55 protein-coding genes, 1 tRNA gene and 1 pseudogene (1 of these 57 running past the window's edge) are annotated in these 57671 nt (G+C 52.3%); 41 read left to right on the top strand and 16 right to left on the bottom strand.

The window, feature by feature from the left end; all coding sequences use genetic code 11:
- From TH30_RS19660 to TH30_RS19595, 13 genes are all read left to right on the top strand, one after another.
- Nucleotides 1-827 carry the 3' portion of a carbohydrate ABC transporter permease gene (locus tag TH30_RS19660; protein WP_114099783.1) on the top strand. It extends 22 nt beyond the left edge of the window, so the window shows 827 of its 849 coding nt (coding positions 23-849); its start codon lies off the left edge, out of view; its stop codon occupies nucleotides 825-827.
- Between the two features lie 27 nt (nucleotides 828-854).
- A complete protein-coding gene (locus TH30_RS19655; RefSeq protein WP_114099782.1) occupies nucleotides 855-1973 on the top strand; it encodes an ABC transporter ATP-binding protein in 1119 nt (372 codons plus the stop codon).
- A 302-nt stretch (nucleotides 1974-2275) separates the two neighbouring features.
- Nucleotides 2276-3367 carry an extracellular solute-binding protein gene (locus TH30_RS19645; RefSeq protein ID WP_114099780.1) on the top strand — a complete coding sequence of 364 codons (1092 nt, stop codon included), beginning with the start codon at nucleotides 2276-2278 and terminating at the stop codon, nucleotides 3365-3367.
- 124 nt (nucleotides 3368-3491) lie between these two features.
- Nucleotides 3492-4601, top strand: coding sequence for an ABC transporter ATP-binding protein (locus TH30_RS19640; protein ID WP_114099779.1), 1110 nt, complete (start codon nucleotides 3492-3494; stop codon nucleotides 4599-4601).
- Nucleotides 4598-5479 carry an ABC transporter permease gene (locus TH30_RS19635; RefSeq protein ID WP_114099778.1) on the top strand — a complete coding sequence of 294 codons (882 nt, stop codon included), beginning with the start codon at nucleotides 4598-4600 and terminating at the stop codon, nucleotides 5477-5479. The genes TH30_RS19640 and TH30_RS19635 overlap by 4 nt, the downstream gene beginning before the upstream one ends.
- 10 nt (nucleotides 5480-5489) lie before the next feature.
- Nucleotides 5490-6347: an ABC transporter permease gene (locus TH30_RS19630; RefSeq protein WP_114099777.1), complete on the top strand. Its 858-nt coding sequence runs from the start codon at nucleotides 5490-5492 to the stop codon at nucleotides 6345-6347.
- Between the two features lie 431 nt (nucleotides 6348-6778).
- Nucleotides 6779-8077 carry an extracellular solute-binding protein gene (locus TH30_RS19625; protein WP_114099776.1) on the top strand — a complete coding sequence of 433 codons (1299 nt, stop codon included), beginning with the start codon at nucleotides 6779-6781 and terminating at the stop codon, nucleotides 8075-8077.
- Nucleotides 8078-8159: 82 nt separating this feature from the next.
- Nucleotides 8160-9038 carry an ABC transporter permease subunit gene (locus TH30_RS19620; protein ID WP_114099775.1) on the top strand — a complete coding sequence of 293 codons (879 nt, stop codon included), beginning with the start codon at nucleotides 8160-8162 and terminating at the stop codon, nucleotides 9036-9038.
- A gap of 9 nt (nucleotides 9039-9047) precedes the next feature.
- Complete coding sequence (ugpE, locus tag TH30_RS19615; protein WP_114099774.1) at nucleotides 9048-9902, top strand: sn-glycerol-3-phosphate ABC transporter permease UgpE; 855 nt, start codon at nucleotides 9048-9050, stop codon at nucleotides 9900-9902.
- 59 nt (nucleotides 9903-9961) lie between these two features.
- Nucleotides 9962-11032: a sn-glycerol-3-phosphate import ATP-binding protein UgpC gene (locus TH30_RS19610; RefSeq protein WP_114099773.1), complete on the top strand. Its 1071-nt coding sequence runs from the start codon at nucleotides 9962-9964 to the stop codon at nucleotides 11030-11032.
- Nucleotides 11033-11175: 143 nt separating this feature from the next.
- The gene (locus TH30_RS19605; RefSeq protein WP_114099829.1) at nucleotides 11176-11646 is read left to right on the top strand and encodes a GAF domain-containing protein; all 471 of its coding nucleotides are present in this window, start codon (nucleotides 11176-11178) and stop codon (nucleotides 11644-11646) included.
- A 61-nt stretch (nucleotides 11647-11707) separates the two neighbouring features.
- The gene (gene ssb, locus TH30_RS19600) at nucleotides 11708-12226 is read left to right on the top strand and encodes a single-stranded DNA-binding protein (RefSeq protein WP_114099772.1); all 519 of its coding nucleotides are present in this window, start codon (nucleotides 11708-11710) and stop codon (nucleotides 12224-12226) included.
- Between the two features lie 337 nt (nucleotides 12227-12563).
- Nucleotides 12564-12962: an NUDIX domain-containing protein gene (locus TH30_RS19595; protein ID WP_258548801.1), complete on the top strand. Its 399-nt coding sequence runs from the start codon at nucleotides 12564-12566 to the stop codon at nucleotides 12960-12962.
- Here TH30_RS19595 and TH30_RS19590 read toward each other — a convergent pair whose 3' ends face one another.
- A complete protein-coding gene (locus tag TH30_RS19590) occupies nucleotides 12963-13490 on the bottom strand; it encodes a YchJ family protein (RefSeq protein ID WP_114099770.1) in 528 nt (175 codons plus the stop codon).
- A 625-nt stretch (nucleotides 13491-14115) separates the two neighbouring features.
- Between TH30_RS19590 and rpoH the strand changes: the two genes are divergently transcribed.
- The gene (gene rpoH, locus TH30_RS19585) at nucleotides 14116-14985 is read left to right on the top strand and encodes an RNA polymerase sigma factor RpoH (RefSeq protein ID WP_114099769.1); all 870 of its coding nucleotides are present in this window, start codon (nucleotides 14116-14118) and stop codon (nucleotides 14983-14985) included.
- Between the two features lie 99 nt (nucleotides 14986-15084).
- Here the strand turns inward: rpoH and TH30_RS19580 are convergent, their stop codons facing one another.
- Together TH30_RS19580 and TH30_RS19575 are read right to left on the bottom strand one after the other, a co-directional pair.
- Nucleotides 15085-15537: an NUDIX hydrolase gene (locus TH30_RS19580; RefSeq protein WP_114099827.1), complete on the bottom strand. Its 453-nt coding sequence runs from the start codon at nucleotides 15535-15537 to the stop codon at nucleotides 15085-15087.
- Nucleotides 15518-15823, bottom strand: a complete 306-nt coding sequence (locus TH30_RS19575; RefSeq protein WP_258548800.1) for a hypothetical protein — start codon at nucleotides 15821-15823, stop codon at nucleotides 15518-15520. The genes TH30_RS19580 and TH30_RS19575 overlap by 20 nt, the downstream gene beginning before the upstream one ends.
- A gap of 169 nt (nucleotides 15824-15992) precedes the next feature.
- Between TH30_RS19575 and TH30_RS19570 the strand changes: the two genes are divergently transcribed.
- Nucleotides 15993-16859, top strand: coding sequence for a DUF502 domain-containing protein (locus TH30_RS19570; RefSeq protein WP_114099768.1), 867 nt, complete (start codon nucleotides 15993-15995; stop codon nucleotides 16857-16859).
- A gap of 78 nt (nucleotides 16860-16937) precedes the next feature.
- Here the strand turns inward: TH30_RS19570 and recG are convergent, their stop codons facing one another.
- Nucleotides 16938-19025: an ATP-dependent DNA helicase RecG gene (gene recG / locus TH30_RS19565; RefSeq protein WP_114099767.1), complete on the bottom strand. Its 2088-nt coding sequence runs from the start codon at nucleotides 19023-19025 to the stop codon at nucleotides 16938-16940.
- Between the two features lie 229 nt (nucleotides 19026-19254).
- Here recG and TH30_RS19555 point away from each other — a divergent pair, with 229 nt between their 5' ends.
- Together TH30_RS19555 and mfd are read left to right on the top strand one after the other, a co-directional pair.
- Entirely contained in the window at nucleotides 19255-19527 is a 273-nt protein-coding gene (locus TH30_RS19555) for an FAD assembly factor SdhE (protein ID WP_114099765.1), read from the top strand.
- A gap of 7 nt (nucleotides 19528-19534) precedes the next feature.
- The gene (gene mfd / locus TH30_RS19550) at nucleotides 19535-23032 is read left to right on the top strand and encodes a transcription-repair coupling factor (RefSeq protein WP_114099764.1); all 3498 of its coding nucleotides are present in this window, start codon (nucleotides 19535-19537) and stop codon (nucleotides 23030-23032) included.
- 58 nt (nucleotides 23033-23090) lie between these two features.
- Here mfd and TH30_RS19545 read toward each other — a convergent pair whose 3' ends face one another.
- From TH30_RS19545 to TH30_RS19505, 9 genes are all read right to left on the bottom strand, one after another.
- The gene (locus tag TH30_RS19545; RefSeq protein ID WP_258548799.1) at nucleotides 23091-23789 is read right to left on the bottom strand and encodes a DsbA family oxidoreductase; all 699 of its coding nucleotides are present in this window, start codon (nucleotides 23787-23789) and stop codon (nucleotides 23091-23093) included.
- Nucleotides 23782-25005: a phosphopentomutase gene (locus TH30_RS19540; protein ID WP_114099763.1), complete on the bottom strand. Its 1224-nt coding sequence runs from the start codon at nucleotides 25003-25005 to the stop codon at nucleotides 23782-23784. The genes TH30_RS19545 and TH30_RS19540 overlap by 8 nt, the downstream gene beginning before the upstream one ends.
- A gap of 76 nt (nucleotides 25006-25081) precedes the next feature.
- On the bottom strand, nucleotides 25082-25915 hold the full coding sequence (gene deoC, locus TH30_RS19535) for a deoxyribose-phosphate aldolase (protein WP_114099762.1): 834 nt from the start codon (nucleotides 25913-25915) through the stop codon (nucleotides 25082-25084).
- 235 nt (nucleotides 25916-26150) lie between these two features.
- Nucleotides 26151-27290 (bottom strand): succinylglutamate desuccinylase/aspartoacylase family protein, encoded by a 1140-nt coding sequence (locus TH30_RS19530; protein WP_114099761.1) that lies wholly within the window; start codon nucleotides 27288-27290, stop codon nucleotides 26151-26153.
- A 116-nt stretch (nucleotides 27291-27406) separates the two neighbouring features.
- Nucleotides 27407-28150, bottom strand: a complete 744-nt coding sequence (locus TH30_RS19525; protein ID WP_114099760.1) for an ABC transporter permease — start codon at nucleotides 28148-28150, stop codon at nucleotides 27407-27409.
- Between the two features lie 3 nt (nucleotides 28151-28153).
- Complete coding sequence (locus tag TH30_RS19520; RefSeq protein WP_114099759.1) at nucleotides 28154-28846, bottom strand: ABC transporter permease; 693 nt, start codon at nucleotides 28844-28846, stop codon at nucleotides 28154-28156.
- A 112-nt stretch (nucleotides 28847-28958) separates the two neighbouring features.
- Complete coding sequence (locus tag TH30_RS19515) at nucleotides 28959-29756, bottom strand: transporter substrate-binding domain-containing protein (protein WP_114099758.1); 798 nt, start codon at nucleotides 29754-29756, stop codon at nucleotides 28959-28961.
- An 89-nt stretch (nucleotides 29757-29845) separates the two neighbouring features.
- Nucleotides 29846-30619, bottom strand: a complete 774-nt coding sequence (locus tag TH30_RS19510; RefSeq protein WP_114099757.1) for an ABC transporter ATP-binding protein — start codon at nucleotides 30617-30619, stop codon at nucleotides 29846-29848.
- A gap of 395 nt (nucleotides 30620-31014) precedes the next feature.
- Nucleotides 31015-32961: a methyl-accepting chemotaxis protein gene (locus tag TH30_RS19505; protein ID WP_114099825.1), complete on the bottom strand. Its 1947-nt coding sequence runs from the start codon at nucleotides 32959-32961 to the stop codon at nucleotides 31015-31017.
- Nucleotides 32962-33259: 298 nt separating this feature from the next.
- Here TH30_RS19505 and TH30_RS19500 point away from each other — a divergent pair, with 298 nt between their 5' ends.
- Both TH30_RS19500 and TH30_RS19495 read left to right on the top strand, forming a co-directional pair.
- Nucleotides 33260-34234 (top strand): TAXI family TRAP transporter solute-binding subunit, encoded by a 975-nt coding sequence (locus TH30_RS19500; protein ID WP_114099756.1) that lies wholly within the window; start codon nucleotides 33260-33262, stop codon nucleotides 34232-34234.
- A gap of 113 nt (nucleotides 34235-34347) precedes the next feature.
- On the top strand, nucleotides 34348-36588 hold the full coding sequence (locus tag TH30_RS19495; RefSeq protein ID WP_114099755.1) for a TRAP transporter permease: 2241 nt from the start codon (nucleotides 34348-34350) through the stop codon (nucleotides 36586-36588).
- 83 nt (nucleotides 36589-36671) lie between these two features.
- On the opposite strand, the gene TH30_RS19490 is transcribed toward TH30_RS19495, so the two are convergent.
- Nucleotides 36672-37010 carry a zinc ribbon domain-containing protein YjdM gene (locus tag TH30_RS19490; protein ID WP_114099754.1) on the bottom strand — a complete coding sequence of 113 codons (339 nt, stop codon included), beginning with the start codon at nucleotides 37008-37010 and terminating at the stop codon, nucleotides 36672-36674.
- 117 nt (nucleotides 37011-37127) lie between these two features.
- Nucleotides 37128-37217 (bottom strand) — tRNA-Ser (locus TH30_RS19485).
- 230 nt (nucleotides 37218-37447) lie between these two features.
- Between TH30_RS19485 and TH30_RS22185 the strand changes: the two genes are divergently transcribed.
- The 10 genes from TH30_RS22185 to TH30_RS19440 all read left to right on the top strand — a co-directional run bounded on the left by TH30_RS22185 (nucleotide 37448) and on the right by TH30_RS19440 (nucleotide 46700).
- On the top strand, nucleotides 37448-37786 hold the full coding sequence (locus TH30_RS22185) for a hypothetical protein (RefSeq protein WP_181850411.1): 339 nt from the start codon (nucleotides 37448-37450) through the stop codon (nucleotides 37784-37786).
- Entirely contained in the window at nucleotides 37776-38204 is a 429-nt protein-coding gene (locus TH30_RS19480; protein WP_258548798.1) for a YdcF family protein, read from the top strand. Before TH30_RS22185 ends, TH30_RS19480 begins: the two co-directional genes overlap by 11 nt.
- A 21-nt stretch (nucleotides 38205-38225) precedes the next feature.
- Entirely contained in the window at nucleotides 38226-39230 is a 1005-nt protein-coding gene (locus tag TH30_RS19475; RefSeq protein WP_114099752.1) for a lytic murein transglycosylase, read from the top strand.
- Between the two features lie 136 nt (nucleotides 39231-39366).
- Nucleotides 39367-40350: a septal ring lytic transglycosylase RlpA family protein gene (locus TH30_RS19470; RefSeq protein ID WP_258548797.1), complete on the top strand. Its 984-nt coding sequence runs from the start codon at nucleotides 39367-39369 to the stop codon at nucleotides 40348-40350.
- Nucleotides 40351-40614: 264 nt separating this feature from the next.
- Nucleotides 40615-41697 (top strand): D-alanyl-D-alanine carboxypeptidase family protein, encoded by a 1083-nt coding sequence (locus tag TH30_RS19465; RefSeq protein WP_258548796.1) that lies wholly within the window; start codon nucleotides 40615-40617, stop codon nucleotides 41695-41697.
- A complete protein-coding gene (gene tmk, locus TH30_RS19460; RefSeq protein ID WP_114099824.1) occupies nucleotides 41694-42350 on the top strand; it encodes a dTMP kinase in 657 nt (218 codons plus the stop codon). The genes TH30_RS19465 and tmk overlap by 4 nt, the downstream gene beginning before the upstream one ends.
- 6 nt (nucleotides 42351-42356) lie before the next feature.
- Entirely contained in the window at nucleotides 42357-43466 is a 1110-nt protein-coding gene (locus tag TH30_RS19455) for a DNA polymerase III subunit delta' (RefSeq protein WP_114099749.1), read from the top strand.
- Between the two features lie 86 nt (nucleotides 43467-43552).
- Complete coding sequence (metG, locus tag TH30_RS19450) at nucleotides 43553-45115, top strand: methionine--tRNA ligase (RefSeq protein WP_114099823.1); 1563 nt, start codon at nucleotides 43553-43555, stop codon at nucleotides 45113-45115.
- Complete coding sequence (locus TH30_RS19445; RefSeq protein ID WP_114099748.1) at nucleotides 45112-45930, top strand: TatD family hydrolase; 819 nt, start codon at nucleotides 45112-45114, stop codon at nucleotides 45928-45930. Before metG ends, TH30_RS19445 begins: the two co-directional genes overlap by 4 nt.
- Nucleotides 45927-46700 carry an MBL fold metallo-hydrolase gene (locus tag TH30_RS19440; RefSeq protein WP_114099747.1) on the top strand — a complete coding sequence of 258 codons (774 nt, stop codon included), beginning with the start codon at nucleotides 45927-45929 and terminating at the stop codon, nucleotides 46698-46700. Before TH30_RS19445 ends, TH30_RS19440 begins: the two co-directional genes overlap by 4 nt.
- 88 nt (nucleotides 46701-46788) lie before the next feature.
- On the opposite strand, the gene TH30_RS19435 is transcribed toward TH30_RS19440, so the two are convergent.
- Nucleotides 46789-47619, bottom strand: coding sequence for an amidohydrolase family protein (locus tag TH30_RS19435; RefSeq protein WP_114099746.1), 831 nt, complete (start codon nucleotides 47617-47619; stop codon nucleotides 46789-46791).
- Nucleotides 47620-47845: 226 nt separating this feature from the next.
- Between TH30_RS19435 and TH30_RS19430 the strand changes: the two genes are divergently transcribed.
- The 12 genes and pseudogenes from TH30_RS19430 to TH30_RS19375 form a co-directional block, all read left to right on the top strand.
- Nucleotides 47846-49171 carry an ABC transporter substrate-binding protein gene (locus tag TH30_RS19430; RefSeq protein WP_114099745.1) on the top strand — a complete coding sequence of 442 codons (1326 nt, stop codon included), beginning with the start codon at nucleotides 47846-47848 and terminating at the stop codon, nucleotides 49169-49171.
- 105 nt (nucleotides 49172-49276) lie between these two features.
- A complete protein-coding gene (locus tag TH30_RS19425) occupies nucleotides 49277-50173 on the top strand; it encodes a carbohydrate ABC transporter permease (protein ID WP_114099744.1) in 897 nt (298 codons plus the stop codon).
- Between the two features lie 3 nt (nucleotides 50174-50176).
- Entirely contained in the window at nucleotides 50177-51043 is an 867-nt protein-coding gene (locus TH30_RS19420) for a carbohydrate ABC transporter permease (RefSeq protein ID WP_114099743.1), read from the top strand.
- A gap of 4 nt (nucleotides 51044-51047) precedes the next feature.
- Nucleotides 51048-52133: an ABC transporter ATP-binding protein gene (locus tag TH30_RS19415; RefSeq protein ID WP_114099742.1), complete on the top strand. Its 1086-nt coding sequence runs from the start codon at nucleotides 51048-51050 to the stop codon at nucleotides 52131-52133.
- 8 nt (nucleotides 52134-52141) lie between these two features.
- Complete coding sequence (locus tag TH30_RS19410; protein ID WP_114099741.1) at nucleotides 52142-53260, top strand: mandelate racemase/muconate lactonizing enzyme family protein; 1119 nt, start codon at nucleotides 52142-52144, stop codon at nucleotides 53258-53260.
- Entirely contained in the window at nucleotides 53257-53586 is a 330-nt protein-coding gene (locus TH30_RS19405; RefSeq protein WP_114099740.1) for an L-rhamnose mutarotase, read from the top strand. Before TH30_RS19410 ends, TH30_RS19405 begins: the two co-directional genes overlap by 4 nt.
- The gene (locus TH30_RS19400) at nucleotides 53579-54634 is read left to right on the top strand and encodes a Gfo/Idh/MocA family protein (RefSeq protein WP_114099739.1); all 1056 of its coding nucleotides are present in this window, start codon (nucleotides 53579-53581) and stop codon (nucleotides 54632-54634) included. The genes TH30_RS19405 and TH30_RS19400 overlap by 8 nt, the downstream gene beginning before the upstream one ends.
- The gene (locus TH30_RS19395) at nucleotides 54627-55073 is read left to right on the top strand and encodes a MaoC family dehydratase (protein WP_068519445.1); all 447 of its coding nucleotides are present in this window, start codon (nucleotides 54627-54629) and stop codon (nucleotides 55071-55073) included. Before TH30_RS19400 ends, TH30_RS19395 begins: the two co-directional genes overlap by 8 nt.
- Nucleotides 55070-55384, top strand: a complete 315-nt coding sequence (locus tag TH30_RS19390; protein WP_114099738.1) for a UxaA family hydrolase — start codon at nucleotides 55070-55072, stop codon at nucleotides 55382-55384. The genes TH30_RS19395 and TH30_RS19390 overlap by 4 nt, the downstream gene beginning before the upstream one ends.
- Entirely contained in the window at nucleotides 55381-56583 is a 1203-nt protein-coding gene (locus TH30_RS19385; protein WP_114099737.1) for a UxaA family hydrolase, read from the top strand. Before TH30_RS19390 ends, TH30_RS19385 begins: the two co-directional genes overlap by 4 nt.
- 9 nt (nucleotides 56584-56592) lie before the next feature.
- Nucleotides 56593-57330: an SDR family oxidoreductase gene (locus TH30_RS19380; protein ID WP_114099736.1), complete on the top strand. Its 738-nt coding sequence runs from the start codon at nucleotides 56593-56595 to the stop codon at nucleotides 57328-57330.
- A gap of 30 nt (nucleotides 57331-57360) precedes the next feature.
- Nucleotides 57361-57671, top strand: a pseudogene (locus TH30_RS19375) (hypothetical protein); the annotation flags it as partial.

Genomic DNA, 57671 nt, shown 5'->3' with positions numbered 1-57671 from the left:
GGGAAGACGCCAGTCGCGCTGTGATCGTTCATGCGATCCTTCTGACCTACACGCTGGTGGCGCTGTATCCGATTTTCCTTGTGGTGATTAACGCCTTCAAGACCCGTAAGGGAATCTTCAAGGATCCGATGGGGCTGCCAAATGCCGATACCTTCAGTCTGGAAGGGTTCACCAAGGTTCTGGCCAAGTCGAATTTTGAGCTGTTTTTCTATAACAGTTTTACAGTGACCATCGTGACCATCGTGATTGTTCTGTTACTGGCGGCGATGGCTGCATGGGCATTGTCGGAATACAAATTCCCGGGCAATACGGTGCTCGCCCTGTATCTTGCCATCGGTATCATGGTGCCGATCCGGCTTGGTTCTGTGTCGATCCTGAATCTTGTGGTCGATATGGGGCTGGTGAACACGTTGACTGCGCTGGTTCTGGTTTATGTGGCGCAGGGATTGCCACTGGCAATCTTTATCCTGACGGAATTCATGCATCAAATTCCCAAGGATTTAAAAGAAGCCGCACGGTGTGACGGGGTCGGGGAGTTCAAAATCTTCTTTGCGATCATTCTTCCGCTAATCCGCCCGGCCGTGGCAACTGTCGCAGTTTTTACGATGATCCCGATCTGGAATGATCTTTGGTTCCCGCTGATTCTTGCGCCGGGCGATGGCAAGCAGACCATTACCCTGGGTGTACAGCAATTCATTGGCCAGTATGTGACTGACTGGAACGCGGTTCTGGCATCACTGAGCCTTGCGATTATCCCGATCCTGATCCTTTACCTGATTTTCTCCCGACAACTCATTCGCGGCCTGACATCCGGCGCGGTGAAGTAATTGTTGGCTGATAGGAGCTTTGAATAAATGGCTGACTTGAAACTTGACCAGATCCGTAAAAGCTATGGCGCGGTTGATGTCCTGCATGGCATTGATCTGGATGTAAAAGACGGTGAATTCGTGGTGTTTGTCGGGCCGTCAGGTTGCGGAAAATCCACCTTGTTGCGCATCATTGCCGGTCTGGAAGACATCACTGGTGGCGATCTGATGATTGATGGTGAACTGGTGAATACCAAAAGTCCGCGTGATCGCGGAATTGCCATGGTTTTCCAGTCCTATGCGCTTTATCCGCATATGACAGTCTACAAGAACATGGCGTTCGGGCTTAAGCTCGATAAACAGGACAAGGCTGCAATTGACGCTCGTGTGCGTGAAGCCGCGCGCATCCTGCAGCTTGATCAACTCCTTGATCGCAGACCGTCGGAGCTTTCAGGCGGTCAGCGCCAACGTGTTGCCATTGGTCGTGCGATCGTGCGCCAGCCAAAGGTGTTCCTGTTTGATGAACCGCTTTCAAACCTTGATGCCGCGTTGCGCGTTCAAACCCGCATCGAAATTGCAAAACTGCATCAGGATCTGAAATCGACGATCATTTATGTTACCCACGATCAGGTTGAAGCCATGACGTTGGCAGACAAGATCGTGGTGATGAATGGTGGCAATGTCGAACAGGTCGGATCACCGATGCAGCTTTACCATCATCCGGAAACCCGTTTTGTTGCGGGCTTTATCGGATCACCAGCCATGAATTTCACCAGCGTCACGATCGACGGGGTTGAGCAGGGCAAAGTGACTGTATCGGTTCCAGGCGGTGTCAAATCGGTTCTGCCATTTGACGTTCCGGCTTCCGAAATCGGATCGCAGGTCGAACTGGGAATTCGCCCGGAACATCTGTCCCTTGGCGATCAGGGCGAATTGACGGTCAATGGTGAGGTCGATGTCGTCGAGAAGCTTGGCGATTCTACCTATTTGTATCTGAAACTTGCCAATGGTGATCGCGTCACGGTTCGCGCCCCCGGACATAGCCGGGTAAAAATCGGTGAAACCGTTACGGCATCTGCGCCCGCCGGAGCCGCGCATCTGTTTAACGGGCAAGGCAAAGCCTTTACGAAAGTAGATTGCCCGGCCGAGTTCAGTGCAGAAGACTGACCATATCCGTCGCACTGAAAACGGAACATCTTGAGAAAAGGCGCCGTTCATGGCGCCTTTTTGCTTTTCAGTCAGCCGGTCCGCTTCACAGCTGAAAAACTGTTGCAGAACTTTAACTTGCCCTTGCTCTGGACAGGCGCAAAAATGAACCCTGCGTGTTCAAAAGAAAGAAAAAGTTTCGTTTTTTCTTTCGTATCAACACGAATGTTTGCGATATTGCTCCGTGCCGGAGCGAGATAACCAAATTCTATGAACGATCCGGCCACAGGGAAATGCCATCACGTTTATAACGAGGGTTCAAAATGTCTAAAAAACACGGCGCATTGCGCGGTTCTTTGCTTGGCCTCACAGCGATTGCTGGAATGGTTGCCTTCACTTCAGCGGCTCAGTCTGAAGAGCTTCGTCTGCTGACCTGGGGTGGCTATGCCCCGGACGAAGTTGTCGAGCTGTTCGAAAAAGAAACCGGCATCGATGTCGAAGTGACGTTGTCCAACAACGAAGACATGATTTCAAAACTGCGTGCGACGGGCGGCGGTGGTTTTGACCTTGCCCAGCCGTCCCAGGACCGCATCGCCGGTGCTCAGCTTGAATACGGTATCTATAAACCGATCGACCTTTCGAAAGTCGACGCGGCCAAATTCATTCCGTCGATGCTTGATGCGACCAAAACCAACACCACCGTTGAAGGCGACGTTTACGGCGTGCCGCATGTCTGGGGCACCAGCGGCCTGATCGTTGACAAATCCAAAGCCGCAAACGTCGCAGACTATACCGACCTTTGTGCACCGGAAGTTGCAGGCAAGGTTTCCTATCGCCTGAAGCGTCCGACCCTGATCGGTTTCGCCTACGCGATGGGACTTGATCCGTTTGCGGCATATGGTGATGAAGCCAAGTATCAGGAAATCCTTGATGCGGTCGAAGCCAAGCTGATTGACTGTAAATCCAACGTTAAAACCTACTGGGAAGGTGGCGATGCGCTGCTGAACCTCGTACGTTCGGGTGAAGTCGTTGCAGCAATGGCTTGGGATACTGGCGGCTGGAAGCTCAATAACGACAATGCCGACATCACCTTTGTCGCACCGAAATCCGGCGCACTTGGCTGGATTGATACCTTTGCACTGCCGCGCAAGACAAAGAACGAAGATGCTGCCTATAAGTGGATCAACTTTGTCATGCAGCCGGAAATCGCTGCTAAAATCACTGCAAGTGCAGGCAACTTTACCGCCTCCAAGGGTGCGGATGAGTTTGCAGATGCAAAACTCAAGGCTCAGTTCCAGGGCAGTTTCCCGCCGGCTGACCTCGACAACATCAAATGGTATCCGACCGTTCCGGCCGGTCTTGAAGTGCTTGAGGGTAAAACCCTTGATCGCGTGAAGGCTGCTCAGTCGAACTAAGGAAACTTCTTTCCTGAGAACTTTCGTCCCCGGCATATTTTTGTGCCGGGGATATCGTGCTTTCTGGAATGGCAATCACCATTCGATTGGCTCCACCAACAAAAATAACGTGAACAGGGCTCCTATGGCTGACCAATTTGACCTTGAATGCCGCAATGTGGTCAAAACTTTTGACGACTTTACCGCCGTCAATGACATCTCACTGGCAATCCCCAAAGGGTCGTTTTTCTCCATCCTTGGTCCAAGTGGATGCGGCAAGACGACGCTGCTTCGGATGCTGGCCGGGTTTCAGGCCCCCACATCGGGCGATATCCTGATCAAGGGCGCATCGGTGCTGGGTGTTCCACCCAACCGTCGGCCGGTCAATATGGTATTTCAGCATCTTGCCTTGTTCCCGATGATGAATGTTGCCGAAAACGTTGCCTACGGTCTTAAACGCCGTGGTGTTGACAAGGCAACGATCACGCAAAAGGTCAATGAAACCCTTGCACGGGTCGGGCTTCCAGATGCTGGACCCAAACAGATTAGTCAGCTCTCAGGTGGCCAGAAGCAGCGCATCGCGATTGCGCGTTGTCTTGTTCTTGACCCCGCTGTTCTGCTTTTGGACGAACCCTTAGGGGCGCTAGACCTTAAATTGCGCGAACATATGAAGGTTGAACTCAAACAACTGCAACATGAGATCGGCACCACGTTTGTTTACATCACCCATGACCAGTCCGAGGCACTTGTGATGTCCGATCAGGTTGCGGTAATGAATGCCGGACGATTTGAGCAGGTCGGTGCGCCACAGGACCTCTATTACAATCCCAAAACGGCCTTTGTTGCGGGCTTTGTCGGTGAGAGCAATCGCTGGCACGGCACTGTTGAAGGTGGCGATGATCACAAGATCGAAATCAATCTTGCCAGCGGCGGCAAAGTCATCGCTAAACGCGACGGCCAGACCAATCTGGTCACCGGTCAGGGTGTCGACGTTTTTGTCCGTCCCGAAGCCATCGCTATTGATGGCACGGAAGGTGCCGACAACAGTCTTTCCGCCAAGGTTGATAATGTCCTGTTTAATGGTGCCGCAAGCAGTCTTCAGGTGCGTGAACTTGTGACCGGTCATGAAATGACCGTTGCCTTGCCCCAGACCGGAGCATTTGCCTCCGTCAAGGCAGGGGACGAAATCAGGCTTTCATGGAGCGTCGAGCAAACCCGTTGCTTCGCATCGACCGAAGGCGGAGCAGGAGCATGAGCAAGACAGCTTCCATAACCGGAGGCAGTGCATTTCGCTTTGGCTTGCTGTTGCTGGCAATGCCGTTGCTATTGTGGCTGTTTCTGTTGGTTATTTTGCCGCACATGGACCTTTTCCTGGTCTCGATGCGCGAACGCATCTCATATGGAAAATATGAATTCAGCCTGATCAACTATATCGAATTTTTTGCAGAACCCCTTTACTGGAACACCTATGTCCGGACGGCGGTGATGTCGATCTTTGCCACGATCCTGACGCTCGTAATCGGCTTTCCGGTGTCGTACTACATCGCCAAGGTGATGCGCGGAAAGGGCAAGAATGCGCTGTTTCTGATGTGCCTGATCCCGTTCTGGGTTTCGGAACTGGTTCGGACCTTTGGCTGGATGATCCTGCTGCGCGAAAGTGGCGTTATAAGCAATTTCTTGCAATGGGCCGGGATCGCGGATGGTCCTGTGGAAATGCTTTATAACGACGCGGCCATCATGGTCGGTCTGGTTTACACATCGATGTTGTTCATGGTTGTGCCTCTGGTTTCGGTTCTCGACAGCCTTGATGACAGTCTGATCGAGGCGGGATATGACCTTGGTGGCAACGCATTCACCGTAACACGTGACATCGTTATTCCCCATGCTATGCCCGGTATTGCCTCAGGATGCATCGTTGTCTTCATGCTGACACTTGGCAATTACCTGACACCCAATCTGTTGGGGGGTAAGGACAGCCTCTGGTTTACCGAACAGATTTACACCCAGTTCATTACCAGATTTAACTGGGAGTCAGGGTCTGCGTTTGGCTTCCTGCTGCTGATTTTGTCATCTGCGATTGTCTGGATCGGGTTGAAACTCAGCAAACAGACGCTTTCAGAAACCGTGGGCTAGGGGAAAGAACATGATTCCAAGTATTCCGCAGCCCAAATTCTACAAGGGCCTCTATTCAAGCTATATCGCGCTGTTCTTTGTCTATCTGAGCGCGCCGCTGATTGTCGTGGGTGTCTTTGCCTTCAACGACAGCCTGTTTCCGTCCATGCCCTGGGAGGGAGGGACTCTTGCCTGGTTCTTTGGAAATGAAGATCCCTATGTCGGGATATTCAATGACACCAAGCTTCTTGAAAGTGTCGGCGTTTCGGCATTTGTGGCGTTTTGGGTCACCATCCTGTCAGTGACGGTCGGAACCTGTAATGCATTTCTGTTTGAACGCAGCAAGTTTCCCGGCAAGAACCTGCTTTATATTATCTCGCTTTCGCCACTGGTTATTCCAGGTGTGATCCTTGGTATTTCCATTCTTGTCTTCTCGAATGCCATTGCAAACGGTATCGAAGATAGTATTGGCTGGGATCTTGAGTTCCTGCGACCGGGCCTGTTTCTTGTGATCATTGGCCAGTTCGCCTTTATCACGACGATCACGACACTGGTGATCTCGGCTCGTTTGCGTAAATTTGATGTCAGTCTTGAAGAAGCTGCGCTTAATCTTGGCGCGACACGGCGTGCAGCACTCTGGACCATAACGATCCCGTTCCTCAAACCGGCATTGATCGGGGCAGGGATTGTGGCATTCCTGATGTCATTTGAGAACTTCAATACGACATTGATGCTGGTCGGGTCTGATGCGCCGCTGACCATTGCGATGTTTGATCGCCTCAAGCAGGGATCAACACCAGTTCTCAATGCGTTGTCGTTGCTGTTGATGGTGGTGTCAGGCGGTTTGGCTTTGCTCTCGGTCTTCGTGCAGCGTGACACCAAGAACTGATATCCGATCAAAATGTTCATTTCTGAATGTTAAAGGGTGGCATCAATGCCACCCTTTCTTTTTATCTTTGATAAACCGGCAAGCCGCATAAATGCGCAAAAAAAACGTGACAGATTCATAATATGGAAACAAAAAATTCATATTAGACAATATGTTGATAGCAACATTGAGATGACTCCATACCATCAGAAGCAATAATTTTGCGGAGTTCTGCAGATTTATTGCTGTTCATATGAACGTTTAGATCAATCAAATTGTGAGTTTTAAGCCCAAATAACAGTGCAATATTGATCATTTATACGTTCGAAAAGTAAATTTCCGAAAACTGTCACTTGAGGAAACAGGGCTCCCGACAGAAAACGAATGCGTTGTGACGAACCGGACAACAGGCGGTTTGAAACAGATGTTTTTTATTTGGGAGCTAACAGATCATGTTTCGCAAGACACTAATGGCAGCCGCTGCCGTGTTTGCCATCGGCAACACTGCAGAAGCCGCAACCGAGATCACCTGGTGGCACGCTATGGACGGCGCGCTTGGTGGTGTGGTTGATCAGATCACCGCAGATTTTAATGCAAGCCAGTCCGATTATCACCTTGTTGCAGTTAACAAGGGTGGCTACGAAGACACCATGACGGCAGGTATCGCTGCGTTCCGCGCGAAAAACCAGCCGAACATCATTCAGATCTTCGATGCTGGCGCTGCAACCATCATCAATGCCAAAGGTGCTGTTAAGCCGGTTCAGGACCTGCTCGAAGAAAACAACGTCAAATTCGACATCAATGAATACATTCCGGGTGTTCGCTACTTCTATGCAGACTCTGATGGCAAGATGATCGGCATGCCGTTCAACAGCTCGACCCCGCTTCTGTATTACAACAAGGAAGCCCTTGCCAAAGCTGGTGTAGACGTTCCGAAAACCTGGCAGGAATTCGAAGAAGCCGCTCCGAAGCTCAAAGCTGCCGGTTACACCGCTCTTGCCCAGTCGCACAGCCCGTGGATCTTCTTTGAAAACTTCATGTCGCGCCACAATCTGCAGATGGCGACCGGCAACAACGGCTATGACAGCACCGATGTTAAGATCCTTTATAACAACGATGCCTTGAAAGATCACTGGAAGCGCGTCAAAGCCTGGAAAGACGAGGGTTACTACGGCTATTACGGTCGTGCATGGGGCGCAAACCAGGACGCTTTCGTTCAGCAACAGGTCGCCATGTGGATCGGTTCCTCCGGTTCGTTCGGTGGCCTTCGCAAATCCGCCCAGTTTGATTTTGGCACTTCGACCCTTCCTTACTGGAAAGGCGTTGGTGACGCACCGAAATCGACCTTTATCGGCGGTGCTTCGCTGTTTGCCTTCTCTGGTCATAGCGCAGAACAGGATGCTGGCGTTGCCGCATTCTTCAAATTCCTGACCAAGCCGGAAACCCAGTATTACTGGCACAAAGAAACCGGTTATGTGCCGATCACCACAGCAGCATACGAGCTGGCGAAAAAAGACGGCTACTACAAAGAAAGCCCGGATGCCGAAGTTGGCATTCAGCAGCTTTCCGAGGAAGGTGGTGAGTGGACCAAAGGTTACCGCCTTGGTTTCTACGTCCAGATCCGTGAAGTCATCTATCGCGAAGTCGACAAGATGATGAATGGCGAAGAAACCATTGATGCAGCCTTCAACACGATTGAAGAAGAAGCAAACGGCCTTCTGGATCGCTTCAACGATACCTATTCGAACTAATCTGCTTTTCGCAAATACGGGGCGGCCCAAGCTGGTCGCCCTGTTTTGCATTTTTTGGACTTGAGTAATGGTGGCATAGGCGATGAAGCGCGTACAATTTGAACATAGCGCGGTGCCCTATCTTTTTGTTGCACCCCAGATTTTGATTATTTCCATATTCTTCCTGTGGCCAGCGGCACAGGCGGTTTACCAGTCATTCCTTCTTGAAGATGCCTTTGGCATGTCTTCGCAATTTGTCTGGTTCCGCAATTTCGAGGATGTTCTATCGAGCGCATCCTGGAGCCGTTCGGCGATCTTTACAGTGATCTTCTCGGTGGCAGTCGCCGTTATTTCGATCACCATATCGCTTTTTCTAGCGGTACGTGCCGACGAAGTTATCCGTGGCGCCAAATCCTATCGGACGCTTCTGATGTGGGGGTATGCGGTTGCGCCGCCCGTGGCTGGTCTGCTTGGCAATATGATGTTCAACCCGCTGATGGGTGACCTTTACAAAGCGTTCAACAGCTTCGGGTTTGAATTCAATCATATTCAAAACGCCAATGATGCGGCCTTTGTTGTCATTCTGATTGCGGTCTGGAAACAGGTCAGTGTGAATTTCATCTTCTTCCTGTCCGGCCTTCAGGGCATTCCGAAGTCCGTTCAGGAAGCAGCGACACTTGATTGTAAAAGTGCAGAACGTCGTTTCTGGACGATTACCTTCCCGTTGCTTGCTCCGACGACCTTCTTCCTGCTGGTGATCAACCTGACGTACGCCTTCTTTGAAACCTTTGGCATCATTGATGTGTCGACCAAGGGGTCTCCGGGCGGGGCAACAGCAACGCTTGTCTACAAGGTTTATGTCGATGGTTTCATCGGGGCGGATTTGGGCGGCAGTTCCGCGCAATCGGTTTTGCTGATGATCATGGTCAGTATTTTGACCGTGTTCCAGTTCCGCTTCATTGAACGCAAAGTGCATTACTAGGGGGCCGCGATGTATCAGTCGAAATGGCGAATATTCACCAATCACACAATCCTGATCCTTGGCGCGCTTTTCATGATCATGCCGGTCTGGATTGCATTTGCATCATCCACCCATACGCGTGAATTCATTTTCCAGAACGGCCTGCAATTCTGGCCGGGTGGACATATGATCGAAAACTACGGCGCGATCCTGTTTGATCCGGCGGCAACAAAGGGCAGGGTGACCGCTCTTGAAATGCTGTTTAACAGCATGGTACTGGGCCTTGGCTTTGCAATCGGCAAGGTGATCATTTCCATGATGGCGGCCTATGCGATTGTCTATTTCCGGTTCAAACTTGCCGTGCCGCTGTTCTGGGTGATTTTTTCGACCCTTTTGCTGCCGCTCGAAGTGCGTATTGTTCCGTCTTATGAGGTCGTTGCAAATCTTGGGCTGCTAAACAGCTATACCGGTCTGATCCTGCCGCTGATTGCCTCGGCAACCGGGACTTTCTTCTTCCGGCAATTTTATCGGTCGGTACCCGATGAGCTGCTTGAGGCAGCCCGTCTTGACGGTGCCGGTCCTGTCCGGTTCTTTATCGATATTCTGGTTCCGCTTTCGGTCACGATGATCGCGGCAATCTTTATCATCATGTTTGTTGTTGGCTGGAATCAGTATCTTTGGCCGCTTCTGATGACCACCGATGATCAGCTTTACACGATCGTGATCGGCATCAAACAGGTCTATAACTCGCTTTATGAAGGCGGACAGATACCACAATTCCCCAAGGCATTCGCTCTGACAATCATGGCGACCATTCCACCGGTGCTGGTGGTGGTGATCTTCCAACGCATGTTCATCAAGGGACTGGTCGAGACAGAGAAATAATCTCTGTCTCCCGATTTCTGCTGAATGGAAACCAACTGATCCGGATACAGGATACAAAGATGGCAACAGTTACCCTTAATCAGGCTGAAAAAACCTACCCGAACGGGTACAAGGCGATCCATGGCATTGATCTTGCCATTAAGGATGGAGAATTTACAGTTCTGGTTGGCCCATCGGGCTGCGGAAAATCCACCTTGCTGCGCATGATAGCAGGTCTTGAAAGCATTTCGGCTGGTGAGATCAGTATTGATGACAAGGTCGTCAACAAGGTTGCGCCGGCTGATCGTGATATCGCAATGGTGTTCCAGAACTACGCGCTTTATCCACATATGAACAATTTCGACAATATGGCTTATGGTTTGCGTAACCGTGGCTATAGCAAGACTGACATCGAAAGCAAGGTGCGCGAAGCCGCCCGCATTCTGCAACTTGAAGATCATCTGGAACGCAAACCCCGTCAGCTTTCTGGTGGCCAGCGTCAGCGAGTTGCCATGGGCCGGGCAATTGTCCGTCAACCAAAAGTCTTCCTGTTTGACGAACCGCTGTCGAACCTGGACGCGAAGCTTCGTGTGGACATGCGTCTTGAAATCAAGAACTTGCAGCAACGTCTTGGCATTACATCTGTTTATGTCACCCATGATCAGGTGGAAGCCATGACTTTGGCAGATCGACTGATCGTCATGAATGGCGGCGTCGCCGAGCAGATCGGTACTCCGATTGATATCTACGAAAAGCCTGCCACCAAATTTGTTGCTGGTTTTATCGGGTCTCCGGCGATGAATTTCCTGACGGCTAAAGTATCTGATGATTGTAAACATGTGATCGTCGGAGATGGCGTGATGCTTGATATTGATCATGATGTTGCCGGCGGGCAAGCGGTGACCGCCGGTATTCGTCCCGAACATCTTAGCCTTGCCAACAATGGCGATGGGCACATCAATGCGGTTGTTCGTATGGTGGAATCTCTTGGCGCTGAAACGCTGGTATATCTAGATTTCGGTTCCGGGGCGGACAATGTGACGCTGCGCCTGCAGGGAACGCACCAGTTTGCCAAAAACGATGCCTTGAGCTTGACTGTTCAGGCAGACAAAATTCATCTGTTTGATATCGAGACTGGCAAGCGTATCTGAACGCTACCAATCAGTTGAATATGGCACCTCCGGCGGGGATGACCTGTCGGGGGTGTTTTTTGTTTCAGAAATGGGGCACTTTACCCTTGTCTCGAATGGTCCGAACGAGGTAGTTCGTATCGTCAAAGATTATGGAGAACACTGTGCAGCCAGACCTGAAAAAATCCCTGTATGCAGAAGCCGAAAAAGAGCTTCTCAGCATCACCGAAGGGGAAACCAACATCACCGCTTTGATGGCCACAGTGTCCTGCGTCCTGTCGGAAAAGTTCGATTACTACTTCTGGACCGGTTTTTATGTGGTTGATCCACAAAAGGAAAACGAGCTGGTCGTTGGGCCGTATCAAGGTACACTTGGTTGCCTGCGCATCCCGTTCGGGCGCGGCGTTTGCGGCACAGCGGCGGCTTCGCGCGAAACACAGCTGGTTGCTGATGTTCATGCATTTCCGGGGCATATCGCCTGTGACAGCCGGTCAAACTCTGAAATCGTGGTTCCGGTCATCAATCGTGATGGGCAGTTGATTGCTGTGCTTGACGTAGATAGTGTCGAATATGGCTCATTTGATGAAACGGATCGCGTTTCACTTGAATCTTTAATGCAGCGCATTTTTGCGTAATGATAATTCACAAGTCCCGATTATTCGGGGCAGCGGACAACACAAACTTGGAAGATAACCCATGGCTGGTAGTGTCAATAAAGTCATTCTCGTCGGGAACCTCGGGCGCGATCCTGAAATCCGGTTCACCCAGGCCGGTAAGAAAATCGCCAATTTCAGCATTGCGACCTCCGAACAGTGGCGCGACCGTCAGTCTGGTGAACGTCGCGAACGTACCGAATGGCACCGCATTGTTGTCTTCAACGAAGGCCTTGCAGACGTTGTCGAGCGTTTCGTGAAAAAAGGCAGCAAGCTTTATATCGAAGGCCAGCTCCGCACTCGCAAGTGGCAGGGGCAGGATGGCAAAGACAACTATACCACTGAAGTTGTGCTCGAAGGTTTCAACTCGAACCTGACCATGCTTGATAACCGCGGCGAAGGCGGCGGCATGGGGGGTGGCGCATCATCCGGTGGCAACTATGGCGGCTCTGACAACGGTTACGGTGGTGGCTCTGACGCAGGTTGGGGTAATGGCGGATCTTCCGGTGGTGGTTCTGCCCCAGCCGGTGCACCTGACCTTGATGACGAAATTCCGTTCTAGGATTTTCTCTGGAACTACGGTTTCAAAACACCCCAAAGCAGTGACTGTTTTGGGGTGTTTTACTTTGCGAGACTTGCCTGCATAACCATATCTATCGAAGCTGATCGAAGAAAATCGTGCACATCAAGAACCGCCAGATTGCGTCCACTGCAAGACGGCGGTTTGCATCAGAAAGACAAGGAGAACTGCATCGCGACACGACACGTTGCAAAGCTATGCCTGATCGTGCTATCGCGTTACAAAATAATTAGAAAAACTCTTGTTCTCGGGAAGCGGCATTCAGTTGTGGAAGGCTGGTATATCCAAGTTGGTTGGACCTGTTTTTGGAACCCCGCGCATGGGGCAAAGCTATAACGTTCAGGATTGTTCCTATGCCGTGATCCGAAATGGCGAGGGAAAGTTTGCCGTGGCGCGCACACCAAAGGGTATTGTTCTTCTGGGTGGGGGCGTTGAGCATGGCGAAAGCGAACAGGATGCACTTTATCGCGAGGCCTATGAGGAATCCGGATATCGGATCAACATTGTTTCGCGCCTTGGTTTTGCATCCCAATATGTCAATAATCCGGCCAAAGGACGCTATCGGCTAAAACGCGGGACCTTTTTTGAATGTGAACTGCGCGAAAAGCTTGGTCCGCCTGTTGATGACGATCATGAACTAATCTGGCTTTCCTACGAAGATGCCCACGCAAGTTTGATCCGCCCGTTTCATAAATGGGCCATCGAATTCATGCGCTAGTCAGCCGCAACACTTCTTGAATTTCTTGCCGGAACCACACGGGCAGGGGTCGTTTCGGCCCACCTTTTCCAAAGTGGGTTTGCCGTCCTGTAAAGACGCACCTTCGCTATGTTGTTTTGTGTCTCCGGGAAAAATACCATCGACATAAAACCATTTTCCATCACGGCGTTCGAAGTTCGAACGTTCATGAAGCTGGTATGTCTGACCATTTTCAACAAAGCTTGCGATGAATTCGACAATGCCGGTTTGATCAAATATTCCACCGGCAACCCGGTCGACAATCTCCAGTCCGGTCCAGTGTGTTTGATCCCGGCCAATGCTGTCCCCGTCAAAACCTCTGCGATTTTCTTTAGCCAGTGTCGCAGCCAGGTAATCACCATTGCGAAGAACAAACGCTGTGTAACGCGATCGCATCAGTTTCTCGGCAGTTTCGGCAAAACTGCGCCCCGAATGATACAGACCACAGCAGTGATCATAAGGTCTGGAGCTTCCACACGGGCAGGACGGCGTGGGTAAATGGTCTGGCATGATGTGTCCCGGTTACCAGCAAAACAGGAATGTTCGCGACACTACAATAAGTGTCCCTTTGATGCCAGATCAGGAAGTCTGGTGTTTACCTTTCGGTCACCCGATACCGGTGTATTTGACCATAGGTCACCAGTTCTATCGAATTTGGACAGCTTGCCTTTGTTTCGCCTTATATCGATTTTACCGTGAATTGTTGGCGTTTTGAGTACCTGACAGCGCTTGTCAGTTATCTTTTCTAAAATGCTGATATCGGTTGATTAATATAACTGAAACTCTGGTCAGAAGTTCTTGACTGATTTGGTCGGGATTAGATATATTAAGCAATGCGGGTGGGGGCCCAAAGGCACCGCCGGATCAACGTCCGGCCTATTGGCGGACATGTAAATTGTCGATTTGCTTCATGTAAGGATGAGACACCATGAATGAACTTCTTATTAGCGTCTGCTGTCCTCTTCCATAGGTCTCTATGGAATGAATATGCGACCGGACCAATCAGCTTTCCCAAAAAATCCGGTCGTCCAAGTGAATAAATTCACAACCGACAGTGTTTGCGCGTCATCTAACCTATGACGGACTCCGTATTCAATACAGATGTCGACGCGTGAACCTCTCAGGAGGACATATAATGAGCGCCATTAAATTACCTGCAGTATCTCTGGAAGACGGTTTCTCGGGCTATCTCCGTGAAGTCTGGAAGTTTCCAATGCTTACTGCGGACGAAGAATACATGCTGGCCCACCGTTATCAGGACCATGATGACACCGCGGCTGCCCATAAACTTGTCACCAGTCACTTGCGTCTGGTCGCCAAGATCGCATTCGGTTACCGCGGTTATGGCCTGCCGATGGCTGACCTTGTTGCCGAAGGCAATACCGGCCTGATGCGTGCGGTTCAGAAATTCGATCCGGAACGCGGCTTCCGTCTGTCGACCTATGCGATGTGGTGGATCCGTGCTGCGGTTACGGAATACATTCTGCAGAGCTGGTCGATGGTCAAACTTGGAACCATGGCAGCCCAGAAGAAGCTGTTCTTCAGTCTGCGCAAGGCAAAACGTCAGCTTAACATCTATGACAATGGTGAATTGTCGCCCGAAGAAGCTGATCAGGTTGCCGAAAAGCTTGGTGTAACCGGTCGTGAAGCGCTTGAAATGAACCGCCGTCTTGCGGCACGTGATTTCTCGCTCAACACGCCGATGCCAAAAGACGAGGGGATGGAATATCTTGATACCCTGTCTTCGGATGCGCCGAGCCCGGAAGCCATTGTTGCCGATGCCGAAGAACGTGTTCTTCATAACGGCATGCTGAAAAACGCACTTGGCGAGTTGCCTGAACGTGAACAGGAAATCATCAAGGCCCGTTTCCTGAGCGATGACCCGATCACCCTTGAGAAACTGGGTGAACGCTTCGGTGTCAGCCGCGAACGTGTCCGCCAGCTTGAAGCACGTGCATTCAAGAAACTTCAGGAAAGCGTTCTGCTGCAACATGCCGCTGCATGATCCTGACGTTCCTCGGAAACAACAAAAGGCGGCATCATGGAGATGTCGCCTTTTTTGTATGAATATCAGCCCAAGTAACGTAACGACCGGGAAGGGCGCTTAGCGGCCTTCAAGAATGGTGCGTGATTTGGCAATGATGTCGATGGTCTTGTTCCAGAGATTGTAATTTGTGACCTCGTTCACCTTCACCCATTTGGCATCTGCGGCATCACCGCCAAGGCTGATATCGGGATTAAGCGCAACGGCCACAAAATCAATCAGGGTATAGTGATATTCAACCTTGTCTTCTTCGGTATGCGCAATCAGATCGACTGTATCGACCAGGATCGGACTGGAAATCTTGACGCCGGTTTCTTCCATGACTTCACGACAAACAGCATCGCGCACCGTTTCGCCCAGTTCCTGCGCACCGCCAGGGATGCTCCAGCTGCCGATATTGGGTTCCTTGCCGCGCTGGATCAGCAGAACATGATCCTGATGCCAGACAACAGCCCCAACGCCGATGATCGGGCGTGGTAAAAAGGTTCGCTCATCAAGCTCGGAAATCGTCATCATCATCTTCCAAATCATCGTCCGGATCAGGGACTTCGTGAACTACTTTTCCGGTCATCTCGCGGGCGCGGATACCCGGTGTACCAAGAAACTGATCTTCCGATTCCGGATGCAGGGACATCACGAAATCCTTGGCCGGCGCATCGCCAATCGCAAACTGACGCGCCGTTTCGTAATCAGGGGCGCGCACCTTGGCAGTTTTCACCCCGACCGAACCATCTTCATCGTAAATATATTCGATAATCCAGACCTGCAAAACGTCTCCATACCGGTTCTGTTTAACCATTTGCGGTTTGTTTGGTTGCGCCGCAAACTTGATTACTGCTATCACTTCAGGAAACGGGTAAACCGATCCAATGTCGCAGCATTGCCATATTCTTACTTACAAATACCAAATGCCAAAGGCTATTCTTGTAAAGGAGCATTTGGTTGCGGCACTTCAGCACAGGTGATCAATGAACGCCAAGCGCGATGATACCAATGATACGGAAAATCAGGGTTCCGGTCATACACTTCCAAGCCCGGGCCTTTTTGCCCGTATGCGGGCATATTTCCTGACCGGCATTCTCGTAAGCGCGCCACTTGCAATTACCTTCGGCTTGGCCTGGTGGTTTATCGAATTCGTCGACAGCAAGGTTATCCCGCTGATCCCGGCACATTACAATCCGGAAACCTATTTACCGGATGGTTATCAGGATTATGGTATTCCGGGACTTGGATTGCTGGTTATTCTGGTCTTCATTACCGTTGTTGGCTGGTTCACCACGAACTTTGCCGGACGGGCGCTGATCAAGCTTTACGAGCGCATTCTTGGCCGCATTCCGGCAGTACGCAGCATCTATAGTGCTGTAAAACAGATCCTTGAAACTGTTCTGGCCAACCAGTCCAATGCGTTTCGTCAGGCGGTGTTACTTGAATATCCGCGTCGTGGCATGTGGGCAATCGGCTTTATTACCGGTGAAACCAAGGGCGAGGTCCAGCACCTTACCGAAGATACGGTGATCAATATCTTCTTGCCAACGACACCAAACCCAACGTCGGGATTCTTGTTGTTCGTCCCGCGTGGAGATATTGTGATCCTTGATATGACCGTTGAAGAAGCCATCAAGATGGTGATGTCAGGCGGTATTGTGACCCCGCCGGATCGCCGTCCGATTGAAGAACAGAAGCAGCCAAAAGTTGCTGCCAAGACATATGAGGATGTCGATGTTCTCCGCGAAAAGGAGAATGTCCCCATTCTGGTTTCGCGCGATATTCCGGCCCGGATCGACACCGATGAAAGTGCATCATCGAAAGACGGTAAAACACGCGAAGACGCCTGATTATCCGCCACAAATGACAGAACAAAAAAACAAGGGCGCTTTTTACAAGCGCCCTTGTTGTAGCTGTCCAGTTTCGATCTAGCCCGATCTGAAATATCGTACAGCCTCATCGCGTTCAAACAGATAAAGCAATAATCGTAGCGCTTCACCACGGGCTTTCTGAAGATCAGGATCCCGGTCCACAATCAGGCGCGCATCGTCACGCGCAATCGCCAGCAAATCACCATGCAGCTCCAGATTGGCCAACCGGTATTCCTGAAGCCCGCTTTGGCGGGTACCAAGAACTTCGCCCGCGCCACGTAATTTCAGGTCTTCCTCGGCAATGATGAACCCGTCCTCTGTCTCGCGCATGATCTTCAGGCGCGCCTTGGAAACTTGACCCAGCGGGCTGCCATACAAAAGCAAACAGGTCGATGCCGCATCACCACGACCAATGCGTCCCCGCAACTGATGGAGCTGGGCCAGACCAAACCGTTCAGAATGCTCGATCACCATAATGGTGGCTTCGGGCACATTAACGCCGACCTCAATCACGGTCGTTGCAACAAGAATGGACGTATCCCCATGGGCGAAACGTTCCATCACCTCGTCTTTTTCCTTACCCTTCATCTTGCCGTGAACAAGACCAACCCGGCTTTCACCGAACAGCTCTACGAGAACTCGATAACGTTCTTCTGCGGCCTGAAGGTCAAGGATTTCGGAATCTTCCACCAACGGACAGACCCAATAGATTTTGGTGCCTGTGCGCATGGCGCGTCCGATGCCCGAAATCACATCATCAACCTTGTCGATGGGAAGAACACGGGTATCAACCGGCTTTCTTCCGGGCGGCTTTTCATCCAGACGCGATACTTCCATATCCCCGAATGCCGTAAGGGTAAGGGTGCGCGGGATCGGCGTTGCTGTCATGACCAGTACATCGACGGCTTGTCCTTTGCCCGCCAGCATCAGGCGCTGATGGACACCAAAGCGATGCTGTTCGTCGACAACTGCAAATGCAAGGTCCCTGAAAATGACGTCTTCCTGGAACAGGGCATGGGTGCCGACTGCGATCTGAATATCCCCGTTGGCAAATCCTTCTAGCGATGCCTTGCGGGACTTTCCCTTATCGCGCCCGGTCAGAATGGCACAAGTCACACCGATCTGTTCAAGCAAGGGGGAAATGGTTTCAAAATGCTGTCGGGCAAGAATTTCAGTCGGGGCCATCAGGGCGGCCTGACGTCCGCATTCAACAGCATTAAGCATCGCCATCAGTGCAACAACGGTTTTCCCCGATCCGACATCCCCTTGCAAAAGGCGCAACATGCGTCCTTCACTCGCCATATCGGCATAGATATCCTTAAGCGCACGGTGCTGTGCGCCCGTCATGGCAAAGGGCAGGTTGCCTGACAAGGCATCACGCAATTTGCCGTCACCTTGTGTGACCCGCCCACCCAATTTGCGCATCTTTGCCCGTATCAGCGCCAGTGCCAGTTGATTGGCCAGCAATTCATCATAGGCAAGCCGTTTGCGCGCCGGATGATCCGGTGACAGATCAGCTTCATCTTGCGGATTATGAGCAGTATGAAGGGCAGTCTTCAAATCGGGCCATTTGTGTCGCGCCACCAGTGCCGGATCATGCCATTCTGGCAAATCCGGAACCGTGGCAAGGGCTGCGCGCGCGGCCTTGGTCAAAGTCTTGCCCGTTACACCGGCCGACATCGGATAAACCGGCTCAACCGTCTGGATGTCGTCTCGCTCGGCCTCGGTACCGATACGGTCAGGGTGGGTGATTTGATATTCGCCGCGATAATGATCGATCTTGCCTGATACGATGCGCTTTTCGCCAACCGGCAGGACATCGTTCAGATATTTTGCCCGCGCATTGAAAAATGCCAGCACAACAGGGCCACTGAGCGCTTTACAGATCACCCGATAGGGACGCCGACGATTTGGCGACGGATCGTGCCGCTCGACCCAGACATCAAGAGTCACAATCGACCCGTCAATGGTTTCAGAAAGGGGCGGCGAAAAACGACGGTCAATGATCCCGGATGGTAAATGCCACAGCAAATCTGCCACATGTTCCCCGCCAATCAGCCGCTCGACCAGCGGTTTCAGCCGCGGACCAATGCCTGCCAGCGTGTCTATTTCAGCAAAAAGAGGGAACAGAATTTCCGGGCGCATGTCGGTTTTCGTTGCAACTTTCGATGAGAACGTTAATAGAACAATTATGTTTATGGCACGGGTATACAACAAAATTATCGCGGGACAACCTGCAAGTCACGAATTGATGCAAAATCAACTGATCGCAGCATGGACCGCGACCGTATTTTGCCGTACAAACCAAGCCACAGAATTGCCTGCAGACGCCCGCCCACCGGGTGCTGCAACGAGTTAAATCAGGAGATCGACCATGACTGACAACATTTCGGAACTCGAAATGCGTCGTAAAAAGCTGTTGTTCCGCGGGGGCCATCGCGGCACCAAGGAAAACGATATCCTGATGGGCCGCTTTATGGACAAACACCTGAGCACCCTGACCGAGGAACAGCTTGATACGTTCGAGGCCCTGATCAATGAAGTGCCCGATGCGGACTTCTTCAAATGGGCCACTGGCAAGGAACAAGCCCCGGCGCAGTATGATACTGATGTACTGCGCATGATTAGGGATCTGAGCAACGCCTGATAAAGCATTGAACAAAATCAAAGAAATCATATCGACCAAAGGTCGCAAACGTGTCGGCGGCGTCCCGGAGGGATCAGACGCGCTGATTTTGCGTGAATTGCTCGACGCGGCCGGAACCAACAAAACGGTTCTGCATGTCGCACGCGATGACAAACGCATGTCTCAACTGGCAGAAGCCTTGCGTTTCTTTGCCGGGGAAGTCGAAGTGCTTACACTTCCGGCTTGGGACTGTTTGCCATATGACAGGGTTTCGCCGATTGCCGAAGTGACAGCACGGCGTATCGAGACGCTGACGGTTCTGGCCGAAGGGGCCGCACCACAGGCCGGACAGGGACGCATCGTTCTGACCACTGCGGCCGCTGCCATGCAGCGGGTTCCGCGCGTTGATGTGATGCGGAACGGCAAGCTCGCCTTCAAGGCAGGCACTGAATATGACCGGGCCGATCTTACCGCATATTTTGAGCGTATGGGCTATAACCGCGCCGAACAGGTCATGGAACCGGGCGACTATGCCGTACGCGGTGACATTGTCGATATCTTTGCGCCGGGAATGAAAGACCCGGTACGCCTTGATTTCTTTGGTGACGAGATTGAAAGCATTCGGCGCTTTGATGTTGAAAGCCAGCGAACGATTGGCAAGGTCAAGGAAATTGCACTGCTGCCGGTTGGCGAAGTGTTTCTGGATCCGGACAGCATTTCACGTTTCCGAAGCGGATATCGCGAACTGTTCGGGGCTGTGTCGCAAACAGATCCCCTTTATGAATCGATTTCAAACGGCCTGAAATACGGTGGTATGGAACATTGGTTGCCATTGTTCCATGACGGTCTGGATACGATCTTTGCCTATTTGCCTGATGTGATCGTAACCCTTGATTATCAGTATGCGGAAGTGATCGAAAATCGTCTGGAGATGATTGACGATTACTATCAGGCGCGACTGAACATCAAGGGCGGCGGCCTTTCGGGCGATAATGTCTATAAACCGGTGCCAACCGAACGGCTGTATCTGGATCAGGCGGAATTTGACCGCATGCTCGCCGATCGCGTGGTTCTGGAATATTCGCCATATTACGATGATGAAAATCCCGAACGTGGCATTTTCGATCTGGGTGCGCGGGCAGGGCGCGATTTCGGGGATGTCCGGGCGCGCGCAGATACCAACCTTTATGACGAGTTGCGTGATTTTATCACGGCCCAGCGTGGCAAGGAAAATCAGGTTGTCATCGCAGCATATTCCGACGGTTCACGCGATCGTATGGTTTCGCTTTTGCGCGAACATGGCGTAGGCAAGGTCGTTAATTGTGAGTGCTGGGAAGATATCACTGATGACCTGACCCATGAGCATGTCGCGGTTGTTATCCTTGATATCGAACGCGGTTTCCGTCGTCAGGGTCTTTGGTTTGTTACAGAACAGGATATCCTTGGCGACCGCATGAGCCGCCCGGGCGGACGCCGCCGCAAGGCCGATAACTTCCTGCGCGAAGCATCCGAAATTTCCGAAGGCGATCTTGTCGTTCACCTTGAACACGGTATCGGACGGTATCTTGGCCTGAAAACAGTGACGGCTGGCGGTGCGCCGCATGATTGTCTTGAGCTTGAATATGATGGCGGCGACAAGCTGTTTGTCCCGGTCGAGAATATCGAGGTCCTGTCACGATATGGCTCGGACGAGGGGATTTCTATCCTTGATAAGCTCGGCGGTGTTGCCTGGCAGGCCCGCAAGGCCAAGCTACGTGAACGTATCCGTGACATGGCAGGCAAGCTGATCAAGGTCGCCGCCGAACGCCATCTGCGCAAAGGGGCACAATTGCAAGCGCCCGAAGGCAGCTATGACGAGTTTTGTGCAAGTTTCCCGTTTGCCGAGACAGAAGACCAGGCGCGCGCCATCCGTGATACCCTTGATGATCTTGCCGCGGGCAAACCGATGGATCGACTTGTCTGTGGGGATGTCGGCTTTGGAAAGACCGAGGTCGCAATGCGGGCGGCCTTTGCCGCTGTCATGTCCGGTAAACAGGTGGCAATTGTTGCCCCGACGACCTTGCTGTGTCGTCAGCATTATCTGAACTTCAAGCAGCGCTTTGACGGGCTTCCGGTGCGGGTAGAGCAACTTTCACGTCTGGTGACCGGCAAGAATGCCAAACTGGTCAAGGAAAACCTTGAAAGCGGCCATGTCGATATTGTCTGTGGCACGCATGCCCTTTTGGGCAATGGTGTGCATTTCAAGGATCTGGGACTTCTTATCATCGACGAAGAACAGCATTTCGGCGTCAAGCATAAGGAACGCCTGAAAGAACTGAAGTCCGATGTTCACGTTCTGACCCTGACCGCAACCCCGATCCCCAGAACGCTGCAACTGGCGCTTACCGGGGTCAAGGAGCTGTCGATTATTGCGACCCCGCCTGTCGATCGTCTGGCGGTGCGGACCTATATCACGCCATACGATCCGGTTGTGGTCCGCGAAGCCATTTTGCGTGAACGCCATCGCGGAGGGCAGATTTTCTATGTCTGCCCGCGTGTAAATGAGCTTGGCCGGGTCGCCAAGGAACTTGAAAACCTTGTACCGGAGATCAAGTTTGACGTTGCACATGGCCAGATGGGTGCGCGCGATCTCGAACAGGTCATGACTGACTTTACTGATCGCAAGTTTGATCTGTTGCTTGCAACGAACATTATTGAATCCGGGATTGATGTTCCGAACGCCAACACCATGATCATTCACCGGGCGGACATGTTTGGTCTGGCGCAGCTTTATCAGTTACGCGGGCGCATTGGACGTTCAAAGCAGCGCGCATATGCCTATCTGACACTTCCGAACGGGAAAAAGCTTACAGCAACGGCGTTGAAGCGCCTTGAAGTGATGCAGACGCTTGATAGCCTCGGCGCTGGCTTCAACCTTGCCAGCCACGATCTTGATATTCGCGGGGCAGGGAACCTGCTTGGCGAAGAACAATCAGGGCATATCAAGGAAGTGGGGATCGAGCTTTATCAGCAGATGATCGAAGAAGCTGTGGCCGAGGCCAAAGGCGAAATTGATGCATCCGAAGAAGCAAGCTTTGTCCCCCAGATCAATATCGGCATGCCCGTCCTGATACCGGACCGTTATGTTCCGGATCTGGGTGTCCGACTGGGACTTTATCGCCGTATTTCGGAACTGAGATCACGCGAAGAGGTAGATCAGTTCGCCGCCGAGATGATTGACCGGTTTGGCAAACTGCCCAAGGAAGTTGAAAACCTTCTGGATGTTGTGACGATCAAACAATGGTGCCGTGTCGCCAATATCGAGAAGCTCGATGCAGGGCCAAAAGGTGCGCTGATCACGTTGCGAAATAACGAGTTCCCGAACCCGGCAGGCCTGATCGGCTTCATTCAGCAACAGGTCGGACAGGCACGGCTTCGACCGGATCACAAGATTGTTTATGCAGCGGGTTGGGATGGACCAACGGATCGCCTTGAAGGCTTGAAACGTCTGATGAAGCGATTGTCCGACATCGCAGTATCAACATAAAGAAAAGGCGGGTAACGTGATGTTATCCCGCCTTTTTTTAATAATGTTCATGATTGTCTTAGACCGGTATTTCTTCCTGTCGGGCCAACCGGATCATCCGTTGCAAGATGTCGGGTTCCTGTGCACCAGACAGCGCATGACGACCGTTAAAAAGGAAGCACGGCACACCGGTTACGCCCATCTGATGGGCCACACGGTTTTCCTGACCGACAAACTCGCGATCCATATCACCAACAAGATACTCAAGGATTTCAGTGCGATCTTCGCCGTGCTTCACCGCAATTTCGGCAAGCAGATCAATATCGCCGATATCCTGACCTTTCAGGAAATAGGCAACAAACAGATCTTCGACCAATGCATTGCCGACAGCGGGCCGTTCAGCGCAAACCTTGTAGATCAGACGATGTGAGTCTGTAGAATCCGGCGTAACCCTGATTTGATCAAATTTGAAATCAATTCCGACCGCCGCACCGGCATCTTCGATTGCCTTATAGACCCGTGCAGCACTTTCCGAACCACCGAACTTTGCTGACAGATAAAGCTTCCGGTCAATGCCACCACTTGGCATGTCCGGGTTGAGCAGGAAAGGACGCCAATTGATGATCAGGTTATCAAGCTTTTCCCGCGCCAATGCTTTTTCAAGACGTTTTTTGCCGATATAGCACCACGGACAAATGGTGTCGACGATCGCCTCGATCCTGATCGGCGACATTGATGGTTCAATTTGTCCGGCCTGCCAGTTCATAAGATCATCCATTCAAAAATGAAGTGCCGACCGGAAGTGGTGCGATGCCAAGGTGATCGGCAACGGTTTGACCTATATCGGCAAAGGTTTCGCGCATTCCGAACGGTCCCGGGGCAATGGCCGGTCCAAAAGCAAGGATAGGCACAAATTCACGCGTATGGTCATTGCCGCGCCATGTCGGGTCACAGCCATGATCGGCGGTAATAATCACCAGATCACCGGGTTTCAAAACCGCACGCAATTCCGGAATACGTTTATCGAACTCTTCAAGCGCGTTGGCATAACCCGACACATCCCGACGGTGACCGAATTCCATGTCGAAGTCTACCAGGTTGGTGAACACGATGCTGTTATCGGGGGCTTCGCTGATTTCACCCATCATCGCATCAAAAAGCGCCATATTTCCGGACGCCTTGACCTTTTTGGCAATGCCCCGATGGGCATAGATATCAGCAATCTTGCCAACCGAAACCACATTGCCACCGGCTGCACTGAACTGGTCAAGCAAGGTGGGCTTGGGCGGCGGGACGGCAAGATCACGACGGTTCGACGTCCGTTTGAAAGTTTCCGGACTTTCGCCAACGAACGGACGGGCAATCACACGGCCGATATTGTAGGGCTCTACAAGTTTGAAGGCGATTTCACACATTTCATACAGGCGGTCGAGCCCGAAATGTTCTTCATGTGCGGCAATCTGAAACACGCTGTCGGCGGAGGTATAACAAATCGGCTTGCCGGTTTTGATATGTTCTTCGCCAAGTTCGGCAATGATTGTTGTACCGGATGCATGACAGTTGCCAAGAATTCCCGGAAGATTGGCCTGCTGGATCAGAGCATCGGTCAGTTCTTGTGGAAAGGTCGGCACCGTCATCGGGAAATAACCCCAATCGAAATCAACCGGCACACCGGCGATTTCCCAATGCCCGCTTGGCGTATCCTTCCCGCGCGAAAGTTCCTTGGCATGGCCAAAGGCACCAATCATCGCACCGCCATGATCAAGTCCGGGCGGTACACGACCGGTAGCGTCCTTGGCCGCTTCACCAAGGCCAAGCGCAACCATATTGGGAATATTGAGCGGCCCGCTACGCTGATCATTATTAGCCAGCCCCTTGGCGCAATGTTCGGCAATATGACCAAGAGTATCCGATCCCTGATCACCGAATTTCGACGCATCCGGCGCGGAACCAATTCCAAAGCTGTCTGCAACGATAATGATGGCACGTGCCATTGATATCTTCCTTCAACGCAAATCATACAAGACCATTGTCTCGCAAATAGTCACTTGTTTCCGTAGTTGCCAGTTCTCAATAGTTTCCCGTTGCAGCAGGCGCATCAGAGGGTTTTGAGCCACATGTCTCAAGCAGGGCGGTCAATACACCGCTGGCGCCGAACCGGAATGTATCGGGTTTTGCCCAGCCATCTCCCATGATGTGATCGGCAATGGCGATATAAAGGGCGGCATCATCGGTGGTTTTAACCCCACCTGACGCCTTGAAACCAGCATCAAGACCGTCTTCTTCCCTGGCATCACGAATTGCGGTCAACATGGCAACTGCGGCCTCGGGCGTAGCACCGACTGGTACTTTCCCTGTCGAGGTTTTAACAAAGTTTGCGCCGTGCCTGATGGCAAGACGGGCTGCTTCATAAACCTTGTTCAGGTCCTCGAACTCGCCACTTTCAAGAATAACCTTCATGGTGGTCATCGGACCACATGCCATTCGGGTTGCATCAACCACATCTGCGGCAATGACGCTATCACCATCAAGGAATGCCTTATAGGGGAAAACCAGATCGACTTCGTCAGCCCCCTTGGAGACACAATCAGCCGTTTCATCGCCGATGCGCTGTGCATTGGTACCACCGGCAGGGAAATTGACGACTGTTGCCGTTTTAACACCTGATTTTCCAAGTGCCCGCCAGGACGTTTCGATAAACGGCGCATAAACACAAACGGCGGCTGTATTGCCCTCAGGTGTCTGGGCGCGCTTGCACAGTGCCTCGATGACCTCGGTCGTATCATCATCATTCAGACTGGTAAGGTCGAGAACGGAAATGGCACGACGTGCAGTATCAGCGTCCGCGACTGCCTTTTTGCGGGCAGCGGCAATTACGTCAGAAACAGTTTTCGGGTCGAACATCAAAACATCCTTGCAACGCGCCGGGCGCGGTTATTCTGTCAAGCGTCACCAGTATTTAAACTGACATCAAATGATGGCAATAACCGGATCAGCAAACTGGTCCGGCATAAAGATAAAGACGGATCAATCAATCGCCAAGAAGGTACTCAACCTTGTCTTGACAATCAATCAATCCGTCCCGAAACACAGTTTCAATCAGAACGATGGAAACGGCCCTGATCTGGTCCGCCGCCTCTTATTTTGACAGCAAAAGCTGGCCTTCTCGGCCCGGAAGCGGCTTGTCACCAGCTACCGAACACAGATAACCACCCGGCACGACCAGACGAATACCCAGACGGGAATACAAAACACCGTCGGTTTTGCTTGAGAACGGTGTTTTATTCCCCGTTTCGCAGTCCAGAATATAGCCAAGCTCCTGACCAGCCTTGACCTTTGCCCCGGCTTCGACACCAAACACGACCATACCGCCATGTGCTGCTGAAACGCGATCGACACCCGAAAGCGGTGTCGCATCACATTTGGCCTCGGGCAGGGGACCGGGATCGCCGGCAATCAGACCACGGCGCTGCAGGAACTTGAACAGATTTTCCGCATCCGGGATGGCAAATTCGTCATACACATCGCGATCACCGCGGAGTTCGATCGTTGTCGCCAAAGTCGCCATCGGGATCGGGAACTTGTTACCATAGGCCCGGCGTAGTTCGACCCACGGACGGCTAAATGCTTCGTCAAACGGGTTGTCACCGCTGATCTCGGCAATCAGTGAACATTCAGACCCGATCTGAGCTGAAAGATCAGCTGCATCTGGCCAGTTATGATCGCTGATATAGAGATGCATCGGCGCTTCCCAGTCACAATGCAGATCCATCACATAATCCGCATCAATGGCAAGTTCGGCCAGCGTAAGACGAAGATCCTGCAAATCAGTCAAAGGACTGACATCCTTGCGGTGCTGGGTAATCAGTTTGCGCAGCTCTGCACGGATCAGTTTGACGTTTTCATCGGCATCCTGACCAAGCTTGCCATCAACGGCATCAATCAGTGCAGCGCTAAGGTCGGGATAATGACGATTAAAATTCTGACCGCTGCGCAGCTCGAACCGGCCAAGCGGTTTCATATCTACGTACTGGGTAAACCCGATTGGATTGGCAAAGGGAACAACAACGATCTCGCCAGTGATTTCGCCTTTGGCGTCGGCCTCTTTCAGAAGGGTTTCAAGATGATGCAGGGTAATGACACCGGGCAACTCATCTGCGTGAAGGGCGGCCTGAAAATAGGCTTTGGGGCCTTGTCCGGCTTTGCCATAGCGGCGCACGGTAAGGGCACGGGAAGTTCCCATCTGCGGGCGCACGAGCTCAATGCGTTCTTCTTGCATTCTGATTTCCTGAATGTGGTGGCGTGGGGCAAAACAGCCCGGTGATCTCCAGGTTTCCCATTAAACAGATGGAAATAACCTTTCTTTGACCACCGGGCTGTTCGTGTTTCTGGTTATCAGGCGGATGCAGCTTTTGCGGTGCCTGGCTGTTTATCCTTGCGACGTTCGTTGCGGCGCAGATATCGCTCGATCCCCTTGAACCCGAAGGTCAGCGTATAGACGATGATCAAATAGATCACACCGGCTGAGATGAACGCTTCATAGGGAAGGGCAGTACGGGCCACGATTTTACGCGCGGCACCGGTAAGTTCCATCATCGTCACCGTAGAAGCCAGCGACGTTGCCTTCAGCGTGAAAATCACATCGTTGGTATAGGCAGGCCAAATCATCTGCCACATGCGCGGGAAAATGATCCGGCTATAGGTGGTCCATGGCGTCATGCCGCAGGCACGGGCGGCTTCAAGTTCGCCACTTGGGACATTCTGGATACCACCGCGCATGATTTCTGCAACATAGGCCGACGTATTGAGGACAAATGTCAGTAGGCAATACCAATAGGGGTTGCGAAGATAGGCCCAGCTCCAGTGATCCTGAATGCCGTCGATGTTCGAGATCAGCTGCCCGACCCCGTAATACATCATGAACAGCTGCCCGATCAGGGGGGTGCCGCGAAACACATAAATAAAGGCAAATGGTACGGCCTGAATCCAGAGTTTCTTGGAAACACGTGCAACGGCAAGCGGGATAGCCAAAAGCGTTCCGAATGTTACTGAAATAACCAGAAGCTCAATCGTCAGCAGAAAACCGCGCCAAAGCCAGGTATCGTATTTGCCAAGAACATATATCAGATCTTCAAACATCTTCTATGCCCTCGCAATACCGCGGGCAGCCCGCTTTTCAAGATAGTTGAAGGCAATAAGCGAAACTGTTGTAAATGAAAGAAACATCAGCATCGCCACAAGGTAGAAGGTAAAGGGTGCCTTGTCTGTCCCTGCGCCAATCGCAGCCTTGCGCATGATCTCTTCAACACCGACGACTGAAATAAGTGCGGTATCCTTGATCAGGACCTGAAACAGGTTGTTAAGCCCCGGCAAAGCAAAGCGCCAAAGTTGCGGCAATTTAATGCGAATGAAAATTTGCGAAGGCGTCATGCCGCATGCTGTTGCAGCCTCGATCTGGCCGATCGGAATGGATTGCATGGCTGCGCGGAAGACTTCTGAAGCAAACGCGCCCTGAACCAGTGCCAGTGCAGCCACACCAGACCAGAAAGCAGGGATGTCAACACGGGTCTCTTCGCCGGAAATCATCTCGGCGATATTCTGAACGGCGATCGTGCCGCCGAAATAGATCAATAAAATAACAAGAAGTTCAGGGATACCGCGAATAAGGACGGTGTAGCTTTCCCCGATAATACGAAGCGAACGATATGGCGACAGTTTCGCCGATGCGCCCAGCAAACCGATAATAATCATGAAAGGCAGAACGGTAAGGCAAAGCTGAACTGTAACCAGTCCCCCTTCAAGCATTTGCCATCCGCGGCCGTATAAATCGAGCATGGTTTCTCCAGCTTTCCTTGATGCTGAATACGTTTCAATCCGCTGATATGAAACGCGAAACAACAATAAGGGCGGGGCGGCAGATCAATGCCGCCCCGGAAATTTCAGCAGATCAATTCGGGTGCAGGTTGATCGCCGGGAAGTACTTTTTGTTCAGCTCGTCATAGGAGCCGTTTGCAAGCATTTCAGCCAGTGCCTTGTTAAGGATCTCTTTGAGGTCCTGGTCTTCCTGACGGATGCCGATGCCAGCACCATCACCGAACCACTCGCTCGGAGCGAACTGGTTGGAAACAAAGCCATAGCCTTTGGCTGCATCAGATTTCAGCCAATCATCAAGCGTACCTGAATCTGCGAGGGTCGCGTCAACACGGCCAGCGGTCAGGTCAAGAAGTGCCTCGTCCTGGGTGCCGTACATACGAATTTCAATGTTTGGGAAGTTGTCTTCAAGGAAGTTTGCATGGGTGGTCGAACGCTGTACGCCGATGACCATACCATCAAGCGCGTCTTCCATGACTTCGCCGTCTTTGTAAGCTTCAATTTTCATGGTGTCTTTACCAACGAAAACAGCAGGGGTGTTGCTGTAATAGTTGGTGAAGTCGATAGAACGCTTACGCTCTTCGGTGATCGACATCTGTGCGATGATCGCATCATATTTCTTTGCCAGAAGTCCCGGGATCATACCGTCCCAATCCTGAGCAACGATTTCGCATTCAATTTTAGCGGTTTCGCAAAGCTTGTTGGCAAAGTCTACATCAAAACCGATGAGTTTGCCGTTCTCGTCAACCATGTTGAACGGAGGATAGGCACCCTCGGTTGCGACAACAACCTTTTCCCACGCCGCATTTGCTGCTGATGCGCTCAGTGCGATACCAATAGCGGCAGCCGAAGCAACCTTGATCCAGTTTTTCATTCAAATTCTCCCTTGTAAATTGGAATGGCGCACAACCTCTTGCACCCATTCACGCGACCGTAACCTGTGTCGGAAACGGCCTGCCCAGATCAGAAATCGCGCTGAAGAAATTGCTTCATACGTTCCGATTTGGGGTTCTCGAATACATCCGTCGGATTGCCGTATTCTTCAACCCGACCCTGATGCAAATACATAACGTGGCTGGACACCCCCTTTGCGAAGCCCATTTCATGGGTCACAACCAGCATCGTGCGGCCTTCTTCGGCCAAATCCGTCATAACCTTCAACACTTCACCAACAAGCTCCGGGTCAAGTGCCGAAGTCGGCTCATCAAACAGAAGAACTTCTGGCTCTATCGCAAGCGCGCGTGCAATTGCGGCGCGCTGTTGCTGACCACCGGAAACATGACCCGGATAGTAATCGCGACGTTCATACATGCCGACCTTGTGCAGAAGTGCATCGGCGCGTTCGATGGCTTCCTTTTTGGGAACACCAAGAACATGCACAGGCGCTTCGATGACATTTTCCAGAATGGTCAGATGGCTCCAGAGGTTGAAGCTCTGGAACACCATCGCAAGCTTGGTGCGAATACGTTGGAGTTGTTTTTTGTCTGCAGCTTCCTGCGAACCGTCCTTAAGCGTCTTCATGCGAATAAGTTCGCCGTGGACGTGGACTTTACCCGCATTCGGGGTTTCAAGCAGATTGATGCACCGCAGGAACGTACTTTTGCCCGAGCCAGAGGAACCAATAATCGAAATCACGTCCCCGGTATGCGCCGTAAGGTCAATGCCTTTAAGGACTTCATGATCCCCAAAGCTTTTGATCATCCCTTCGACCTGTAGGGCGGGTATGTTTTTGCTCATAGCGAGTGAAAAGTTTCCCTGTTGAGAGTCTAAAATTTATTCGTCTTAGCATCTGACAAAGATGCTCCCCCACAAGACACGCTTTTATGCGCCTCTCATGGCATCAATAATTGCCCATGGATGATGCGTATTTCCACTGATTTTTTGCAGTTTTATGAATAAAGCTGTTGTTTCAATCGCTTAATTAACAGCGGACGTGATCGCGCCGCAAAAATCGTGCAGTACTACGTGATTTTACGCAATAAAAAACCACGCATATTTTGGGATAAATGCCCTTAGCCACAGACTCTTGCTTATTGTTGCCCGTAAATTCACCTGAAATACACAACACCATCGACCTCGTAGCGGATCGATGGTGTTTGTATTCGGGTGCGGGCAGGGTGTCAGTTTCTGCCCTAGTCGTTTTCGCGCACCGATTTCAGGAAGCCAAGAACTTCCTCTCGCAGCCTTTGAGCCAATTGCCGCATCTCCCGGGATGAGGTCAGCAGAGAGTTCGCCTCTTCGCTCACCATGCTTGATGCCTGCGATACAGCAGATACGTTTTGCGAGACTTCCTGTGTTCCCGATGCAGCGCGCTGAACACTATCTGCAATTTCACGGGTTGCAGCACCTTGCTGCTCGACGGCTGCGGCAATCGCATTGCAGAATTCGTTAATACGCTCAATGGTGGACGAGATTGATCCGATCTCGGAGACAGAACGATTTGACGACCCCTGAATACCATCAATCTGTGTCTGGATATCACCGGTCGCCTTGTCCGTCTGGTTGGCAAGGGATTTGACCTCTCCGGCGACGACGGCAAATCCTTTGCCTGCGTCACCAGCTCGGGCAGCTTCGATGGTTGCATTCAGGGCCAGCAGGTTCGTTTGTCCCGCGATATCCTGAATTAATCCCACTACCTGACCGATCCGCTCAGCCGCCTCGGCAAGTTCGGTCACTGTTGCTGTGGTGTTGTTAATGCCATCCACTGCTTCTGTTGCGACGTCAATTGACTGGGTAACCTGGGCGCCGATTTCACGAATGGCAGCAGAAAGTTCCTCGGTGGCCGATGCGACAGCCTGCACGTTTTCCGTCGTGATATTGGCCGCATTGGAAACGGCCGCCGCACGGTTTGTGGATTCCTCGGCATTGGCAGAAAGCTGGGTTGCGACCGATTGGGTTCGTTCAGCGGCATCGGCCACGGTTTCAACGATGGAAAGGACGCTTTTTTCAAAATTGTCTGCCATCTGATCAAGCGCACGTTTGCGCTCAAGGGCTGCTCGCTGGGTGGCCTGTTCATTCTCATGTGCCAGCCGGTCTACTTCGGCAGCATTGTTCTTGAAAACCAACACCGCGGCCGCCATGGCCCCGATTTCATCCTTAAGCTCCGTGCCGGGGACATCAACGTCTTTTTCGCCCCTGGCCAGACGGGTCATTGCCGAGGTCATGCTGAGAACCGGTCGAGAAACCCATCCGCGCACAAGAACTCCCATAAGCCCCATAATCGCAAGCACGGCAATGACGGCAGTAATGATTGCCGTGTAACGGAACTCTGTCAGGGATGCGTATGCAGCATCCCGATCAAGCGCAAAGCCAAGATACCAGTTTACAGATGGCAAACCTTTCACTTTGAAGAATGTGAATAGCAGATCGCCATTTCCCTCGATTACATTCTGCATGCCTTCGGTAACGGCCGGAGTGTTTTCAGGAAATACCTCGCTAATCGACTTCAGTGTGAAATCTGCATTCGGGTGAATGATCACCGTACCTTGGTCATTGACCAGAAATCCGTAACCAATGCCGCCCAGATCAATGCCGCGCACCAGATCACCCAGAATGGTGATGTTAATATCGCCACCGACCACACCAAGCAGTTTGGAACCATCAAATACCGGTGTCGTCGCGGTAACGATCAGCTGCCCGGTGGATGCGTCAGTGTAGGGTTCGGTAAGGGTGCTGTCACCGATGGCGACTGCGTCACTGTACCAAGGGCGTTTGCGTGGATCGTAATCAGCAGGCAATTCATCTGGTGGATACATCGTCATCACACCGTCCGCGCTGCCGAAATAGGAAAAGATAAATGACTCAGCCAGCGCCTGACCGCTGGCGATTTCACTGACCGTAGCAGGGGAGCTGTCTCGTGCAATATTATTGGCAAGGCTTTCGACCAAAAGCCTTCTGCCATCCAGCCAGTTCGAAATACCAGCTGTTGCAAGCGATCCGCTTTCGGTCAGCTTCGATTGCAGAGCTGTCTGTATGGATGTGCGCTGCTGATAATCAAAATACAGAATAAAGGCGACAAATGTCGCAACAACAATCATGGCCGCTGCCAGCAGGATTCTACTGCCGATATTTAACGACATTCCGCCATCCTCCAAAAGAATAATCCCCTTTGTGAGGTTGGGACGTTCCTTCGCGATTACAAGCGGTTGAAGCAAGGTAAATCAAGTTACATGCAATAATTTTGTTTTATGGTCATTTGATATTTGGAATGATTTCATTCAACCAAAGTCGCATGACCTCTGAGACCAACATCACTTTCCAAAATCCTTGTTTTAGTTATTGATTATGGAACGCGTTGTCTTCAACCCTTGGTTTCCCCATATGTGGAACTGCCTAGGGAGGCAACGTCACATAAGCACCGATAAACGGAGGAAATAGATGAAACGCGCATTAATTGCAGGGATGGCGGTCGCGTTTGCGTTTGGGAGCACAGCAGCCTCGGCGCAGGATCGTGCCGGTTGGCCAGACAGCTTTACGGTCGGCACCGCATCACAGGGCGGCACTTATTTTGCCTATGGTTCCGGTTGGGCGAACCTTGTAGCAGAAGAACTTGGCATTTCCGGTGGTGGTGAAGTTACCGGCGGACCAATGCAGAACATGGCGCTGGTTCACACCGGCGAAGCGGCATTTGGCATGACCACGATGGGTCCGGCAGCAGAATCCCTTGCTGGAACAAACCCGATTGCACCGGGCGTCCAGATGACGAGTGCTTGTGCAATGTTCCCGATGTATCAGACACCGTTCTCGATCACTGCACTGGCATCATCGGGCATTGCATCTGTTTCGGACATCCCCGAGGGCGCAAAAATCGGTTTCGGTCCTGCGGGCTCGACCTCGGACACCTATTTTCCGAAGATGCTCGAAGAACTTGGTGTAAAGTTTGAACGCCGCAATGGTGGCTGGGCCGATCTGGGTGGCCAGCTTCAGGACGGCTTGCTTGACGTGATCGCATTCGCTGCCGGTGTTCCGGTGCCGGCTGTTAGCCAGCTTGAAGTTCAAACCAAAGTGAACATCATCGAATTCACTGAAACAGAACAGAAACAGATTATGGATGCCTTCCCGGTGTCCGAATTTGACATTGCTGCAGACACATACACCACGCTGACCGCTCCGGCGCGTTCAGTGTCAATGTGGAACTTTGCGATTGCCAATTGCGATCTTCCGGAAAGCTTTGTTTATGCCGCAACTGACGTTGTGATGTCGGATAATGCCCGCATGGTATCCATTCACCGTGCAGCACGTTCCACAGTTCCGGAAAACTGGAACAAGAACAAGGTCATGAAATGGCATCCGGGTGCTGCAAAGTGGTTCAACGAACATGGCGCATCCATCCCGGCTGACATGATCCACTAAGTCAGCAAAATCTGATCACACAAGGCGGGTCATCCGGAAGGTGACCCGCCTTTGCTCAATCGCCGCAAAGAAGCCTGCGAATAACAAATGACCAGAGAGTGTGGGGAAACCTGATGACCGAACCAAATAAACCGGATGACGAACACCTCATTGCCGATGGCGTGGATGAAGAGCCGATTGAACATAATCGTCGCCTTTTCGAGGGACGGAGCCTCAGTTTCATAACAATTTCTGCCGCCATTTATGCTGCGTTTCATATGCTCGCGCTAAATGGTGTATCGCTTTCTGGAATGACGGGCGGTTTGGTTAATCTTGAATTCTTGCCTGATTTTCCGTTGGAAACATGGAACTTCCGTATTGTTCACGTTTCGGGTGCCCTGGCACTTGGTTTTCTTTGGTACTCTGCCAACAAGTTCGCTGATGAGCCTACAGGGCAGACACCGCTTCTGGGCTACTTGTCATATGTTCTCCTGGTACCAGCCTTTGTCGCGGTCGGAACCGCAATCAGCTTTGCTTTCGAAATCAAAAATGGCGCAATGTGGAACGGCATTGATGCTACCATCAAGTTCAACGAGACATGGGTCTTTGGTGCTCCACTGATGGCAGCAACAGTCGGTGGTATTGTTTTATCCTGGTTTAACAAGACACCCCGTAATCGTTATTCACCACCTGATTTTGTGCTGACTGTTTGTGGCCTTGCCGTTGCGATCTATTTGATCACAATTTACGGCACGCTTATGCGCAACTCCACAGGAACACCTTTTGCGCCGATCGGTATTTCGATTGCTGCAATCTCGGGCACGTTGCTTATCATGGAGCTGACACGCCGCGTTGCCGGTCTGGCGCTTGTGATCATTGCGACCATTTTTCTGGTCTATGTTTTTGTCGGTGAATTCCTGCCGGGCTTCCTGCAATCGCCAGCCATCACCTGGCAGCGCTTCTTTAGCCAGGTCTATACTGATGCCGGTATTCTTGGCCCGACGACTGCCGTTTCATCGACCTATATCATTTTGTTCATCATCTTTGCCGCGTTCCTGCAGGCATCAAAGGTTGGCGACTATTTTGTGAACTTTGCCTTCTCGGTGGCCGGACGTGCCCGTGGTGGTCCTGCAAAGGTTGCAATCTTTGCTTCTGGCCTGATGGGAATGATCAACGGCACGTCTGCGGGTAACGTTGTGGCAACCGGCTCGCTGACCATCCCTTTGATGAAAAAGGTCGGTTACCACAAGAAAACGGCCGGTGCGATTGAAGCTGCAGCTTCGACCGGTGGCCAGATCATGCCGCCAATTATGGGGGCAGGGGCCTTCATCATGGCCGAAATCACCGGTATCCCATATACCGACATTGCCATCGCGGCTGTGATCCCGGCGATCCTTTACTTTGTGTCGATCTATTTCATGGTCGACTTCGAAGCAGCCAAACTTGGTATGCGTGGCATGCGCGAAGAAGAACTGCCGCGCTTCCATACGATGGTAAAGCAGGTCTATCTGTTCCTGCCCATCATCATCCTGATCGTAGCCCTGTTCCTTGGCTATTCGGTTATCCGGGCTGGAACATTGGCAACTGTTGCAGCTGTGGTTGTCAGTTGGCTTACACCAAACCGCGTAGGGATCAAATCCGTTGCCAAGGCATTTGAACTGGCAGGCGGGATGTCGATTCAGATCATTGCAGTTTGTGCCTGTGCCGGGATCATCGTTGGCGTGATCGCGCTGACAGGTGTCGGCGCACGGTTCTCGAACCTGTTACTGGGTCTTGCAGAAGCGTCACAGTTGCTGGCCCTGATCTTTGCCATGCTGATCGCCATCCTTCTGGGAATGGGCATGCCAACAACGGCGGCCTATGCGGTTGCTGCATCGGTGGTTGCTCCGGGATTGATTGAGCTTGGAATTGAACCACTTACTGCACATTTCTTCGTGTTCTACTTTGCAGTCGTTTCAGCCATCACGCCACCCGTCGCACTGGCTTCCTATGCTGCTGCCGGGATATCGGGTGCAAACCCGATGGAAACGTCAGTGGCTTCGTTCAAGATTGGCATTGCGGCCTTCATTGTGCCGTTCATGTTCTTCTATAACGCGGCTATTTTGATGGATGGGACTTACCTTCAGATCGGCCAGGCGTTCATTACGGCCGTGGCCGGGGTATTCCTGCTGTCTGCCGGTGTTCAGGGATGGTTCCTTGGGCGAAGTGCAGTGTGGTTCCTGCGCATTGCACTGGTCATTTCAGCATTGTTCATGATTGCTGGCGGACTGGTTACCGATCTGATCGGCATTGGACTGGCTATCGCAATCCTGCTGATCCAGCGTGTGATAAACCCGAAACCAGGCAGCACATTCCGTACTGGTGGGGCAGATTAACAACACGCCTCGGCCATAAAACAACAAAAGCGCACCAGACCGGTGCGCTTTTTCTTTTTCTGAAAATCAAGGTTGTCAGAAAATCAATCTGATACTTTTTTCACGAATTCGGATTTCAAGCCCATCTGACCGATACCCGGGATTTTACAATCAATATCGTGGTCGCCATCGACAAGACGAATGCCTTTGACCTTGGTCCCGACCTTGACGACCGCCGATGATCCCTTGACCTTCAAATCCTTGATGACAGTTACCGTATCCCCATCAACAAGCGGGGTACCGTTTGAGTCACGTACAACCGTCGCGCCAGCTGCGTCACCTGAAGCAGACCATTCATGCGCACATTCCGGGCAGATCAACAGTTCGCCATCTTCATAGGTGTAAGGTGACTCACATTTCGGGCAGGACGGTAGTTCGCTCATTGCTCGGACCTTTTAACAATAATCGTGTTTGGTGCGACCACAGATACAACACAGCGTTTCGCAGTAACGTCGTGTTCTGCGCTAAAAAATCAGAGATTTTGTGCGATCTTGAGTAAATGGCGGAGAGGGTGGGATTCGAACCCACGGTACCCGTAAAGGCACGACGGTTTTCAAGACCGTTGCATTCAACCACTCTGCCACCTCTCCGCAAAAATGGTCGGAGCTTATTGCTCTGGGCGCTTTCAATAAATTGGGCGCGCTGCCCTGTCAATAGGCCAATCAAACATTGCATCAAATGCTGGCGAAATAATGTGATTTCAGCAAGGTACCGGCAACCATAAGGCGAACCATCTTTCGGGCCAGTATCACGTTTTTTATTTTCTCTCAGAACCCTTAGCTACCTGATCAATATCGGGCTCATGCACGGGATATTGTTGTTGATCCTTGTTGGCCTGATCTGTTTGCGCAGGACACGTCGTTTTGCTTTTGCCGGATTGTTATTCGCCACTATTGCATCATTGCTGATCACCATCATTCCCGTAGGAGCACTGTTGCCCATAACCCTCGAAGCGCGCTTTGAAAAAGCGGACCTCAATGGATCAGAATTTGCAGGGGTGATTACCCTATCGGGCTCGATTGACCCAAACAGCTATCTTCAGCGCGGGGATGTTCAGTTCCTAAGTGCCCCGGATCGAATATTTACAATGCTCCGAATGGCGACCAAATATCCTGATAAATCCTGTGATCTTCACGGGCAAAGACGGAGTGCTAAATGATCGCGGTTTTAGTGAGGCGGCTGCACTGCGCAACTGGCTGGACGATTCGAACCTGTTAAGACCGAATATTTATTTCGAAACCAACGCACGGAACTCATATGAGAATGCCCTAAATTCATGTGATCTCATTTATGGAAGCTGGCCGGAACTGGCACAAAAGTCTTGGGTATTAGTCACTTCCGCAGATCATATGCCGCGTGCAGCTGGCGTTTTTCGGCAGGCGGGCTGGAACATTACTCCGTATCCGGTCGTCAGTTTCACATCAGATGAGATCCATTTAGCAAGTCTTAACGTCTCAGGCGCTATCAAATCCCTAAGCCGTGGTTTGCGGGAATGGGTTGGTTTGACCGCTTATTACCGGACCGGGCGAACAAATGAGTGGTTTCCGGGGCCAAAGCCGTTGGGAACCGGCAACTGAACATCCTGGATGAGGCCTTTGATGAAATTCTGGAAATTGCTGACCGCCGCCTCTGTGCTTACTGTTTTGACCGCCAATGCGCCGGCCTTTGCACAGACCGATGAAAAACTTCCAGAATTCACCACCGAAGGATTTGAGGAATGGTTGGTTGACTTCAAAAAAGAAGCCGCCGCCAAAGGCATTTCCCAGCCAACCCTCGATGTTGCCTTTGCCAATACCAAACCGATCCCCAAGGTGATCGAGTATGATCGCAGCCAGCCTGAATTCAAACTGACTTTTGAGCAGTATATTCAACGCGTTGTCCCGCAGTCACGGATCAACGAGGGCCGCAGGAAATATGCCGAAAATCGCGCGATCATTGATGCCGCAGCAAAAAAATATGGTGTGCCGGGTCACTATCTGACGGCCTTTTGGGGGATCGAGACCGGTTTTGGACGGCATACTGGCGGCTATTCCGTCGTCGACTCACTGGCAACTCTTGCCTTTGAAGGTCGTCGGGCGGAATATTTCCGCAAGGAACTGATGAACGCTCTAACCATCATTGATGCTGGCCACATTGCGCCTGAAAACATGTCCGGCTCCTGGGCGGGCGCCATGGGGCAAGCGCAGTTCATGCCTTCAACCTTCCTGAATTACGCACGCGACGGGAATGGCGACGGCAAGATTGATCTTTGGGGCGCCAAGGAAGACGTTTTTGCGTCGGCTGCCAACTATCTTTCGACCGTCGGCTGGAAAGGGGATGAACGCTGGGGGCGCAAGGTCAGCATTCCCAAGGATCTGGATAAATCCCTGATTGGTCGCGATATTCGCAAACCAATCTCGGAATGGCAGGAACTTGGCGTTCGCATGCCCGGTGGGGCCAATCTGCCAACGGCAGATATGGATGCATCAATTGTTACCGTAAATGACGGTGAAGGACCGGCATATATGGTTTATAACAATTTCCACACCATCATGCATTGGAACCGATCGACCTATTTCGCAATCGCCGTGGGAACACTGGCTGACGCGATAGCCGGGCAATAAAGTTTTAATGTCCAGGTGACGAAGATCATTCGTTGCCATCAAATACAGAGCATCTTTAAGCGGGGACACCTTGATGCCAAAACCAAGAAAAAGTGCTTTTGGGCGACTGCGGACAAATAGCCGCCTCGGACTGTCCGTGGTTGCACTTGGTATGCTTTTGGCTGGCTGCGCAGAAACCCAGCTTGCCGTTCACGGTGTCAAACGACTTGGTGGCGTTCAGTCCCAACCGACACAGATTGGTAACTACAAGATCGGCAATCCCTATGAAATTGCTGGTCAGTGGTACTATCCGGCTGTCGATTATGAATATAGCGAAACCGGTATCGCATCCTGGTACGGGCCCAAATTCCATGGCAAGAAAACCGCCAATGGCGAAGTGTTTGACCAGTACGAGATCTCTGCCGCACACCGCACATTGCCGCTACCGAGTATTGTGCGTGTCACCAATCTTGAAAACGGCAAATCACTCAAGGTCCGCGTCAATGACCGGGGACCGTTTGCGCATGGGCGTATCATTGACATGTCACGCCGTGCGGCCCAGTTGCTGGGGTTCGAGAAGAAGGGCACGGCCAAGGTCATGGTCGAAGTGATCGAGGCAGAAAGCCGTCAGATTGCAGCTATCGCGCAGGGAAAGGCGGCACCGCAAGTTACTGTCGCCGAACAGAATACAGTTACTGCCGCACCGCGTGATGTGGTCGAAACCGTTCGCCTTGACGATGGCCCGATCACCGAAACCGGCCAACCAACGACTTCGCAGATAAAATTGACGCCTCCGGCATCAGGGCCGATCCTCACCAGTGCCCCACTTGAGGGTACCGTAGAAGAGGCTGCTATTATCAATATCGAGCCCGTAACGAATTCAGCCATTTACGTTCAGGCAGGGGCCTTCTCAATCTATGATAACGCCCTGAACTTGCGTAATCGGCTTTATGATCTGGCACCAAGCAAGATCGAACCCATCGAGGTAAAAGGGACGACCTTTTACCGGGTTCGTCTTGGGCCGTTAAATACGGTTCCGGAAGCAGATATCCTTCTTGAGCGCGTGATTGCCACCGGGCAGAACGGTGCAAAAGTCGTGGTCGAATGTGCCGATGGCGGTGCTGCCAAGTCGGGATGTTGATTGCAACCTTATGCTGTGCTACCGCTTTGCTGTCAGCTATTTGAGTGGATTTCGCATACTGATAAATGTCGCATGAGCGTGTTGCACAATTTTGCCGGATTTGCGACATAAGCAACAGAACAAAGCCGCCGGGGGACTGGTGGAACAGATTTTATTACACAAGGTTAGGACGTAATGACTTTGATGGCGCCAATTCCGTTCAAAAACTGTCTGAACCGGGTAGTGGCCGGAGCCACGATATTAGGCTCTGTCATGGCGATGTCTATGACCAGCGCGCAGGCAATCGAAACCAATGCGCGCGAAGCCTATATCATGGATTTCGACACCGGCACGGTTCTTTTGAACAAGAACGGCGATACACTCACCGAACCTGCTTCCATGACCAAAATGATGACTGTCCATATGTTGTTCAAGCATATCAAGGATGGCAGTGTATCAATGGATGACACCTTCCACGTCAGTGAAAAAGCTTGGCGTAAAGGTGGGTCGAAGATGTTCGTCGAGGTAAACTCAGACGTTTCTGTTTCTGACCTTTTGCACGGAATTATTGTCCAGTCAGGTAACGATGCAGCTATCGTGGTTGCCGAGGGCCTGGCGGGTACCGAAGAAGCCTTTGCCGAGGAAATGACCGAAGAAGCCCGCAATATCGGCATGACCAAATCGGTTTTCAAGAATTCAACCGGTTGGCCCGCAGAAGGACATCTTGTTACCGTTCATGACCTTGCAACGCTGGCCCGCGATACCATTCGCAATTTTCCGGACCTTTATTCACTCTATTCGGTCAAGGAATTCACATATAACGGCATTCGCCAACCAAACCGCAATCCGTTGCTGGGGACCAGTGCCGGTGTCGATGGCCTTAAGACCGGCCATACTGAGTCGGCCGGTTACGGTCTGACCGCATCTGCCGAGCGTGATGGTCGACGTCTGATTATTGTCGTAAATGGTCTGAACTCTGTTCGTGAACGCCGGACGGAATCCCAGAAGCTTCTTGACTGGGGCTTCCGTGAATTTGACAATTATGACCTGTTTGCCGAAGGCGAAACCATCAGTTCTGCCAACGTTTGGCTGGGTGCGGAAACAAAGGTCGATCTTGTTGCCGATCAGAAAATCCTTTTGACCCTCCCGCGCAGTGCAAGCCGCGATATGAAGGTATCTGTTGTCTATGACGGTCCGATTCCGGCACCGATCAGCAAAGGTGACCAGATCGCAACCCTTAAGGTTGACGTGCCCGATCAGGAAACCAGGGAATTTCCGCTTTATGCCGCGCATGATGTCGGTCGTCTCGGCTTCGTCGGACGTATCGGTGCTGCGATCAAATACCTTCTGTGGGGGGCAAACGGGTGATCGACAAGCCCGGCTTGTTCATCAGCTTTGAAGGCGGTGAGGGCAGCGGAAAATCGACCCAGATCCGCTGCCTAGAAAACTGGTTCCGCGAGAATGGTCGCGATGTCGTTGTAACCCGTGAACCCGGTGGTTCACCGGGGGCCGAGGAAATTCGTACCTTGCTGCTGACCGGGGATCCCGGTCGCTGGGATGCCGTTACCGAAGCTCTTTTGATGTTTGCATCTCGCCGTGATCACGTTGAACGCACCATTCGTCCGGCACTTGCAGACGGAAAGGTCGTTTTGTGTGATCGCTTTGCCGACTCATCGGTTGCCTATCAGGGCTATGGTCATGGTCTTGGTGCGGATTATATCCGTAATCTCTGGGCACTGGCGATTGATGGCTTCAAGCCGGATCTGACCTTGATGTTTGATCTTCCCGTTGAAGTGGGACTTGAACGTGCCGGGGCACGTTTTGCCAATGTCAGCGCTGCTGAAGACCGGTTTGAACGGATGGGGATTGAATTTCACCAACGTTTGCGTGACGGTTTCCGTGAAATTGCCGCATCGGAACCTGAACGTTGCCGCATAATTGATGCGCAAGGCGACGTCAAAGCTGTGACCGAACGCGTCATTGCGACAGTTCAGGAATGCCTTGCCGGGCAGGGGGTGTAATCCCCGATGGCAGGAAATAGCGATCTTTCCGAAGACGAAAATCCGTTTGCACCCCGTCGTAACGACGCACTTCTTGGTCATGAAGAAGCCGAAAAAACGGTTCTAGATGCCTGGAACAGCAAACGCATGCATCACGCATGGCTTTTGTGCGGCCCGCGCGGCATCGGGAAGGCAACGCTTGCCTATCGAATGGCGCGGTTCATTTTGTCTGGCGGCGGCGAGAATGGCGGGGCAGGTCTGTTTGGCGATCAGTCTGATGGTCTTTATGTCGATCCGGAAGACCCGGTTGCACGGCGTATTGCCGGCGGCGGTCACGGTGACCTCAAGGTCATCGAGCGCCAGTATGATGACAAGAAAAAGCGCCTGCAGGGCGAAATCACAGTTGCCAGCGTTCGAACGGTTGGCAACTTCATGTCCAAAACTGCGGCCGAAGGCGGCTGGCGGATCGTCATTGTTGATGCCGCCGATGAGTTAAACCGCAACGCCGCCAACGCAATCCTGAAGGTTCTTGAAGAACCGCCTGCGAATGCAATGATGATCCTGGTTGCACATCATCCGGGGCGCTTGTTGCCAACCATTCGATCACGCTGTCGTCGTCTGAACCTGAGTGCACTTGAAGATCATCAGGTTGTTGATCTGTTGGGACGTTATTGCCCGGATATGGATCTTGGTGATCGTGATGCGCTCTCGGGGCTTGCCGAAGGAAGCATTGGCCGTGCCCTTCAACTCCATGAAGTCGGCGGGCTTGAGCTTTACACCGAACTGGTCAATCTGATTGCCAGCTTGCCCAATGCCGATGTCGCAGCCCAGCACAAGTTTGCCGAACGTTTTTCTGCGGCGGACAAGGATGCGGCCTTTGCAACCGTGACCGAACTTTTGCATTGGTGGCTGGCCCGCATGATCCGTTTTGCCGCCACCGGACAGCCGCCACGTGAAGTGGTCGAAGGCGAGTTGCCTGCCATGCAACGCATGGCTGCTGCGCAACCGCTTGATCAATGGCTGGAGGTATGGGAAAAGATCAACGAATTGATGGGCGCGACCCGCGGTTTGCATCTTGATCGCAAGCAGGCCTTGCTGAATGCATTCTTCATGCTTGAAGAATGCATGCGAACCTGACATCACTGCCCAGTAACCGAAATATTGACCATCACGGCCCATTTCGGGCCGTTTTGTTTCACGACTTGCGCGAAGGATTTGCGACCATGACCGGGCACAAACAGCCCTATTACATCACAACCCCGATCTATTACGTCAACGACAAGCCCCATATTGGCCATGCCTATACGACGCTTGCCTGTGATGTTCTGGCCCGCTTCAAGCGCCTGGACGGGTATGACGTGATGTTCCTGACGGGTACCGACGAACATGGTCAAAAGGTCGATAAGTCGGCTGCGGCCAAAGGAATTGATCCGCAAACCTTTACCGATCAGGTTTCGCAGAACTTCCGCGATCTGGCCGTGCATATGAACTATTCGAATGATGATTTCATTCGCACGACCGAAGAACGCCACAAGAAGGCCTGTCAGGCGCTTTGGAATACACTGCTGGAAAAGGGCGAGATTTATCTTGGTTCCTATGATGGCTGGTATTCGGTTCGCGACGAGGCGTTCTATGCTGAAAAAGAACTGATCACCAAAGATGGTGAAAAGCTTGCCCCAACCGGTGCACCGGTCGAATGGGTGTCCGAGCCCAGCTATTTCTTCAAGCTTTCCGCCTGGGGCGACCGCCTGCTTGAGTTCTATGAGCAGAACCCTGATTTCATCGCACCGCAATCCCGCCGTAACGAAGTCATCAGCTTTGTCAAAGGCGGCATGCACGATCTTTCGGTTTCGCGCACCAGCTTCAAATGGGGCGTTCCGGTTCCTGGTGATGAAGACCATGTCATGTATGTCTGGCTTGATGCGCTGACCAACTATCTGACAGCCATCGGCTATCCGGATTCAGATCCGGCCAAGCTTGAAAAATACTGGCCTGCAGACCTTCACATGGTCGGGAAAGATATTCTGCGCTTCCATGCTGTTTACTGGCCTGCTTTCCTGCTGGCAGCGGGTATTCAGCCGCCCAAGCGCGTCTTTGCCCATGGCTGGTGGACCAATGAGGGCCAAAAGATTTCAAAATCAATCGGCAATGTCATTGACCCCTATGACCTGACAGAAAAATACGGTCTCGATCAGACCCGATATTTCCTGATGCGTGAAGTTCCGTTCGGCAATGATGGTGATTTTTCCCATCGTTCCATGGTCAACCGGATGAACAGCGAACTTGCCAACGATCTTGGCAATATGTGTCAGCGCGTTCTGTCGATGATCCATAAAAACTGCAACGAAGTGATCCCGACGCCGGGCGCATTTACCGATGCCGATCAGGTTATTCTGACCAAGGCACACGGAATGCTTGATACCGTCCGTCCGCTCTTTGAAGAACAGGCCTTCCACAAGGGGCTTGAAGCAATCTGGAGCCTTGTCGGCGATGCGAACCGCTATGTTGACGAAATGGCGCCATGGGGGCTGAAAAAGACCGATCCGGCACGCATGGAAACGGTTCTTTACGTTCTTGCCGAAGTCATTCGTCACGTTGGCATTCTGGTTCAGCCAATCATGCCGGCGGCCGCATCCAAAATCCTTGATCTGTTGGTACTTTCCAATGACAAGCGCGGTTTCGAGATGCTTGGGCCGGATCATGCGCTCACCCCGGGCTCGGCAATTCCGAAACCGGCTGGTGTGTTCCCGCGATATGTAGAAGAAGACGAAGGAGCGAAGGCATGAATGTCGCCCTTGTCGACAGCCACTGCCATCTGGACTATCCGCAGTTTTCCGAAGACTTCGCGGGAACCATTGCGCGCGCCCAAAATGCCGGTGTTGGCATGATGGTCAGCATTGGTGTGAAACTGACGACTTTCGATCAGGTGCGCGCCATTGCCGAGAAATCCGACCATATTTACTGCACGATTGGCGTTCATCCGCATGAAGCGGGCGAGGAGGGGCTTTCAAGTCCCGAACCGCTGCTTGCCAAGACTTCCGATCCCAAAATTATCGGGATCGGAGAAAGCGGGCTGGATTATTTCTATGACAATGCCCCGCGAGAAGCACAGCAACAAAGCTTTCGTGCGCATATTGCTGCATGTCGCGAAACCGGACTGCCCTTGATCGTTCATACCCGTGATGCCGATGACGACACGATGGATATTCTTGAAGAAGAATATCAAAAGGGGCCGTTTACCGGTGTAATTCATTGCTTCTCAAGTTCTGCAGAACTTGCACAGCGTGCGCTGAAGATCGGGTTCTACATATCCTGTTCGGGTATCATAACTTTCAACTCGGCAAAGGAAATCCGGGCGGCCCTTGAAGATGTGCCGCTGGATCGTTTGCTCGTTGAAACCGATGCGCCGTATCTGGCACCGGTGCCAAAGCGCGGGAAGCCGAACGAACCAAGTTACGTCGCGCATACAGCCTCCAAGCTTGCCGAAATCAAGGGGGTCAGCCTCGAGGAAATTACCCGTATCACAACGGACAATTTCTTCAGACTGTTCACCAAGGCTGATCGCAAACATTTGTTGCTTCCGGGCGAGGCCGCACAGTGACAAAAATAACCATCCTTGGCTGCGGATCATCAAATGGTGTGCCATCTGTTGGCCTTGGATGGGGCAAGTGTGACCCGACCAACCCGAAAAACCGGCGTTTACGCAGCTCGATCCTGATTGAAGAATCTGGCAAAAAGATCCTTGTTGATGTTACGCCGGATTTTCGCGAGCAGGCACTTGGCCATAATATCGATCATCTTGATGCGATCCTGTTTACACATTCCCATGCTGATCACGTCCACGGAATTGATGATCTGCGCTGGCTGAATGTTGCGATGAACAGTCCGATTGATATCTATGCCAACGCGCAAACGATTTCAGACATCGATCAGCGCTTTAACTACGTGTTCACACCGCTGCCAGACGGCGTCGAGTTTTATTTCAAGCCCGTTTTGATACCGCATGTCATCACAGGACCGCTCAACGCAGCAGGGGTCCCAATTACGGTTTTCTCCCAGGATCATGGTTACGGGGAAACTCTGGGCTTCAAGATTGGCAAGTTTGCCTATTCAACCGATGTCGTCGATTTCCCGGAAGAGTCCAGACAACATCTCTATGATCTAGACGTCTGGGTGGTCGATTGCCTGCGTCATCGACCGCACAACACGCATGCCCATCTTGAAAAGGTGCTTGGCTGGGTCGAAGAATTCAAACCCAGACAGGTCTATATGACCCATATGGGAATTCAGTTCGACTATGCGCAGGCAATGTCCGATACGCCGGACAATGTTGAACCGGCATATGACGGATTGATCATCAACGTGAACTGACTGTCCAAAGTTGACAAAGCATGTGGATTTCGAGAAGGAGACTATCAACAGAGGTCCCCTTGAAAGCTCACATCTCGATACCCGGGAACTATAAGGACCAAATCCGTTTGGCATTTTTTGAGGCGAACGCCGTTTTCTCGGATTCTGATGCGTCCGCGATTAGGGTGTGTGTTGTTGCCATCCATTGATCAAGAGATGAATTCAGGGTGCATACCGGACTGTCAGAGCCCCAGACAACCCGGTTCCAGCCAAAACACCCTATAACATGCTCGACATAAGGGCGCAGGGTCTCAATCGTCCAGTCCGGCTTTGCATAGGCAGAAATGCCTGAAATCTTTGCATTCACGTTCAGACGTTCCGACAGGGTTGCAATTGAATGCGCCCAGTCACCAAAACCGTCGTCAGTAAAGTCTGGAACGCCACAATGATCCAGGACAAAAACTGTATCCGGGCAAGCATCAACAAGCTCACACGCCAAGGAAAGCTGACGTTGGAGAACGCAGATGTCGAATGGCAGGCCCATTTTGCCAATCTTGCGCACATTTTCCCGGAACAGATCACTTTGCGAAACATCATCTGGCACAACATGCAATACGCGGCGAATGCCTTTAACAACCTTAAGATCAAGGCTTTCTAGAAATACCTCGCAGTCTTTTGATTCCGGTCTGGCCGAGGATATGGCTCCGCGCAGCATGCTTTGCGGCTTGGTCATCAGTTCGCCAATGAATGCGGTTTCGTTTGGAATGTCATCTGGTGCACAGTCCACCTCCATGTGAAGCACGCCTTCTATGCCGATGCGTTTGGCCGTGACTTCATAGTCCTGAAACGTCCAGTCACGGTTCAGGGCAGGCACATCTTTAAGCCAGGGGTAGGTGATCCGGTCGCGGGCGACGAGGTGCAGATGAGTGTCGATGAACATGGCGTCTCCTTATTGTCTGTGCGTTTCCCGGATGCATATGTCGGGTTATGTCCCGGCAGTCTTATGTTTTTTTCAGGATTAAGGTGATTTCTTGTGGAGTTCAACTTGACTCACCGATCAAGTCAAGTTTAAATATAAAAGATGCTTCCGAATATGAAAGTCACAACAAGAATGGCCTCGGAAGTGATATTCGGTCAGGAAAGACCGTTCCTTCAGGGAGGATAGAATGAAAACGTTATTGAGCGGTGCATCCCGTGCCGTGCTAGCGACTGCTGCTTTGACTGCTGCAATCTCTTCATTTGGCACCGCGCAGGCGGGCGAATTTGATGGTGTGACCATCGAGGCAAAGCTTATCGGCGGTCAGCAATACGAAGCGCTTTATGCCCGCATCCCGGAATGGGAAGCCGCCACCGGCGCCAAAGTGAACATCATTTCGAAGAAGAACCACTTCGAACTGGATAAAGAATTCAAATCCGACATCGCGGCTGGCACAACCAGCTGGTGCGTGGGTTCAAACCATTCATCTTTCGCATCCCAGTATCCGACCCTTTATACCGACCTGACCGATCTGGTAAGCAAGGACGTGGTTGCCGAGTTCGTGCAGGCCAACATCAAGGCTGCTACCTTTGATGGCAACCTTGTGATGCTGCCGCGTGCGCAGTTCGATGTGTCTGCACTGTATTACCAGAAAGACCTTTATGACGATGCCGACAAGGCCAAGGCATTTGAAGCCAAGTTCGGCTATCCGCTTGCGGTGCCGGAAACCTGGGCGCAGGTAAAAGATCAGGCAACCTTCTTTGCCGATCCGCCGAACTTCTATGGCACCCAGTATGCGGGCAAGGACGAAGCGATTGTCGGTCGTTACTATGAAATGGTCGTTGCCGAAGGCGGAAAGCTGTTTAACGATGATTTCTCGCCAGCCTTCAATTCCGAAGAAGGCAAACGTGCCCTGCAGTGGTTTGTCGATCTTTACAATGCCAAAGCCGTTCCGGCCGGTACGACCAACTATCTTTGGGATGACCTTGGTAACGGCTTTGCGTCGGGTACCATTGGGCTGAACCTTGATTGGCCGGGCTGGGCTGGTTTCTTTAATGATCCGTCATCGTCGAAAGTTGCCGGTAATGTCGGTGTTGCACCGGCACCGAAAGGATCGGCAGGCGTGCGTACCGGCTGGTCGGGCTTCCATGGCTTCTCCGTGACCAAAGATTGCGACAACAAGGAAGCGGCTGCGTCGCTGGTTGAATTCCTGACCAACGAAGACAGTCAGAAGCTTGAAAGCTCTGCCGGTCCGCTTCCGAGCCGCACCGCGGTTTGGGAATATGTCTCGGAGCAGGCAAAAGACGATCCGTATCGCAGTGAAGTTCTGGCTGCGTTCAAGGAAACGGCAGCAACGGCCTTTGCTGTTCCGCCGACCCCGCTTTGGATCGAGGCAACCAACCTGATCTATCCTGAACTGCAGGCCGCCATTCTTGGTGACAAAACCGTTGATGAAGCCCTTGAGGATGCATCGGACGCGGTTGACAGCCTGATGCAGGAAGAAGGCGTCTACTAAGACAGATATATGGCGGCGCAGTTCGCAATTGGTAACTGCGCCGCCTGACCATTCCCTGACCCAAATGCATGGGCAAAGACCTGTGCCGATTAATGGGACATCCCGATGAATCGCTTGAAACTTCCCCCGTGGTTGGTTCTTTTGTTGCCAGCCATCATTATTCTATCGGCCGTCGTGCTGATTCCGCTCGTACTGTCACTATATTCGAGTTTCACCTCGTATCGGCTGACACGACCTGACAGCATTTTTAACTGGGTGGGCTTTTTCAACTATGAAAAGGCACTGACGGATGTGAAGTTCTGGGCGGCTTTCGGTCGGACAGTTCTGTTGCTGACGGTGGCGCTTAATCTTGAGATGCTGTTTGGTCTGGGACTGGCCTTGATGGTGTCCAAGGTGACACAGGGACAACGTCTTTTGCGCACCATGATGATGTTTCCGATGATGTTTTCGCCAATCCTTGTCGGCTTCCAGTTCAAGTTCATCTTTAATGACAATGTTGGTCTGGTGAATAACGCGCTTCAGTCGCTTGGTATCACAGATCAGGCGATCCCCTGGCTGGTGGACGGGCATCTTGCGATGTTCTCTATCATCTTTGCCGAAATCTGGACGGCGACTTCGGTCTTTGGAATTCTTATTCTTGCCGGTCTTTATGCAATCCCGCGTGATCCGCTCGAAGCGGCAAAGGTAGATGGTTGCACCGCATGGCAGTCGTTCCGATATGTGACCCTGCCGTTCCTGATGCCCTTTATCTATATCGCGATGGCGATCCGTTCACTTGATGTCGCACGTGCCTATGACATCGTGCAGATCATGACCAATGGTGGCCCGGCGCGTCGTACCGAATTGCTTTGGACCCTGATTGGTCGAACCGGCTATGTCGATGCCCGAATGGGGTATGCCAATGCCATGGGCTATATCTCGATCTTCCTGGCGATTTTCTTCACCATCTATTTCTTCAAGAAACTGACGCAATCGCGCAAAGAACTCGGGATGGGGGCGTAAGTCATGGCGAGTAATCTTAATCATCGCGTCCGCCGCCATACCCTTAAAGGACTGCATTTCTTCGGGCTTTTCACGGCCATGATGGTGCTGTGTGTGCCGGGCTTGTGGATTGTTCTGAACTCTTTCCGCCCGACAGTGGAAATCATGGCCAAACCGCCGGTCTGGATCCCCAACGACCTTAATCTTGATCATTACCGCGCCATGTTCAGCGGTATCGGTGAGGGCGGTGTTCCGGTTCTGACCTATTTCGCCAACTCGCTTGTTATTTCAGTGACCTCGACAGTCATTGCGCTTCTGATCGGGATGGCGGGTGGTTACGCCTTTGCACGTTATAAGTTCAACTTCAAGGGCGGCATGTTTGTTGGCTTGATGGTGACGCGTGCAGTGCCTGGCGTTGCCCTGTCCTTGCCGCTGTTTATCCTGTTTGCACGAATTGGCATCATCGACACCCATTTCGGTTTGATCCTGGCCTATGTCGCGCTGAATGTGCCGTTTACGATCTGGCTCATTGACGGGTTCTTCCGTCAGGTGCCGCCAGAACTTGCCGAGGCTGCCGAGATAGATGGTTGCACCCGCTGGCAGGCATTCTGGCGTGTCGAATTCCCGGTTGCACGTGCTGGCATTGCGTCGGCGGGTATCTTTGCCTTCCTGACATCTTGGAACGAATACGCGCTGGCGTCCCAGCTGACCCGTTCGACGACGTCAAAGACGATGCCTGTCGGTCTTCTCGATTTTACCTCTGAATTTACCCTGAACTGGGGGGGGATGTGTGCGCTTGCGGTGTTGATGATTATCCCCGCACTGATCCTGACATTCCTCGTGCAGAAACATCTCATTGCCGGCCTTACCTTTGGCGGCGTGAAAGGATAATAAAATGGCTCAGGTCCACCTTCGCGATGTCGTCAAGAAATACGGCCCGCTTGAAGTTGTTCATTCCATCAATCTCGATATCGCAGATGGCGAGTTTGTTGTTCTGGTCGGTCCTTCGGGCTGCGGCAAATCGACAACGCTTCGCATGGTCGCCGGTCTTGAAGGCATTTCTGGCGGTCAAGTAAAAATCGGCGGACGTGTCGTAAACGATCTGCCGCCGCGTGAACGGAACATCTCGATGGTGTTCCAGAACTACGCGCTTTATCCGCATATGACCGTGCGTGAAAACCTTGGTTTCTCGCTTAAGATCGCCAAACAGTCGCAGGCCGACATTGACAAGGCCGTTGATGAAGCGGCCGAAATTCTGTCATTGACGCCGCTGATGGATCGCAAGCCGGGTGCCTTGTCCGGTGGTCAGCGCCAACGTGTTGCCATGGGACGTGCGATTGTGCGTCACCCGGAAGTCTTCCTGTTTGATGAACCGCTTTCAAACCTTGATGCCAAACTGCGTACCCAGATGCGCGTCGAGATCAAAAAACTTCATCAGAAACTGAAATCAACAATCATCTATGTCACCCATGATCAGATCGAAGCCATGACGCTTGCAGACCGGATAGTGATCATGCGCGATGGCCATATCGAACAGGTCGGCACCCCGCTTGATGTCTTTGAAAATCCTGTAAATACCTTTGTCGGGACTTTCATTGGCTCGCCGCCGATGAACCTTTTGAGCGGTACGGTAAAAGGCAGTTCCATCGAGTTTGAGGATGGAACTCTGCTGCCGGTGCCGCCCGGTTATGAGATCGCGGATGGCCAGGCCGTGACGTTCGGGGTCCGCGCAGACAATATCATGCCGGTCGGTCACGCCTTGCCACGCGGTGAACATATGGCCGAAGTTGAAATGGCTGTTGATCTGACCGAGCCGCTCGGGACCGAAACCCTGCTATTTGCGACCCTTGCCGGGACCGAGGTACAGGCAAAAATGCTGAACCCGCGTCCGGTTCAAAGCGGTGAGCGCATGACATTCCAGATCATGCTCGACAAGTGCCACCTGTTTGACGCCGAGACCGGCGCCACGCTTCGGAAATGAGGTAAGTGATGGCACGCATTACATCTGCTAATGCCTTTATGGTCGATCTTGAACCCAAGGTCGTGCGCACGGATGCGATCCAGTCATTCAATTCACAGGAAACGATTTTTGTCGTTTTGCGTGATGTGGATGGTGCCAAGGGCATGGGATATAGCTACACCATCGGTGATGGCGGACCAGCGATCCTGTCGCTTTTGAAAGAGACACTTCTGCCGCGTCTAATGGAACAGGATGCCGACCGGATCGAAGCCGTCTGGCGGGATCTGTTGTTCTGTTCGCACGCAACGGCGGTTGGGCCAATCATGTCGCTTGCCCTTGCGGCAATTGATACGGCCCTTTGGGATATGCGCGGGCACAAGACCGGTTTGCCACTTCATATCCTTGCTGGTGGGGCAAAATCATCGGTACCGATGTATACGACGGAAGGCGGGTGGCTTCATCTGTCACCCGATGCGCTGGTCGAAGATGCGGTTGCGTCAAAAGAGGCCGGTTTCCTTGGTTCCAAGGTAAAAATCGGCAAGCCGACAGTCGCTCAGGATTGTGAGCGTCTGGAAGCCGTGCGCAAAGTGCTTGGTGACGATTATGAAATCATGACCGATGCCAACCAGTCAATGACATCGGGTGAGGCCAAGCGTCGCTTGCCGATGCTTGAACGCCTTAATATTGCATGGTTCGAAGAACCGCTTCCAGCCGATGACATTGCCGGTCACGCCCGGCTCCAATCCCAGTCACGTGTACCGGTTGCCGTCGGTGAAAGTATGTATAGCCCCGGTCAGTTTGCCGATTACATCGCTCAGGATGCCTGTGAAATCGTGCAGGCCGATGTCGCCCGGATTGGCGGGATTACCCCATGGCTTAAGGTTGCGCACATGGCCGAGGCCCATAACATCGCGATCTGCCCGCATTTCCTGATGGAACTGCATGTAAGCCTGGTCTGCGCAGTGCCCAATGCCCCCTGGCTTGAATACATTCCCCAGCTTGAAGACATAGCAGCCCCGATGGCACGCGATGGCGGCAATGCCCTTGCGCCGATGACGCCGGGCTTGGGGATCGAATGGGATTACGACAAACTTGCCGCACTGACCGTTACAGGAAGCGCATTTGATATCAAGGAGGCACATCAATGACCCGTCATGGACAATTGATCGGTATCGGGGCTGACGCCATCGCCGAATATAAACGGCTGCATGCGGATGCATGGCCCGGCGTGCTTGCCAAGATAACCGACTGCAATATCCGCAATTATTCGATTTTCCTAAAGGAACCGGAAAACCTGCTGTTTGCCTATTTCGAATATGTCGGCACCGATTTCGAAGCCGACATGGCGAAGATGGCCGCCGACCCGGAAACCCAGCGCTGGTGGTCCAAGTGCATGCCGCTTCAGCGCCCGCTTGATAGTCGGGCTGAAGGCGAATGGTGGGCAGAAATGCCGGAGGTATTCCATCATGACTGATTTAAACCAAACCGTTGAGATGCCTGAGAAGGTTACACCGGTTGTGATCTTTGGATCAGGGTCCATCGTGACTGATGCCCATCTTCCGGCCTATCGTGATTTAAAGGTTCCGGTTGCCGGGATTTTTGATCCCGATCTGGCCAAGGCCCAGAAAGTTGCAAGCGAGTGGGGGAGTATTGCCTTTGAAACGCTTGATCAGGCAGCCAGTCAGGACGGTGTTGTCTTTGACCTTGCCGTACCGCCCGCGGCCATTCCGGAATTGCTCGAAGCATTGCCCGATGGCGCGATTGCAGTGATCCAGAAGCCGCTTGGTTCTGATCTGGGCGAGGCGGATAGGATTATCTCGGTCTTGCGGCGCAAGAACATCAAGGCCGCGGTTAATTTCCAGCTTCGCTTTGCGCCGAACTCGCTTGCGATCAAGGATGCTATAGCCAAGGGCCTGCTTGGCGATATCGTTGATTTTGATGCCTGGCTGGCACTTGATACGCCGTGGCATCTTTGGGCGTTTCTTGCCGATTTGCCACGTGTCGAGATACTGCTGCATTCGATCCATTATCTGGATTTCGTCCGTGACTTGCTGGGCAACCCGGCAGGCGTTCATGCGCGCACCATTGGGCATCCGTCATCAACGGTTTCCAATACCCGCAGTGCGATCATGCTTGATTACGGAAGCGACGTTCGCTGCAACCTGTCGATCAATCACAATCATGCCTTTGGTCGCAAATTCCAAGCCTGCGAATTCCGGATCTGCGGCACCAAGGGGGCAGCCTATATGAAAATGGGCGTCAACCTTGATTACCCCAAAGGCGAACCTGACGAGTTGTGGCTGAACACTGACGGCGAATGGCGTCAGATTGATCTGGCCGGCAACTGGTTCATCGAAGCCTTCCACGGGCGCTTTGCCCAGGTGCAGCGCTTTGCAGCCGGGCTTGATGATGCGCTTGAAGGTTCGGCCGAAGACGCGTGGCATACGATGGCACTGGTCGAGGCAGCCTATGAAAGCTCTGCCCTGCCGATGCATCCGATCAAGGGGGCACCTGATGCTTGAGCAAACCAAATACTACGAAGATTACGAAATTGGTGAAGGGCGTGACACGGTTGGCCGCACGATCACGGAAACAGATTTCGTGGTTCATGCCGGTCATTCCGGGGATTTCTTCCCCCATCACCTTGATGAAGAATTCTGCAAAACCTTGCCGTTCGGTCAGCGAATTGCCCATGGCACGATGGTCTTTACCATCGGTGTGGGCTTGACCGCGACCATCATCAATCCGGTGGCGTTTTCATATGGTTATGATCGTATGCGGTTTGTTAAGCCGGTCTTTATCGGTGATACGATCAAATCACGGGTTGAAATTATCGCCAAGGAAGTGATGGAAAAACGTCCCGGATACGGGCGTGTGACCGAACGTCTGACCGTGACCAAGCAGAATGGCGAAACCGCCCTTGTGGCTGATCACATCTATATGGTGGAGATGAAGCCATGACGGGGCCGTTCCTGCATCTGCATCCCGATGATAATGTGCTTGTGGCCCGGGCATCGGCCCCGGTCGGGACAGAGGTCAAATTGGCAAGCAGCACGGCAACGCTCACCCAGACCATCCCGCTTGCCCACAAGATCGCCTATCGCGATATCGTAGCAGGTGAACGCATTCTGAAATACGGGATGCCGATTGGTATTGCGACCGAGGCTATCGCAGCCGGCGCACATGTTCACATTCACAATATCCGTTCTGCCTATACGCCGACCCATGCCCTTCAGGATGCGAATGGTCAGAGCCCGGAGACGTCAAAATGACAGAAAAATTCCAAGGTTATCTGCGTTCGGACGGACGTAAAGGCATCCGCAATACAGTCGTTGTCGCTTATCTGGTAGAGTGTGCGCATTTTGTCGCGTCAAAGATCGTTGCCGGTTTTGACGATGAAGACGTGCAACTGATCGGATTTCCCGGATGCTTCCCCAATGAATATGCGGCGCGTGTGATGGGACAGCTTTGCACCCATCCCAATGTTGGTGCTGTCCTGTTTGTGTCACTTGGTTGCGAAAGCTTTGACAAGGTGCGCGCAAAGGGAACGGTTGCAAGCACCGGACGCCCGGTCGAAACCCTTGTGATTCAGCGATCCGGCGGAACAGCCAAAACGGTTGAAACCGGTCGTGCCTGGGTGCGGTCCGCCCTTGATGAAGTGGCCAAGGTCGAGCGTGCCCCAATGGGGGTCGACGAGTTGATCATTGGTACGATTTGCGGGGGCTCGGACGGAACATCGGGCATTTCCGGAAATCCGGCTGCTGGCAAGGCGTTTGATCTTCTGATCGCCGAGGGGGCTGCTTGCATCTTTGAAGAAACCGGCGAGCTGATCAGCTGCGAGGACATCATGGCAGAACGCGCCAAGACGCCGGAACTGGGCGAAGAGCTGCGCGCAGCTGTTCAAAAGGCCGAACGCTATTATGCAACGCTTGGCTATGGCTCGTTTGCGGCGGGCAATGCCGCAGGCGGTCTTTCCACAATCGAGGAAAAAAGTCTGGGTGCCTATGTCAAATCCGGCGACAGCCAGATTTCGGGCCTGATCAAGCCGGGTGATGTGCCGCCAAGGGGCGGGCTCTATCTGATGGATGTGGTTCCCGATGGCGAAGTCCGCTTTGGCTTCCCCAATATTTCCGACAATGCCGAAATCGTCGAAATGATCGCAAGCGGGGCACATATGACCCTGTTTGTTACCGGGCGCGGATCGGTTGTCGGATCAGCTATTTCACCGGTCATCAAGATTTGTGCGAACCCTGATACCTATCGCGCCCTTGAAGGCGACATGGATGTGAATGCCGGTGACATCATCGAAGGCAAACGATCCATTGCCGAGGTTGGTCAGGAAATCCGTGATCTGGTCGTCAATGTCGCCAAAGGTGCGCAAACCAAATCCGAGGCCCTTGGTCATCGGGAATTCATTCTGACTTACAAATCATTCGATCCAATCGGGCCGTCGTGCCTGCCTGCGGTTTGAGGAGGAAACATGAAAAGACTTGAAGGAAAACTCTGTTTGGTAACAGCTGCCGGGCAGGGCATTGGTCGGGCATCCGCCGAACGTCTTGCTGCAGAAGGTGGTCGGGTCATCGCAACCGACGTCAATGACGCAGCCCTCGCCGAACTCGATGCCATTGATGGTATCGACGCCCGCAAACTGGACGTCACAGACAGGGATGCGATCACCACATTGGTCAACGAAATCGGTCCGGTTGATGTTCTGTTTAACTGTGCCGGTGTTGTTCACAATGGGACCATTCTTGAAGCAACCGAGGAAGAATGGGATTTTGCCTTTGATTTGAACGTCAAATCGCAATTTCGGATGATCCGTGCCGTCCTTCCGGGGATGCTGGAAAAAGGTGCTGGCTCGATCATCAATATGTCTTCGGTTGCAGGTCCGGTGACCGGCCCGGTTAACCGTTTGATCTATTCCGCGTCAAAGGCAGCGGTTGCTGGCATGACCAAGGCGATCGCCAATGATCATGTGACCCAGGGCATTCGCTGCAACGCAATTGCCCCCGGAACGGTTGACAGTCCAAGTTTGCATGAACGTTTGCGGGCGACAGGGGACTATGACGGCGCGCTCAAGGCATTTATCGCCCGCCAGCCGATGGGACGTATTGGCAAGCCTGAAGAAATAGCGGCACTGGTTGCGTATCTCGCCTCAGACGAGAGCGGCTTTACCACCGGGGTTGTGCATGTTGTTGATGGTGGCTGGACCGCCTGATCAGATTTTGAATGAAGGATAGGATTTAGTATGAAATTCGCACGTTACGGAGAACGCGGCGCAGAAAAACCCGCTTTGGTTGATGCCAACGGCAATCTGCGCGACCTTTCGGCCCATGTCGATGATATCGCAGGCGACGTTCTGACCCGCCTTGATGACCTGAAATCAATCGATCCGGAAAGTCTGCCGCTGGTCGAAGGCGAACAGCGCCTTGGTGCCTGTGTTGGCCAGACCGGCAAATTCATCTGCATCGGTCTGAATTATGCCGACCACGCCGCAGAATCGGGTATGGAAGTGCCGCCAGAGCCGGTCATCTTTGCCAAATATACCTCGGCAATTTG

It is taken from the genome of Thalassospira profundimaris, from assembly GCF_003326795.1.
Lineage (GTDB): Bacteria > Pseudomonadota > Alphaproteobacteria > Rhodospirillales > Thalassospiraceae > Thalassospira > Thalassospira profundimaris_C.
The sequence above is the reverse complement of the archived record's forward strand: the minus strand, read 5'-3'. Positions and strand labels throughout refer to the sequence as shown.

Coding starts and splice junctions, on each gene's coding strand:
- TH30_RS19655 (WP_114099782.1), top strand. CDS start 855: ATGGCTGACTTGAAACTTGACCAGATCCGTAAAAGCTATGGCGCGGTT.
- TH30_RS19645 (WP_114099780.1), top strand. CDS start 2,276: ATGTCTAAAAAACACGGCGCATTGCGCGGTTCTTTGCTTGGCCTCACA.
- TH30_RS19640 (WP_114099779.1), top strand. CDS start 3,492: ATGGCTGACCAATTTGACCTTGAATGCCGCAATGTGGTCAAAACTTTT.
- TH30_RS19635 (WP_114099778.1), top strand. CDS start 4,598: ATGAGCAAGACAGCTTCCATAACCGGAGGCAGTGCATTTCGCTTTGGC.
- TH30_RS19630 (WP_114099777.1), top strand. CDS start 5,490: ATGATTCCAAGTATTCCGCAGCCCAAATTCTACAAGGGCCTCTATTCA.
- TH30_RS19625 (WP_114099776.1), top strand. CDS start 6,779: ATGTTTCGCAAGACACTAATGGCAGCCGCTGCCGTGTTTGCCATCGGC.
- TH30_RS19620 (WP_114099775.1), top strand. CDS start 8,160: ATGAAGCGCGTACAATTTGAACATAGCGCGGTGCCCTATCTTTTTGTT.
- ugpE (WP_114099774.1), top strand. CDS start 9,048: ATGTATCAGTCGAAATGGCGAATATTCACCAATCACACAATCCTGATC.
- TH30_RS19610 (WP_114099773.1), top strand. CDS start 9,962: ATGGCAACAGTTACCCTTAATCAGGCTGAAAAAACCTACCCGAACGGG.
- ssb (WP_114099772.1), top strand. CDS start 11,708: ATGGCTGGTAGTGTCAATAAAGTCATTCTCGTCGGGAACCTCGGGCGC.
- TH30_RS19595 (WP_258548801.1), top strand. CDS start 12,564: ATGGGGCAAAGCTATAACGTTCAGGATTGTTCCTATGCCGTGATCCGA.
- TH30_RS19590 (WP_114099770.1), bottom strand. CDS start 13,490: ATGCCAGACCATTTACCCACGCCGTCCTGCCCGTGTGGAAGCTCCAGA.
- rpoH (WP_114099769.1), top strand. CDS start 14,116: ATGAGCGCCATTAAATTACCTGCAGTATCTCTGGAAGACGGTTTCTCG.
- TH30_RS19580 (WP_114099827.1), bottom strand. CDS start 15,537: ATGACGATTTCCGAGCTTGATGAGCGAACCTTTTTACCACGCCCGATC.
- TH30_RS19575 (WP_258548800.1), bottom strand. CDS start 15,823: ATGGTTAAACAGAACCGGTATGGAGACGTTTTGCAGGTCTGGATTATC.
- TH30_RS19570 (WP_114099768.1), top strand. CDS start 15,993: ATGAACGCCAAGCGCGATGATACCAATGATACGGAAAATCAGGGTTCC.
- recG (WP_114099767.1), bottom strand. CDS start 19,025: ATGCGCCCGGAAATTCTGTTCCCTCTTTTTGCTGAAATAGACACGCTG.
- TH30_RS19555 (WP_114099765.1), top strand. CDS start 19,255: ATGACTGACAACATTTCGGAACTCGAAATGCGTCGTAAAAAGCTGTTG.
- TH30_RS19545 (WP_258548799.1), bottom strand. CDS start 23,789: ATGGATGATCTTATGAACTGGCAGGCCGGACAAATTGAACCATCAATG.
- TH30_RS19540 (WP_114099763.1), bottom strand. CDS start 25,005: ATGGCACGTGCCATCATTATCGTTGCAGACAGCTTTGGAATTGGTTCC.
- deoC (WP_114099762.1), bottom strand. CDS start 25,915: ATGTTCGACCCGAAAACTGTTTCTGACGTAATTGCCGCTGCCCGCAAA.
- TH30_RS19530 (WP_114099761.1), bottom strand. CDS start 27,290: ATGCAAGAAGAACGCATTGAGCTCGTGCGCCCGCAGATGGGAACTTCC.
- TH30_RS19525 (WP_114099760.1), bottom strand. CDS start 28,150: ATGTTTGAAGATCTGATATATGTTCTTGGCAAATACGATACCTGGCTT.
- TH30_RS19520 (WP_114099759.1), bottom strand. CDS start 28,846: ATGCTCGATTTATACGGCCGCGGATGGCAAATGCTTGAAGGGGGACTG.
- TH30_RS19515 (WP_114099758.1), bottom strand. CDS start 29,756: ATGAAAAACTGGATCAAGGTTGCTTCGGCTGCCGCTATTGGTATCGCA.
- TH30_RS19510 (WP_114099757.1), bottom strand. CDS start 30,619: ATGAGCAAAAACATACCCGCCCTACAGGTCGAAGGGATGATCAAAAGC.
- TH30_RS19505 (WP_114099825.1), bottom strand. CDS start 32,961: ATGTCGTTAAATATCGGCAGTAGAATCCTGCTGGCAGCGGCCATGATT.
- TH30_RS19500 (WP_114099756.1), top strand. CDS start 33,260: ATGAAACGCGCATTAATTGCAGGGATGGCGGTCGCGTTTGCGTTTGGG.
- TH30_RS19495 (WP_114099755.1), top strand. CDS start 34,348: ATGACCGAACCAAATAAACCGGATGACGAACACCTCATTGCCGATGGC.
- TH30_RS19490 (WP_114099754.1), bottom strand. CDS start 37,010: ATGAGCGAACTACCGTCCTGCCCGAAATGTGAGTCACCTTACACCTAT.
- TH30_RS19475 (WP_114099752.1), top strand. CDS start 38,226: ATGAAATTCTGGAAATTGCTGACCGCCGCCTCTGTGCTTACTGTTTTG.
- TH30_RS19465 (WP_258548796.1), top strand. CDS start 40,615: ATGACCAGCGCGCAGGCAATCGAAACCAATGCGCGCGAAGCCTATATC.
- TH30_RS19455 (WP_114099749.1), top strand. CDS start 42,357: ATGGCAGGAAATAGCGATCTTTCCGAAGACGAAAATCCGTTTGCACCC.
- metG (WP_114099823.1), top strand. CDS start 43,553: ATGACCGGGCACAAACAGCCCTATTACATCACAACCCCGATCTATTAC.
- TH30_RS19445 (WP_114099748.1), top strand. CDS start 45,112: ATGAATGTCGCCCTTGTCGACAGCCACTGCCATCTGGACTATCCGCAG.
- TH30_RS19435 (WP_114099746.1), bottom strand. CDS start 47,619: ATGTTCATCGACACTCATCTGCACCTCGTCGCCCGCGACCGGATCACC.
- TH30_RS19430 (WP_114099745.1), top strand. CDS start 47,846: ATGAAAACGTTATTGAGCGGTGCATCCCGTGCCGTGCTAGCGACTGCT.
- TH30_RS19425 (WP_114099744.1), top strand. CDS start 49,277: ATGAATCGCTTGAAACTTCCCCCGTGGTTGGTTCTTTTGTTGCCAGCC.
- TH30_RS19420 (WP_114099743.1), top strand. CDS start 50,177: ATGGCGAGTAATCTTAATCATCGCGTCCGCCGCCATACCCTTAAAGGA.
- TH30_RS19415 (WP_114099742.1), top strand. CDS start 51,048: ATGGCTCAGGTCCACCTTCGCGATGTCGTCAAGAAATACGGCCCGCTT.
- TH30_RS19410 (WP_114099741.1), top strand. CDS start 52,142: ATGGCACGCATTACATCTGCTAATGCCTTTATGGTCGATCTTGAACCC.
- TH30_RS19405 (WP_114099740.1), top strand. CDS start 53,257: ATGACCCGTCATGGACAATTGATCGGTATCGGGGCTGACGCCATCGCC.
- TH30_RS19400 (WP_114099739.1), top strand. CDS start 53,579: ATGACTGATTTAAACCAAACCGTTGAGATGCCTGAGAAGGTTACACCG.
- TH30_RS19395 (WP_068519445.1), top strand. CDS start 54,627: ATGCTTGAGCAAACCAAATACTACGAAGATTACGAAATTGGTGAAGGG.
- TH30_RS19390 (WP_114099738.1), top strand. CDS start 55,070: ATGACGGGGCCGTTCCTGCATCTGCATCCCGATGATAATGTGCTTGTG.
- TH30_RS19385 (WP_114099737.1), top strand. CDS start 55,381: ATGACAGAAAAATTCCAAGGTTATCTGCGTTCGGACGGACGTAAAGGC.
- TH30_RS19380 (WP_114099736.1), top strand. CDS start 56,593: ATGAAAAGACTTGAAGGAAAACTCTGTTTGGTAACAGCTGCCGGGCAG.